44 protein-coding genes and 1 pseudogene are annotated in these 49,087 nt (G+C 69.8%); 22 read left to right on the top strand and 23 right to left on the bottom strand.

From position 1 onward, the window contains the following. Positions 1-215: 215 nt before the first annotated feature. Positions 216-1,442: an MFS transporter gene (locus AC4NMM_RS06980; protein WP_491923909.1), complete on the top strand. Its 1,227-nt coding sequence runs from the start codon at positions 216-218 to the stop codon at positions 1,440-1,442. Positions 1,443-1,473: 31 nt separating this feature from the next. Here the strand turns inward: AC4NMM_RS06980 and AC4NMM_RS06975 are convergent, their stop codons facing one another. Further along, entirely contained in the window at positions 1,474-1,893 is a 420-nt protein-coding gene (locus AC4NMM_RS06975) for a DUF2237 family protein (RefSeq protein WP_491923908.1), read from the bottom strand. Between the two features lie 108 nt (positions 1,894-2,001). Here AC4NMM_RS06975 and AC4NMM_RS06970 point away from each other — a divergent pair, with 108 nt between their 5' ends. Next, entirely contained in the window at positions 2,002-3,804 is a 1,803-nt protein-coding gene (locus AC4NMM_RS06970; RefSeq protein ID WP_491923907.1) for a DNA polymerase/3'-5' exonuclease PolX, read from the top strand. A 65-nt stretch (positions 3,805-3,869) separates the two neighbouring features. Beyond that, complete coding sequence (locus AC4NMM_RS06965) at positions 3,870-4,514, top strand: DUF7095 family protein (RefSeq protein WP_491923906.1); 645 nt, start codon at positions 3,870-3,872, stop codon at positions 4,512-4,514. A gap of 456 nt (positions 4,515-4,970) precedes the next feature. Here AC4NMM_RS06965 and AC4NMM_RS06960 read toward each other — a convergent pair whose 3' ends face one another. From AC4NMM_RS06960 to AC4NMM_RS06940, 5 genes are all read right to left on the bottom strand, one after another. Further along, complete coding sequence (locus AC4NMM_RS06960) at positions 4,971-5,810, bottom strand: class I SAM-dependent methyltransferase (RefSeq protein WP_491923905.1); 840 nt, start codon at positions 5,808-5,810, stop codon at positions 4,971-4,973. 65 nt (positions 5,811-5,875) lie between these two features. Then, positions 5,876-6,349: a hypothetical protein gene (locus AC4NMM_RS06955; protein ID WP_096393756.1), complete on the bottom strand. Its 474-nt coding sequence runs from the start codon at positions 6,347-6,349 to the stop codon at positions 5,876-5,878. 93 nt (positions 6,350-6,442) lie between these two features. Then, positions 6,443-7,279 carry a deoxyribonuclease IV gene (locus AC4NMM_RS06950; protein ID WP_491923904.1) on the bottom strand — a complete coding sequence of 279 codons (837 nt, stop codon included), beginning with the start codon at positions 7,277-7,279 and terminating at the stop codon, positions 6,443-6,445. Positions 7,280-7,354: 75 nt separating this feature from the next. Beyond that, positions 7,355-8,206 (bottom strand): lipoate--protein ligase family protein, encoded by an 852-nt coding sequence (locus AC4NMM_RS06945; RefSeq protein ID WP_096393754.1) that lies wholly within the window; start codon positions 8,204-8,206, stop codon positions 7,355-7,357. Positions 8,207-8,327: 121 nt separating this feature from the next. Further along, on the bottom strand, positions 8,328-9,500 hold the full coding sequence (locus AC4NMM_RS06940; RefSeq protein WP_491923903.1) for a Fic family protein: 1,173 nt from the start codon (positions 9,498-9,500) through the stop codon (positions 8,328-8,330). Positions 9,501-9,793: 293 nt separating this feature from the next. Between AC4NMM_RS06940 and AC4NMM_RS06935 the strand changes: the two genes are divergently transcribed. Together AC4NMM_RS06935 and AC4NMM_RS06930 are read left to right on the top strand one after the other, a co-directional pair. Beyond that, complete coding sequence (locus AC4NMM_RS06935) at positions 9,794-10,609, top strand: ABC transporter ATP-binding protein (RefSeq protein WP_096393752.1); 816 nt, start codon at positions 9,794-9,796, stop codon at positions 10,607-10,609. Continuing rightward, a complete protein-coding gene (locus AC4NMM_RS06930) occupies positions 10,602-12,347 on the top strand; it encodes a hypothetical protein (RefSeq protein WP_491923902.1) in 1,746 nt (581 codons plus the stop codon). The genes AC4NMM_RS06935 and AC4NMM_RS06930 overlap by 8 nt, the downstream gene beginning before the upstream one ends. 622 nt (positions 12,348-12,969) lie before the next feature. Here the strand turns inward: AC4NMM_RS06930 and AC4NMM_RS06925 are convergent. Next, complete coding sequence (locus AC4NMM_RS06925) at positions 12,970-13,962, bottom strand: DUF8137 family protein (protein ID WP_491923901.1); 993 nt, start codon at positions 13,960-13,962, stop codon at positions 12,970-12,972. Positions 13,963-14,116: 154 nt separating this feature from the next. Here AC4NMM_RS06925 and AC4NMM_RS06920 point away from each other — a divergent pair. The 10 genes and pseudogenes from AC4NMM_RS06920 to AC4NMM_RS06875 all read left to right on the top strand — a co-directional run bounded on the left by AC4NMM_RS06920 (position 14,117) and on the right by AC4NMM_RS06875 (position 25,208). Further along, positions 14,117-15,792, top strand: a pseudogene (locus AC4NMM_RS06920) (transposase). Positions 15,793-16,076: 284 nt separating this feature from the next. Then, complete coding sequence (locus tag AC4NMM_RS06915) at positions 16,077-16,991, top strand: serine/threonine-protein kinase RIO2 (protein ID WP_096393749.1); 915 nt, start codon at positions 16,077-16,079, stop codon at positions 16,989-16,991. A 236-nt stretch (positions 16,992-17,227) separates the two neighbouring features. Next, complete coding sequence (locus AC4NMM_RS06910) at positions 17,228-18,484, top strand: ABC transporter substrate-binding protein (protein WP_491923900.1); 1,257 nt, start codon at positions 17,228-17,230, stop codon at positions 18,482-18,484. Beyond that, positions 18,481-19,515, top strand: coding sequence for an FAD-dependent oxidoreductase (locus AC4NMM_RS06905; protein WP_491923899.1), 1,035 nt, complete (start codon positions 18,481-18,483; stop codon positions 19,513-19,515). The genes AC4NMM_RS06910 and AC4NMM_RS06905 overlap by 4 nt, the downstream gene beginning before the upstream one ends. Next, entirely contained in the window at positions 19,512-20,729 is a 1,218-nt protein-coding gene (locus tag AC4NMM_RS06900; RefSeq protein ID WP_096393746.1) for a FecCD family ABC transporter permease, read from the top strand. Before AC4NMM_RS06905 ends, AC4NMM_RS06900 begins: the two co-directional genes overlap by 4 nt. Next, positions 20,730-21,659 (top strand): ABC transporter ATP-binding protein, encoded by a 930-nt coding sequence (locus AC4NMM_RS06895; RefSeq protein ID WP_491923898.1) that lies wholly within the window; start codon positions 20,730-20,732, stop codon positions 21,657-21,659. A gap of 90 nt (positions 21,660-21,749) precedes the next feature. Beyond that, the gene (locus AC4NMM_RS06890; protein WP_491923897.1) at positions 21,750-22,997 is read left to right on the top strand and encodes an ABC transporter substrate-binding protein; all 1,248 of its coding nucleotides are present in this window, start codon (positions 21,750-21,752) and stop codon (positions 22,995-22,997) included. Continuing rightward, a complete protein-coding gene (locus AC4NMM_RS06885; RefSeq protein ID WP_172863931.1) occupies positions 22,998-23,174 on the top strand; it encodes a hypothetical protein in 177 nt (58 codons plus the stop codon). A gap of 148 nt (positions 23,175-23,322) precedes the next feature. Continuing rightward, complete coding sequence (locus AC4NMM_RS06880) at positions 23,323-24,099, top strand: FAD-dependent oxidoreductase (RefSeq protein WP_491923896.1); 777 nt, start codon at positions 23,323-23,325, stop codon at positions 24,097-24,099. 26 nt (positions 24,100-24,125) lie between these two features. Continuing rightward, the gene (locus AC4NMM_RS06875) at positions 24,126-25,208 is read left to right on the top strand and encodes a DUF7551 domain-containing protein (RefSeq protein WP_096393742.1); all 1,083 of its coding nucleotides are present in this window, start codon (positions 24,126-24,128) and stop codon (positions 25,206-25,208) included. Positions 25,209-25,306: 98 nt separating this feature from the next. On the opposite strand, the gene AC4NMM_RS06870 is transcribed toward AC4NMM_RS06875, so the two are convergent. After that, positions 25,307-26,368: a TrmB family transcriptional regulator gene (locus tag AC4NMM_RS06870; protein WP_096393741.1), complete on the bottom strand. Its 1,062-nt coding sequence runs from the start codon at positions 26,366-26,368 to the stop codon at positions 25,307-25,309. Between the two features lie 104 nt (positions 26,369-26,472). Then, entirely contained in the window at positions 26,473-28,818 is a 2,346-nt protein-coding gene (locus tag AC4NMM_RS06865) for an alpha-amylase family glycosyl hydrolase (RefSeq protein WP_096393740.1), read from the bottom strand. Between the two features lie 104 nt (positions 28,819-28,922). Here AC4NMM_RS06865 and AC4NMM_RS06860 point away from each other — a divergent pair, with 104 nt between their 5' ends. Next, positions 28,923-31,043 (top strand): DUF7997 domain-containing protein, encoded by a 2,121-nt coding sequence (locus AC4NMM_RS06860; protein ID WP_491923895.1) that lies wholly within the window; start codon positions 28,923-28,925, stop codon positions 31,041-31,043. A gap of 470 nt (positions 31,044-31,513) precedes the next feature. Here the strand turns inward: AC4NMM_RS06860 and AC4NMM_RS06855 are convergent, their stop codons facing one another. The 4 genes from AC4NMM_RS06855 to AC4NMM_RS06840 form a co-directional block, all read right to left on the bottom strand. After that, positions 31,514-31,699 (bottom strand): DUF7511 domain-containing protein, encoded by a 186-nt coding sequence (locus AC4NMM_RS06855; protein ID WP_096393738.1) that lies wholly within the window; start codon positions 31,697-31,699, stop codon positions 31,514-31,516. 148 nt (positions 31,700-31,847) lie between these two features. After that, positions 31,848-32,666 carry an imidazole glycerol phosphate synthase subunit HisF gene (gene hisF, locus AC4NMM_RS06850; RefSeq protein WP_491923894.1) on the bottom strand — a complete coding sequence of 273 codons (819 nt, stop codon included), beginning with the start codon at positions 32,664-32,666 and terminating at the stop codon, positions 31,848-31,850. A 61-nt stretch (positions 32,667-32,727) separates the two neighbouring features. After that, positions 32,728-33,744 carry a glycosyltransferase family 2 protein gene (locus tag AC4NMM_RS06845; RefSeq protein ID WP_491923893.1) on the bottom strand — a complete coding sequence of 339 codons (1,017 nt, stop codon included), beginning with the start codon at positions 33,742-33,744 and terminating at the stop codon, positions 32,728-32,730. A gap of 106 nt (positions 33,745-33,850) precedes the next feature. After that, positions 33,851-34,123, bottom strand: coding sequence for a helix-turn-helix domain-containing protein (locus AC4NMM_RS06840; RefSeq protein ID WP_017342472.1), 273 nt, complete (start codon positions 34,121-34,123; stop codon positions 33,851-33,853). A 151-nt stretch (positions 34,124-34,274) separates the two neighbouring features. On the opposite strand from AC4NMM_RS06840, the gene AC4NMM_RS06835 reads away from it, so the two are divergent. Together AC4NMM_RS06835 and AC4NMM_RS06830 are read left to right on the top strand one after the other, a co-directional pair. Next, a complete protein-coding gene (locus tag AC4NMM_RS06835; protein ID WP_096393735.1) occupies positions 34,275-34,667 on the top strand; it encodes a PPOX class F420-dependent oxidoreductase in 393 nt (130 codons plus the stop codon). A 133-nt stretch (positions 34,668-34,800) separates the two neighbouring features. Continuing rightward, positions 34,801-35,520, top strand: a complete 720-nt coding sequence (locus tag AC4NMM_RS06830; protein WP_096393734.1) for a class I SAM-dependent methyltransferase — start codon at positions 34,801-34,803, stop codon at positions 35,518-35,520. A 57-nt stretch (positions 35,521-35,577) separates the two neighbouring features. Here AC4NMM_RS06830 and AC4NMM_RS06825 read toward each other — a convergent pair whose 3' ends face one another. Continuing rightward, complete coding sequence (locus tag AC4NMM_RS06825) at positions 35,578-35,988, bottom strand: TRAM domain-containing protein (protein ID WP_096393733.1); 411 nt, start codon at positions 35,986-35,988, stop codon at positions 35,578-35,580. Positions 35,989-36,186: 198 nt separating this feature from the next. Between AC4NMM_RS06825 and AC4NMM_RS06820 the strand changes: the two genes are divergently transcribed. Next, on the top strand, positions 36,187-37,092 hold the full coding sequence (locus AC4NMM_RS06820; protein WP_491923892.1) for a dihydrodipicolinate synthase family protein: 906 nt from the start codon (positions 36,187-36,189) through the stop codon (positions 37,090-37,092). 24 nt (positions 37,093-37,116) lie between these two features. Here the strand turns inward: AC4NMM_RS06820 and AC4NMM_RS06815 are convergent, their stop codons facing one another. After that, entirely contained in the window at positions 37,117-37,920 is an 804-nt protein-coding gene (locus tag AC4NMM_RS06815; RefSeq protein ID WP_491923891.1) for a YkgJ family cysteine cluster protein, read from the bottom strand. A gap of 119 nt (positions 37,921-38,039) precedes the next feature. On the opposite strand from AC4NMM_RS06815, the gene AC4NMM_RS06810 reads away from it, so the two are divergent. Then, positions 38,040-38,486 (top strand): DUF5788 family protein, encoded by a 447-nt coding sequence (locus AC4NMM_RS06810; RefSeq protein WP_096393730.1) that lies wholly within the window; start codon positions 38,040-38,042, stop codon positions 38,484-38,486. A 37-nt stretch (positions 38,487-38,523) separates the two neighbouring features. Here the strand turns inward: AC4NMM_RS06810 and AC4NMM_RS06805 are convergent, their stop codons facing one another. From AC4NMM_RS06805 to AC4NMM_RS06785, 5 genes are all read right to left on the bottom strand, one after another. After that, positions 38,524-38,994: a Rieske (2Fe-2S) protein gene (locus tag AC4NMM_RS06805; protein WP_491923890.1), complete on the bottom strand. Its 471-nt coding sequence runs from the start codon at positions 38,992-38,994 to the stop codon at positions 38,524-38,526. A 582-nt stretch (positions 38,995-39,576) separates the two neighbouring features. After that, complete coding sequence (locus AC4NMM_RS06800; RefSeq protein ID WP_491923889.1) at positions 39,577-40,485, bottom strand: aminotransferase class IV; 909 nt, start codon at positions 40,483-40,485, stop codon at positions 39,577-39,579. Further along, positions 40,478-41,119, bottom strand: a complete 642-nt coding sequence (locus tag AC4NMM_RS06795; RefSeq protein WP_096393727.1) for an anthranilate synthase component II — start codon at positions 41,117-41,119, stop codon at positions 40,478-40,480. The genes AC4NMM_RS06800 and AC4NMM_RS06795 overlap by 8 nt, the downstream gene beginning before the upstream one ends. Continuing rightward, the gene (locus AC4NMM_RS06790; protein WP_096393726.1) at positions 41,116-42,849 is read right to left on the bottom strand and encodes an anthranilate synthase component I family protein; all 1,734 of its coding nucleotides are present in this window, start codon (positions 42,847-42,849) and stop codon (positions 41,116-41,118) included. Before AC4NMM_RS06790 ends, AC4NMM_RS06795 begins: the two co-directional genes overlap by 4 nt. 48 nt (positions 42,850-42,897) lie before the next feature. Next, on the bottom strand, positions 42,898-43,524 hold the full coding sequence (locus AC4NMM_RS06785) for a helix-hairpin-helix domain-containing protein (protein WP_491923888.1): 627 nt from the start codon (positions 43,522-43,524) through the stop codon (positions 42,898-42,900). A gap of 104 nt (positions 43,525-43,628) precedes the next feature. Here AC4NMM_RS06785 and AC4NMM_RS06780 point away from each other — a divergent pair, with 104 nt between their 5' ends. Beyond that, positions 43,629-44,087 carry a transporter gene (locus AC4NMM_RS06780; protein ID WP_096393724.1) on the top strand — a complete coding sequence of 153 codons (459 nt, stop codon included), beginning with the start codon at positions 43,629-43,631 and terminating at the stop codon, positions 44,085-44,087. 372 nt (positions 44,088-44,459) lie between these two features. Here the strand turns inward: AC4NMM_RS06780 and AC4NMM_RS06775 are convergent, their stop codons facing one another. From AC4NMM_RS06775 to sppA, 3 genes are all read right to left on the bottom strand, one after another. After that, positions 44,460-45,284 (bottom strand): shikimate dehydrogenase, encoded by an 825-nt coding sequence (locus AC4NMM_RS06775; RefSeq protein WP_096393723.1) that lies wholly within the window; start codon positions 45,282-45,284, stop codon positions 44,460-44,462. Between the two features lie 76 nt (positions 45,285-45,360). Next, positions 45,361-46,497: a DUF373 family protein gene (locus AC4NMM_RS06770; RefSeq protein WP_096393722.1), complete on the bottom strand. Its 1,137-nt coding sequence runs from the start codon at positions 46,495-46,497 to the stop codon at positions 45,361-45,363. Positions 46,498-46,582: 85 nt separating this feature from the next. Continuing rightward, positions 46,583-47,518 carry a signal peptide peptidase SppA gene (sppA, locus tag AC4NMM_RS06765; protein WP_096393721.1) on the bottom strand — a complete coding sequence of 312 codons (936 nt, stop codon included), beginning with the start codon at positions 47,516-47,518 and terminating at the stop codon, positions 46,583-46,585. A 170-nt stretch (positions 47,519-47,688) separates the two neighbouring features. Between sppA and AC4NMM_RS06760 the strand changes: the two genes are divergently transcribed. Then, positions 47,689-49,023: an outer membrane protein assembly factor BamB family protein gene (locus AC4NMM_RS06760; RefSeq protein ID WP_096393720.1), complete on the top strand. Its 1,335-nt coding sequence runs from the start codon at positions 47,689-47,691 to the stop codon at positions 49,021-49,023. Positions 49,024-49,087 lie beyond the last annotated feature (64 nt).

The following is a 49,087-nucleotide window of genomic DNA, read 5'->3' as shown; positions in this document are numbered from 1 at the left end:
CGCCGCCCCGCGCGCCGGCCGGACGGGGGAGGCCGGCCGCCGGCCCGGCGCGGCCTGGAGTCCCGGGGGCCGACCTCGCGCGCGCGACTCGCGGCCTGTCGGCCGCTCGTCGGCACGCGCCACCGCGGAACAACGGAGATGACCAGATCGGTCCTTACCGGCAGCCGCAGAGCGCTTCAGGCCCTTTATACGGGTGACCGGGCTACGCTCCGGCGATGACCCGAGACCGGATCGGCGAGTACGACGCCTTGGTCCTCGTCTCGCTCGTCTGGTTCCTCGGGAAGTTCGTCCGGTACCTCTTCCCGCCGCTGTTCGAGTCGATACAGGGCGCTTACGGCGTGAGCAACGCCACCGTCGGGACCGCCTTCACCGGCTTCATGCTCGTGTACGCCCTCCTCCAGTTCCCGAGCGGCGCGGTCGCGGACCGGCTCGGTCCGGTCCGGGTGATCGTCGCGGGCGCGCTCGTCGCCGGCGCGGGGTCGCTCGCGGTCGTCTTCGACGCGCCCTTCGCCGCGTTAGTCGCCGCGATGCTCGTCATCGGGGCCGGCACCGGCGTCCACAAGACGGTCTCGGTGCGGCTGATCGCCCGCGTCTACCCCGCCCGCACCGGGCGGATGCTCGGCGCGCACGACACGCTCGGCGCGATGGGCGGCGTCGCAGCACCCGCGGTCGTCGTCGCCGTCCTCTCCGCACCGCCCGCGCTCGCGGCCGTCCTCGCCCGGTTGCCCGGCGCCGACTGGCGCGCCCCGTTCCTCCTCACCGGCGTCCTCGCGGTCGGCCTCGCGGCCGCGACCGCGGTCCGGCTCTCCGGCTCGCCCGCGGCGGCCGGCTCGACCGAGGGGGACGGGCCCGACCCCGACACGCGCGAGTACCTCCGGCTGTTCCGGAACCCCCGGTTCTCGGCGTTCGTGCTGGTGGCCGTCGGGTTCTCGTTCGCGCACAACGGGCTCGTCGCGTTCCTCCCGCTGTACCTCTCGGAGGCCGCCGACCTCGCCACGTCGACCGCGAACCTCCTCTACTCGCTCGTGTTCGCGGTGACGTTCGTTCAGCTGGTCACCGGCGACCTCTCGGACCGCGTCGGGCGGTTCCCCGTGATGGTCGGCACGCTCGGGCTGGCGGCCGCGGCGCTCGCCGCGCTCATCTCGCTCCCGAGCCTCGGGCTCGGCGCCGTCGCGGCCGCGGTCGTCGTCGCACTCTTCGGCCTCGGCTCGCACGGGTTCCAGCCGGTGCGCAGCGCCTACCTGATGGAGCTGCTCCCCGAGCGCCTCGCGGGCGGCGGGCTCGGCGTCGTCCGGACGCTGCTCATGGGCGCCGGCGCGCTCGCGCCGAGCGCGGTCGGCATCGTCGCCGATGCGGTCGGCTTCCGGCCGGCGTTCGCGCTGCTCGCCGGCTCGATGGGGCTGGCGGCGGTCGTCGCCGCCGGGCTCTGGCTGACGGAGTAACGGGTCGGCGGCCCTCCCGCGGCGCCGGCGCTCAGTCGAGGCTCCCGGGCTCGAACGTCTCGGGGTCGAACTCGTGCTCTCGGAGGCGGTCGGCGTCGACGGCCCGCAACACGGACTCGTTCGTCGCTTCGAGGACGACCGGCGGGGCGACGCCCGCCTCGGCCGCCTCGACCCACCGGCCCACGCAGAGGCACCAGCGGTCGCCCGGCTCCAGCCCGGGGAAGTCGAACTCGGGGCGGGGGGTTATCAGGTCGTTGCCCCGGTCCCGGCTGTACCGCAGGAAATCGGCCGTCACGACCGCACAGAGCGTGTGCTCGCCGACGTCGCCGTCGACGTCGCGGCAGCGCCCGTCGCGGAGGTAGCCGGTCGTCGGCTCGCCGCCGCAGGGCGCGAGTTCGCCGCCGAACACGTTTCGGTCCCCGGGCTCGCCGTCGGCGTCGTCGATCGACATGGTACGGGGTTCGGCCGCCGACGGCATAAGCGACCGGCGGGTCGCCGCGCGCCGGCCGTCGGGCGTTCGGCCGGCGGTATAAGTGCCGCGCCGTCGAACGGTCGCGTCATGAGCCGGAACGACGAGGTCGCGACGCGGCTGGAGGAGTTCGCCGACCTCCTCGAGGCGACGGGCGTCGAGTACAAGCCGACCGCCTACCGACGGGCGGCCGAGAACGTCCGCGACCACCCCGCGCCGATCGAGGGGCTCGCGGCCGACGGCGAGGACGCGGTCGCCGAGATCGACCGCGTCGGCGACGCCATCGCCGCGAAGATCGTCGAGTACGTGGAGACCGGGGAGATCGAGGAGCTGACCGAGCTGCGCGAGGAACTCCCGGTCGACATGGCGGGGCTGACCGCGGTGGAGGGCGTCGGCCCGAAGACGGTCGGGTCGCTGTACGACGCGCTCGGGGTCTCCGACCTCGACGAGCTGGAGGCCGCCGCGGAGGCGGGCGAGATTCGGGAGGTGTCGGGCTTCGGCGCGAAGACCGAACAGAACATCCTCGACAACATTCCGTTCGCCCGAGAGGCCCGCGAGCGCACCCGCCTCGGCGACGCCCGGCCGCTCGCGGACGACGCGCTCGCGTACCTCGCCGCGCTCGACCCCGTCGAGTCCGCCGAGGTGTGCGGGTCGATCCGGCGGTGGAAACCCACGATCGGCGACGTCGACCTGCTCGTCGCCAGCGAGGCGCGCGAGCCGATCGTTGAGGCGTTCACCGACTGGGACGCCGCGGACGCGACGATCGAGGCGGGCACCGGGAAGGCGAGCGTCCGCGCCGACGGCACCCGCGTCGACCTCCGGATCGTCGACCCCGACGAGTTCGGCGCCGCGCTCCAGTACTTCACCGGCTCGCGGGCCCACAACGTCGCCGTCCGCAACCGGGCGATCGACCGCGGGCTCAAGCTGAACGAGTACGGGCTCTTCGACGTGAGCGACCTCGACGAGGAGGGCGACGGCGGCTCGGACGGCGACGACGGTCCGGCCGCCGGCGACGCGGAGGAGCCGGACGCCACTCGCGCCGGCGAGCGCGTCGCCGGCGAGGACGAGGCCGAGGTGTACCGCGCGCTCGACATGGAGCCGGTCCCGCCCGAACTGCGCGAGGACCGCGGCGAGGTCGAGGCGGCCGCCGAGGACCGGCTCCCGCTCCTCGTCGGCGAGGGCGACCTCCGCGGCGACCTCCACACGCACACCGACTGGTCCGACGGCTCCTTCTCCGTCGTCGAGATGGCCCGGGCGGCCGCGGAGCGCGGCTACGACTACCACGTCGTCACCGACCACGCGACCGGGCCGGGGATGGTCGGCGGGGTCGGCCTCGACGAGTCCGACATCGAGGAGCAGGCCGCGGCGATAGCCGAGGCGCGCGACGAGGTCGAGATCGCGATCCTCCACGGGATCGAGACCAACATCGACGCCGACGGCGGCCTCGCGACCGACGACGAGACGCTCGCGGCGCTCGACCTCGTCGTCGCGTCGCCCCACGCCGCGCTCGGCCAGGACCGCGACGCGGCCACCGATCGGCTGGTCCGCGCGGTCGAACACCCGCACGTCGACGTCCTCGGCCACCCGACCGGCCGCCTCATCAACGAGCGGCCGGGGCTCGACCCGGACGTCGAGGCGATCGCCGAGGCGGCCGCCGCGAACGGGACCGCGGTCGAGGTGAACGCGAATCCCGCGCGGCTCGACGCCGACGGCGAGTTCGTCCGGGCTGCGATCGGAGCGGGGGCGACGATCGCCGTCAACACCGACGCGCACGCCCCGCGAGAGCTCGATAACGCCCGGTACGGGGTTCACACGGCCCGGCGGGGCTGGGCCGAGACGTCGAACGTGCTCAACGCGCGCTCGCTCAACGGCCTCCGGTCGTTCATCCTGTAGGTGGCGGACCGGCCTCGGCCGCCCGAGCGTAACCGGTTTGCCCGCCCGTCGCCTACGCCTCGCCAATGGAACGCGAACGGGCCGTCGACCGCCTGGAGACGCTCGTCGACCGCGTCGCGAGCGAGCCGATGCCGGTGCCCGTCCGCGAGGTGTGGGCGTTCGGCGACGTCGCGCTCGGGCTCGACCCGGTCGACCGGCTCGACGTCTACCTCACGAAGGACGTGATCATGGGCGGCGACGCCGACGCGGCCGCCGACTTCGAGGCCGAGTACGGCGTGAAAGGAGTCGGCACTACGGTCGACGCCGCGTGGGCCGAGGCGCACCCGGACCGCGTGCGAACGAGCGACAACGGGTACGCGGCGCCCGAGAAGTGCCTCGCCGCCGAACTCGTTGAGGACGACGAGCCGATCCATCTGGAGGTCTGTAACGCCGGCTTCGAGGACAACGTCCGCCAGCGCCTGAAGGGGGCGCTCGCCCGCGACGCCTACGAGGAGGTGCTCGACCCCCGCGGCGTCTGCCTCTGGGTCGACGGCGAGCGCGACGACGAGGCGTTCCAGCGCCTCCGCGAGGCCTCGCTCGCGATGCCGACGCTGCCCGCCGCGCTCGGGATGCTCGGCGCGGACGAGGACGCCGCGAACGAGGCCGCGGACGTGCTCAAACAACAGCGCGCCGAGCAGGAGGGTTCCTCGGTGCGCGGCGACATGGTTTGATTCGGACGCGCCGCGACGCTATTTATAAATGACCGCGGCGGCGCGTGCCCGCGAGCGGTCGCCCCCGGCGACCGCGAGACGGCACCGCGCGAGGGAGTCGCTGGTCCGGAGCGCAGCGGAGGACCAGCGACGAGGCTGGGGAGGCGTGAGGTGCGGTGCGGTCGCGGTTGGGCGGGACTCAAAGGGGCAGCCGCGAGGGCGAAGGCGCGCGACGCAAGCACCGCAAGGAGCGAGTGAAACGAGCGACTGAGGAGCACAGCGAGCGCACCGAGCCCTCGCGGCTGGGGCTTTGGCGGTGTTTGTCGCCGATCCACTGCCGGAAGTTTATAAGTGGGCGGCTGGGGCTTTGAAGTTGTTTGCCGCCGATCCGCTTTCACTCACTTATAAAACACAGTCGGAACCAGTCCCTCTGACTTATAAACAATCGCCCGCCCGCATCGGTTCACGTTTCCCCTCTCACTCAACCCGCCCGACGGTCACGTCGAAGGGGACGTACTCGACGCGCTCGTACTCGCCGCCGTCGATCGCCGCCGCAACCTCCCGACCCATCTCACGCCAGCGCCCGCGGAGGTCGTCGTAGGCCGCCTCCGAGGTCGCCGCCACCAGCTCCTCCCGATGGTCGGCCAGCCCCGCGCCGGAGGCCTTCCGCGCCGCCGACCGCAGCGCGGCCTCGGCGTACGGCGGCTCGGTCCGCTTCTCGTGGACGTACCGCCGCGTCCGCACGTCGACCAGCCCGGCCGCGTCGAACGCCTCGCGCACGCGGTCGCCGAGCGCGACGTCGGTATCCACCCCGTCGACGTACGCCTCACGGGCCTCGCGCTCCAGCCGCTCTTCCGCGTCGACCGTCGAGGCCACCCGCACGTCGGCGTTGTCCGGCTCGACAGCTGCGATGAGGTCCGAAGAAACGCGGGCGAGTTCGCGGACCGCTGCGGCCGGGTCCGGGAGGTTGATCAGCAGGGCCTGACAGACCGCGAGGTCGACCGCGTCGTCGCCGACCGGGAGCCGCGTCGCGTCGCCCGCGAGGTAATCGATCCGCGCGCCGGCGTCCCCTCCCCGTTCCGCGTCGCGGGCGACCGAGAGGAGCTCCGGATCGGCGTCGACGCCGATCACGGTCGCGTCCGGCTCGCCCGCCCCGTCCGCCTCCGCGGCCAGCACGCGGGTCAGCTCCCCGGTGCCGCAGCCGACGTCGAGGACGCGCTCGCGGCTCGCCAGCTTCAGGTCAGCGAGCGCGTCGCGGCCGTCCTCCCACATCCCGCGGCGGGTGTGTTCGAGGTACTCGGCGGAGAAGCGTCGCACGGGCCCGCTTCGCGGCGGGCGGAAATAAACGTCCGGAGATCGGTCGCCGGCCGGACCGGTCCCCCTCACTCGTCGCCGCCTTCCTCGTCCGCGTCACCGGACCCGAACCCGACGAGATCGGCGGCGAGGACGGCGGTCACGCCGGCGCAGTAGCCGACGAACGCGCTGGTCACCCCGATCGCGGCGAAGCTCACCGTCACGTCGCCGATCGCCGGGTTCCCGCCGTTGACGCCGGGGACGCCGACGAGCGTCCCGAGCAGGACGAACCCCCCGAGGACGAGCGCCGGCACGACGCCGACGGCCAGACACGCCGGGCCCCCGCAGCGCGCGTACGCCCCGGCGGCCGCGAGGGGCCCGGGCGCGTAGAACACCAACACCGGGAGGAGCCGGTCGGTCAGCGCTGTCGCCGGCGTGACGCCCGCGGACTCGGCGACGAACGCTGCGACGAGCGCGAGCGTCACGACGCCGGCGAACCCGACCACCAGCCCGACCGCGCGGTCGCGGCGGCGTCCGAACAGCAACGCCTTCGTGGTGGGCATGTCCGTGGATCGACAACGGAATCACTTAAATCCGCGTCGGACGGACGACTGCCGTCCGGCTCGGACCGGCGACGGCGCGTCGCGTCGCTTCAGTCAGTCGCGGCGGAGTCCGCGCACTCGATCGATGTTCCACGCGAAGCTCTTCCCGTCCTCGGTCGGCGTCTCCAGCGCGAGCGGCACGTCCGTCAGGTCGGGATGGTTGAGGAACCGCTCCATCCCCGCCTCGCCGATGTGCCCCTCGCCGATGTGGGCGTGTTCGTCCTTGTTGGTGCCGCACTCGTGTTTCGAGTCGTTGAGGTGGACGTACTCCAGGTGTTCCAACCCGACCACGTCGTCGAACTCTCCCATCGTCTGATCGACCGCCTCGGGCGTCGAGAGGTCGTAGCCCGCCGCGAACGCGTGGGCCGTGTCGACGCAGACGTCGATCTCCGTCTCCGTGCGGTCGATGATCCCCGCGAGGTGCTCGAACTCCCCGCCGAGCTTCGTCCCCGCGCCCGCGTCGCTCTCGATCAGGACCGTGACGCCGTCGGGCACGTCGAGGTCGTCGATCACGGATGCCGCGTTGTCGAGCCCGCCCTCGACCCCGGCGCCCGTGTGCGCGCCGAGGTGGACGTTGACGTACGGGATTCCCAGCTTGTCGGCCGCGTCGACCTCCTTTTGCATCGAGTCGAGCGACTTCTCGCGGAGCCCCTCCTTCGGCGTACAGAGGTTCACGAGGTAGGAGGTGTGGATCACCCACGGCCCTTCCATGTCGCGTTCGGTGCCCTCGCGGAACCGCTCGGCCTCCTCGTCGCCGATGTTCGGATCCTGCCACACCTGCGGCGAGTGGGTGAATATCTGTCCGCAGTTGCCGCCGACCTCGACCTGATTTTCCACGGCGTTGTCCACGCCGCCGGCGATGGAGACGTGCGCGCCGACCTTGAGACTCATACCGGACACTGGGGGGGCGGTCGAAAAAGCCCCTTCGGAACCGGGCGGATACCCCACGATACCCCGCGAAGCCGTCTACGCCCCGCCGTTCCCGGGTCGGGTCCGGATCCACGCCTCGTCCCGGTACTTCTCCGCGACGATCTCTTCCGCCCGCTCTAATTCCGCGTCCGTCCACGACCCGTCGAGGTCCACGGTCGCCTCGGGCGCATCCCCGGCCCAGTCGGAAAGCGCCGCCTCGACGGCCGCCACCGCGTCCGCGCGGTCGACGTCGACCAACTCGTCCGTCCCGACGACGCGCTCGCGGAACCCCTCGGGCGTCACCGGCGGGTCGGCGAAGACGCCGAGGTGATGCGCCGCGTCGACCGAGAACGTCAGCGACCCGTGTTGGATCACCGCCTCCCGCTTGCGGTACTGCGCGTTGCCGGCGATCTTCCGGTGTCGATCGCCCTCGGGACCCTGCGCCACCACGTCGTGCGCCGGATGGAGTTCCCGGAGGTAGCAGGCCGGGCGGTACAGCTCCGGCATCGGCTCGTCGACGTAGTCGGCGTCGACCCCGAGCCGGTCGAACGCGTCGAGGACGGGTTCACACAGGAGATGGTAACAGTCGAGCAGTTCGCCCGGCACCGACTCCGCGGGAACCGCGATCGAGTACGCGATGTCCCCCCGACCGTCGTGGTAGATCCCGCCCCCGCCCGTCTGTCGGCGCGTGACGTCGATCCCCTCGCGCTCGCAGAACTCCCAGTCGACCGTCTCCGGCTCCTGGTGGCGGCCGAGGGTGAGGCAGCTCGGCTCCCAGCGGTACGTACGGAGCGTGGCGGGCCCTCCCGCGGCGGCGGTCTCGGCGGCGACCTCGTCGAGCGCCATCTGCATCGGTCCGGGGCGGGCCTCCTCGCGGATCAGCCGCCAGTCGACGGCGGGCGCGGTCATACCGCCCTCCTCGGGCGCGACTCGCAAAGCGGTTGCGCTCGTCGCCGCGACCGGCCCGAAGTACAGAAGTTGAGACCGGTTGTCTCAATGCGTATGCCTCAAACCCTCTCTGCTCAGTCGTTCAGAGTTGGTCGATCGGCTTGTTGATGATCTGGAAGACTTCGCTCGCCCGGTAGAACCGATTCCGATCTTTCCCGGTGAGTTCTTCGAGTATTCCGTCATCTTCGAGCTGTCCGATCAGTCGGTTAGCCGTGCTGTATTCGACATCCAACCAGTCGGCTGCTGTGTTCACGTCCAGGTACGGATCTTCGAAGAGCCGCATCACCAGTTCAAGGATATTCTCAGACCGCTCGCTCTGATAGCGCTGTTGATAGTCTTCTCGGAGGTCGACTAGCAGGTTGGCCCGCTGGTGGGCCTCATCTGCTTGCGACTGCACGCCACGCAGGAAAAACAGGAGCCACTCTTCCCATTCACCGTGCTGACTGACTGACAAGAGATGATCAACGTAATCTGACCGTCGTGCGTTGAAATACGAACTCAGGTAGAGATACGGCTCGGGCAAGAGACCATCACGTTGCAAGAGAAGACTGATCAATAGCCGCCCGAGTCGTCCGTTCCCATCGAGAAACGGGTGAATCGTCTCGAACTGGTAGTGGATCAGCCCGATTCGGAGAAGTGGATGTAGATTTGTCTCTTGGTTCGCATACTCGAGCAAGTCTTCGAGAAGATCGGGGATCTCGTTCGGGGGCGGCGGCACGTACCTGGCGTCTTGGATGTATGGCGTACTGCCGATAAAGTTCTGAGCCGTACGGAGTTCTCCTGGGTCAGCCTCATCCCCACGGACACCCGAAAGCAACCGGTCGTGCATCTCGCATAGCAATTCGACGGTGATTGGATCGCCAGCTGTGATCGCATCCAATCCGTGCGTCAGCGCGTGTAGATAGTTCACGACTTCTTGGGTGCCCTGCTGCCTGTCTTCGTCGATGAGAGCCTCCTGTCCAGCCTCATAGGCGTAGATGTCTGAAAGAGTAGCATGTGTGCCCTCGATTTGCGAGGACTCCAGCGCTTCTTTTCGGATGAACGGCTCGATCAGGATCTCCCTTGAGCCGACACGTGGACCGATGCCGTGAAGTCGACCAAATGCCTGTGTCGCCTCCGCCAGCGGTGTAATGAGCTGTTCAGTATTGATTGAGGGCGGAAGCGGATCAGGTCGGAACGCCGAATACGTCCCCTTCGGTGTCGTCGTGGGAACGATCTCACCGGGAACGGCCTCGTCGAAGTCATCTCGCTCCATTAGTGGCATCCCAACAAATACGCTGGCTACTATTGGCATTTTTGGTGCTAAATCAAAATAGTAGGGTGAGTGATTGCACTGTCACAACTACTCAGAATCTCTGAGGATAGATTTGACCCACACATTCTATTCACTACTTTGTGTATGAAACACCCGCTAGGAAGGACTGCGAACTGAACAAATTGAGTGACAAAGGCTATTCAAGCAGTCTTCTAATCGTGACATATGATTGAGCGACAAGAGGGGAACGTCAAGCGAGATGGCGTCCTATTCCGATCCAATTCAATTCCACTATGACTGCCATCGACACCACCGGGCTGACGAAGCGCTACGAAAATACACTCGCCGTCAACGATCTCAACCTCTCGATTCCGGGGGGAGTCGTCTACGGCTTCCTCGGCCCCAACGGCGCGGGGAAAACCACAACGATGCGAATGCTGACCGGGCTCACGCGGCCGAGCAGTGGCACCGGCTCCGTCTCCGGCATCTCGATCACAGATCGGGACGCCCTTCGCACGCACATCGGGTACCTACCCGAGGAACCACCGCTGTACGAACAAGCGACCGCCTACGAACAACTCGAATACGCCGCCGGCCTCCGCGATCTCCCTGAGGAAGCGACACGAGAACGAATTGACGGACTCCTCGACGAACTCGATCTCACGGCAGACGCCGACACACGGATTGCGGACTACTCTAAAGGAATGCGCCAGAAGACCGCCTACATTCAGGCTATCCTCCATAAGCCCGACGTCGTCTTCCTCGACGAGCCCACGTCCGGACTGGACCCACGCGCTGCGCGGACGCTCCGGGAGATGATTACGGACCTCGCCGACGCGGGGACGACCGTCTTCCTCTCGACGCATATCCTCCCTGTCGTCGAGGAGATTGCCGACACCGTGGGGATCCTCTACGACGGTGAGTTAGTCGCTGAAGGGTCACCTGCTGACCTCGAACGCCGCGCGGAGACCGGCGAGACGCGCTCGCTGGAAGATGCCTTCCTCGAACTCACGACCGACGAGTTCGGTGGCGCAGGAGAGTCGGACGGTGAGGCCAGCGCCGCCGACACCACTAACCAAAGCGTCGTTGAGGAGAACACCGATGGCTGAGTCCGGCTGGCTCGGGCACGCCGTTCGGATGGGCTGGTTCGACTACCGGCATTCCGTCCGAGCGATTCGGGAGGATACCGGTCGACTGATCTTGATGGCTGGCGGCGTGGTGCTCCCGACATTACTGCTAGCTGGACTTGCAGCCCTGTTCGTTCCGGAACTCCGTGGGACTGATCCCGAGTTTTCAATAAATCGGATCGTTAGAGGAACGCTCGCTATGCTCTGGGTGTTCGGGGTGTTTATGCTCGCACAGCGGACGACGACGGCCCACAGCAAACCGGTCGCCGATACGTTCGTGCTGACAACCGTCTCACCTAGAACCGCCGTCATTGGGGGCATCGTCGCCGAGAGCCTGCGAGCGCTAACGTATGCGCTCCCGGTCGGACTCCTACTCGCCATTGCCGGGACGTACGCATTTCGTTCGCCACTGACCCTGCTGGCAGTCCCACTGGTCGGCAGTCTGTACGTCGCCAGTGCGGTCATGGCCGGTCGGGTGTTGGGATACATCGCCGCATGGCTTGTGGCCACCGTGCCGTTCGTTGCTCGTCACAAGGGCGTGCTAGGCGGGACGGTTGTGATGCTGTTTTTCGGGGGATATTTTATATTTCAGGTACCACAGCTTCCCATTTCGGTTAGTCCAGCCACACTTGGAGTGATTCCGATCGGGTGGCTCGCCGACCTACTAGCAGTTGGCACACCCATCGGTTGGTCGTCGACACATGCTATCGGGGGAGTAGCCGCGGTTGGCGTAGCGATCGTTGGTGGAGGCTGGCTGGCCGAGCGCATTGCCGCCTCGCTCTGGTTCGGCGAGCCGGTCAACGTCTCGGACACCGACGAGACCACTGCCTCTACCCACACGAGGGGGGATCAGCGAGCGCTCACGCGGGCCATCAGCCCCCTCGGCGTTCCGGTCGTCACCGGCTCCACTCGGTCCGTTGCGGAGTGGTCTCTCTTGCGGGCTCGACGGGAACCCCAGCGATTGAACTTCCTGCTGATCCCGGTGTTCGGTGGCGGCTCAGCATTGGTGAATATGATGCTACAGGGATCCGGTTCGCTCACGATACTGGGACCAGCCGTTGCCGTGTTGCTGGGATGGATCGCCGGTGCGGCGTTCGGTCTCAACCCGTTCGGCGATGAGGGGCCCGTCCTGCCGGCGACCTTGACCGCCGTGTCGGGTCGGGCGTTCGTCCGCGGACTCATTGCCCCGAGTCTGTTGTTCGCGCCTGTCGTCGCCGTCGTCACGCTCGTATCGGCACTGGTGGGGGGTCACGGACTACTATCGGCGATAGCACTGACACTAATCGGATGCTTCCTCACCATCGTCGGGGCGGCACTCGCGCCAATGATCGGGATGTGGTTCCCGCGCTACAGTGCCATCCGGATCGGCAACAGCGACGAAGTACGACCACCCCGGTTGCTCGCGGGCGTACTTCACGTTGTGTTGGTGTGGCTTCCCGGCGCGGCACTGGTTGGACTCGTGGCAGCACCGGAGCTGGTGCGGCTGGCGCTTTCGGGGATCGGTTACGTTCCGGGATTCATCCTTGAGTCGATCGCCAACGGCGGCGTGCTCACCACCTTCGCGTCATCGTTGAACGACACTGGCGCGACGATCCAAGGACTCCCGCTCACTGCCTTCCGGAGTGGATTCGGCGGGCTGTTGATTGTTGCTGGACTACTGGTCGCTCGACGTGCCTATCGCGGAGCGCTACGACGGTTCGAAACCCACGAACTACACTGATCATACGTGAGATATGGACAGGTGCCACCACTGTACTGAGTGGTTGTGGATGTGAAAATATTAACCACTGAGGATTTCAACAAAGCCAAGAACTCGGCTCTATTAAAATCCTTAGAAACTGATGATTTCTACCCAGTTCCGATCAACACAGGAGATTCACGGATCGCTCAGTACAGGGTAGTAGTCTATCGACGCTTCAGTAGCACAGAAATGAGCATAAGCGCCGCAAAGACGATTGTGAAGCCCATCACTCCGACTCCAAAAACGTAGTACGGGTTCGTAAAATCGGGACTGTTGAGGAACAGAAAGAGGCAAAAACTCGAACTCATCAGGACAATCATCGCAGACTGAATACTCGGATTATACCAGTCTTCAAGCGATTCCCGAACAGTCCCATACATACTAAAACGATAACTCCAATACAGTATAGCGTTTGTGGTCGGTGAAATCCGACAAGTTCGCAGTTCTCATCGACCAGCATTTTCAGGCGGGAATATATCTGAAGAATAGGATTTCAACAGAGCCAGGAGTTCTTATTCCTTCAAGAGCACGTGCTACGTGACGCTGAACGGCATTACCAGCCAGTATGTCGGGCGGCGGGGAAAGCGTACTGTTAATTCGTTCAAATACCGAGATCGCGGAACGTCCAGTCATTCGAGAGATCTGCATCGAAGCCCATCTCTTCGACGAGGTCGCGGATGCGCTGTTCGACTGTCTCGTCGAGTTCGAAGGCGTAATCCAACTCATCGTACCAGTCGTAGTACCGTGGCATCCCCGGCCAGTGGCCATCTGTTTTCAGTCCGTAGACGCAGTCGAGCAGGTAGCGACGATATGGCATATCGTCACGGGTGACGCGAGGGAGCGTCCCATTGATCGATTCGTCTCGTACCAGCTGTTCAAGCAGATCGACGGCAGCGTACTGGTCAGCGTAGAAGGCGTGTTCGACTGTTGGGTTGACGGAGAAGATGTCCTCCGTCGTACGGGCGTGGAGCTGGTCGACGACCGAGTGGTTTGGATGTCCGATTCCCCACCCATAGGCATGGACTTCCTCGCGCGCGACATCGTCGCTTTCGGGAGCGTTGACCGCGACAGTGTTCAGGTATTCGAGTGCCTTGACCGGAATCGCCTCGACACCATCGGTTATCCGCGTTCGAATAAGATATCGCCCGACAGCGTTTGCTATTGTGGGCGTGACGAGCGGAAATTTGTCCTTCTCAGTGGGCTCATGCGCATCGATTACATCCGCAAGGAATGGCCAACCGTGTACTCTCGCTGCATCGTCGAGTTCGTTGCTGACGCGCTCGTAGTATGGCCAGAACACGTCCCGAAACGTGTCTCCACTGCTGTCTTCCTCGACTGCAGTCGAGAGTGCTGCTTCGAATTCGACGACTGCGTAGTGTAGAGCATCCACGTCACCGTCGGAGAAACGATCAAGCAGGTTATCGAGTTCGGCAACCTCCTTGTTCCGTTTTTCGCTTGGAGATGAGTCAGATTTAGACCTCCCCGAATCGGTCGAGGTTGAGAACGTGTCCGATTGGACATCGCCACAGTCGTGAAGTCGGAGACGAGTGAGTGTCTCGAACGACTCCCCGCAATCGTCGCACTCGTGAGCCATAGTCCGACTAGAGGCATGTGAAGGAAATGTGTTCCCTCTGGAGCCGGATTTCGGAACTAATCTCTCTCCCCTAGCGAGTACCGACCTTCCCCAATCTCGATGTCTCTTATCGAGATGGACGAGGACTTCTGCGTGTCGGAGTCAGTATCTCGTAGTGGCTTCGACTCCCGAGTCTCGTCGAACGATCTTTCGACGTATCGCTCAGCGATCGTACGTTGAGTGGCCGGCGTATGATTCGACACCACTGTATGACCGAACGTCGCTCGCGGGACTGGAATCAGATGTTCGGACGATTTCGGAGACGTGGTTCAGCCACGAGAGCCACAACTCGGTCGAAAAGTTCGTCTGTTCGCTGCCGCTCGCTTACTTCAAATTCGAGATCCATGACCGCTATGCGGGATCGACGAGCTACGAGATGGACACCCTCTTTCGAGTGTTCATGTTGAAAGAACTCCACGGACGGGACCACGAGACAGCACTCGTCGGATTCCTCGAGTGCCACCCTGAATTGCGTGAGCAACTCGGACTCGAGAGCGTTCCGAATCAGTCGACGCTCTGGCGTAGCTGGCACGAGCGCTTCACGGTGAGTTACGCGAGACGGTTGAGACGGCTGCCCAGACGGCCCTGATCAATGCCCAAAACGCGGGTGTGAGCGTTCCGCGTGACCCGGACAGGACGCTCCCTCAGCGAGGAGACAGTACCGGAGACTCCGATCCGGACGAGCAGACCGTGCTGGAACAGGCGGGAACGATCACGGATCACGTCAGTCGCGTTGTCTTCCCGGCGTTCTCGATGGATCGCGGAGAGGGTTGTGAGATCCACGAGAATGCCTACTGGGACTTACAGACCTATCTCGGCCTCCGCGAGAACTTAGCTGCCAATGAGGGGGCTCGGAGCTTCATTTACGAGTCGACGCGTAGTCGGACACCGCTGGGACACGCCCATCGTGATCAGATTCGTGACCTCTCGATAGCGGAGATTCGCGAGATGTACCGCCAGGCCGTGAAACGGCTACTGGATGAAGTCGCGGAGACAGAGCAGTTCTTCCGAGCCGGAATCGTGGCCATCGACATCACTGAAGCTGAGCCCTTCACCGGTGATAGAACAGGTCACGAGGATGAGATCATCGGGACAAAAGAGAAGACCGACGAATACGCCTATCAGTGGGCGACCGTCCAGCTCGTCGGTAATGCGGTCCCGATTGTCTTAGACGCAAGGCCGGTGCGGCGTGGCGAGAGTCGGCTCGAAATCGTCGAGGATCTACTTGACTCGGCTGAGGACCTCGTCCACGTCGACAGCGTGCTGATGGACAGAGAATTCGACAGCCAACACGTCTTGGAGATGATTAGCCAACGCGGGCTCACGTACGTCGTTCCAAAGCGGATGCACACGAGCGAGAGAGCCCAGGCGAAACGGCTCTTGAAGAGTGAGACAGATCGATACGTGAACGACCGTAAGCTCCACTTGGGCAAGAATGAGTGGCACCAGACGACGCTCGTGTACCGTCGAAACGAGGATTCTGAGTACACTGACCACCGGCAGTATTCGGTGTTCATGTGCAACGGTAATGTGGGACTGCTGAGTGAGTACGGCTATCGCTGGGAGATCGAGAGCGGTTACCGGAGTATTAAGCGGTTCATGGCCGCGACAACCTCGAAGAACTTCATACTGCGATTCTTCTACTTTGCGTTCGCCTGTCTGCTGTACTCAATCTGGCGGGCCGTCGACCTCCTCGTGCAAGTCGAGTTGGCGGGTGAGTACGAGCATTCTCCGATTGTGACTGCGGACAATACGCTCACACTGTTGAAGAAGGAAACTGGAGTCGGGTAATCGCTGATATTGAGCCAGTGAGAACAGGGGAAACGAGCGGCAGCGCTGTTCTGATCTCTTCAAATACGCAGTTCTAGTTGGGATACTAACTGGAAGTGGTGTCCCGACCCGAATGTGAACCGTGTCAAGTTCGGTGGTTCGGCTGATATCGTACATACCAGCGGTGCTATAGCCGCCGTAGTCTCAACTTCCCCCGAAGTAGATTTGCTATCGCGGTATACGCTATATCACCCGCTCCCGCCGAACGCGCGTCCCTTTTAGGAATCGCCGGAGTAGGGACGCGTATGGTGCGAAACGTCGCCGGCGACATGGCGGAGCTCGACCCCGAGGACTTCTACCTCCTCTCGGGCGTCGAGCAGGGGATGCGCTTCTCGGAGTGGGTCCGCCGCGACAAGCTCCCGGAGTACGCCGACCTCACGCGCGAGGAGGTCGACTACCGCATCGACCGGTGTCTCGACCGCGAGCTGATCGAGCGGAAGACGATCCAGTACGAGGGGTACCAGCTCACCTTCGAGGGGTACGACGCCCTGGCGCTCCGGACGTTCGCCGAGCGCGAGACGATCGACGGCGTGGGGTCGCCGCTCGGGCTCGGGAAGGAGGGCGACGTGTACGAGGCACAGTCGTTCCGGCCGCTCGCCCTGAAGTACCACCGCGAGGGATACACCAACTTCCGCGAGGTGAACCGCGAGCGCGAGTACACCGCCGACCGGGACCACGTCTCGTGGCTCTATACCGCGCGCAAGGCGGCCGAACGCGAGTACGAGGCGATGGAGGAGCTGTACCCCGACGTGAGCGTCCCCCGACCGGTCGACCACAATCGACACGCCATCGTGATGGAGAAGTTCGCGGGGGCGGAGCTGTCGCGCGCGACACTCGACCCCGAGCAGGCGGTCGGCGTCCTCGACCTGATCCTGCGCGAGCTCGCGACCGCGTACGACCTGGGCTGGATCCACGCCGACGCCTCCGAACACAACGTCGCGGTCGCCGAGAGCGGCATCACGATCTTCGACTGGCCGCAGGCGGTGTCCGTCGACCACGAGAACGCCCGGGAGTTCCTCGAACGCGACGTCGAGAACCTCGTGCGCTACTTCGCCCGGAAGTATCCCCACGAGGTGCCCCGAGACGCCGACACCGACGGAGTCGCCGCCGCTATCGCCGACGGCTCGTTCGAGAGCGTTCGGGCGTTCGGCGCCGAATAAATCACATAGCGCGATACGAAATCTGTTCTCGTCCGCGATCTAGGATCTTGCGCGTTCGGCTTCTGTCGCCCTCCGAGCGCGTCTCCGTCCCGCGTTGCGGCACCTCCTCGTCTCGTCGGCCGTTCCGGCCGGTCTCCATCGCGGGCCGCGCGCTCGGCCACCGCCAGCGGGCGCCGAGAATTTAGGGCCGCCTAAGATTCGAAACCGCTTTAAATCTTTAGGGTGGCCTAAATCGTATGGGATCAGACGCGGACCGACTCGCCGGCACGCGACGCGACGCGATCAGGTACGTCGGCGCCGTCGCCGGCGCGGGACTGCTCGCCGGGTGTAGCGGGAGGGAGGCGGCGCCGAGCGAGTCCGAGGACGGGAACGGATCCGCGGACGGCGGCTCCGGCGGCGACTCGTCGGACGGGGACGCGAACGCGGACTCGTACACGGCCGCGATGGCGCCGGTCGGCGAGGTGACGTTCGACTCGGTCCCGGAGGACGTGCTGGTGTACAGCCTGCTGTACGCCGACCTCGCGGTGGCGCTCGGCCACGGCGACGCGGTCAACTCGCTCGGGTTCGACGCCGACGCCGGCGGGAACACGCTCGACGCCTACTACGCGGCCCTCGACGGCGTCTCCTTCGACCGCGAGGGACTCACGCAGCTCAACACCGGATCGAGCGGCGGCATCTCCGTCGACCGCGAGCTCCTCTACGAGCTCGACTCCGACCTCCACCTCGCCGACCCCTGCCTGTTCGCCTCCTTCGACGGGTGGGACGCGGACGACGTCGACGAGGTCCGCAACAGGATCGGCCCGTGGTTCGGGAACGTCTACAGCCGGCGGCACTCCGAGCCCCCCGAGTCCTGCCGCGACGAGTACGAGTACTACGCCCTCCCCGAGATCGGCGAGCGCGTCGCCGCCGCGTTCCGCGAGGAGGAGCGGTTCGCCGCGCTCGACGCGGTCCGCGAGGACCTGGTCGAGACGGTCCGGAGCGACCTCCCGCCGGAGTCGGAGCGCCCGACGGTCGCCGCGCTCATCTACATGGACGGCACCTACTACCCCTCCCGGACCGACGAGCCGGGATTCGCGAACGCGCACGTGCGCCCCTTCGAGGTTCCGGACGCGTTCGCCGCCGAGGAGGTCACCTACGAGACCGCCTACGGCCACGAGCAGCTGCTGGAGGTCGACCCCGACGTAATCCTCCACCAGTACGGGATCGCCTCCTACTACGACGTGGGGGCGATCCGCGAGGAGCTGTCTGCCCACCCGGTCGCCGGCGAGCTCGCCGCGATAGCGAACGACCGCTTCTACCCCTCCGGCGATCCGGTTCAGGGACCGATCATGAACCTGTTCCAGCTGGAGATGACCGCGAAACAGCTGTTCCCCGACCGGTTCGGCGAGTGGCCGGGCTACGAGCACGGCGACGACTACCCCCAGATCCCCGCCGACGAGCGCCTGTTCGACCGCGACGCGGTGGCCTCGATCGTCGCCGGAGGGGCGGAATGAGCGGCGCTGCCGGGCGCGAGGCGGACACCGCCCGGACCGTCGAGCGCGACGTCGTCGTGGTCGGCTGTGGTCCGGCCGGCTGCGCCGCCGCGGTGTTCGCCGCGCGCGACGGCCTCGACGTCGCCGTCTTCGACCGCGGGCGGTCGTCGCTCGCGCAGTGCGCGCACCTGGAGAACTACCCCGGGTTCCCGGCCGGCATCGACGCTGGGACGCTCGCCGAACTCATGCGCGAGCAGGCCGAGCGGGCGGGCTGTGCGGTCGTCGAGGACCTCGTCGAGTCCGTCGAGCGCGCGGAGGGCGACGCCGGCGACCCCGGCAGTTCCGGCGACGACCCCGAAACCGAGCGCTTCGTCGTCACCCCGCAGTCTGGCGATCCGGTCACCGCCCGCCGGGTGGTCGCGGCGACGCGCTACGACGGCGAGTACCTCCGCGGGCTCGACGACGACGACGCGATGTTCGAGGTCCACGATCACGGCGGCGAGACGCACGAACACTTCGACCGGGAGTACGCCGACCGCGACGGCGAGACGCCCGTCGACGGGCTGTACATCGCGTCCCCGTCGGACGCCGACCGACAGGCGATCACGGCCGCGGGGCGCGGCGCGCGGGTCGGTAAGCGGGTCGTCGCCGACGCCCGGGTCGCCGACGGCTGGTGGCGCGAGGCGGCCGAGGGGGTCGACTGGGTCCGTCGCGAGGCGGAACTCGACGGCGAGTGGGCCGACCGCGACCGCTGGGTCGAGTGGTTCGACGCGGAACACGCCGACGGCCCGGTCGACCCCGACTCGGAGCGGTTCGCGCGCGTTCGCGAGGCCGCGGTCGACGACGCGCTGGCGGCGTACGTCGACGCCGACGAGGAGCGGGCCCGCGCCGCCGCCGGCCACCGCGCGCTCGCCGAACACCTCGACCCCGAAGCGGTCGTGGAGGCGCACGGGGCCGACGCGCTGCTCGACGCGATGGACGACGAGGCGGTCGCGGCGTACGCGGGCGGTGAGGGGTCGAACTCCACGCGAGCCGAGGAGGGAGCGCGATGAGCGCCGACCGACCGGCGACCGACGGCGGATCGGTCACGGGCGACGGGAGCCGGACGGTCGGCGGGGAGTCCCCCGCGCGGCGGCCGGCCGAAGGAGGGCGACTCGGGTGGCTGTTCGAGGCGCGGCTGTTGACCGTCGCCGCCGCGAGCCTCCTCTTGGTCGTCGTCGCGGGGCTCGTTCAGGTGAGCTTCGGGGCGTACTCGATGACGGCCGGGCAGGCGTGGCGAGCCGTTCTCGACCCCGCCGTCCTGCTCGACCCGCGGTGGCTGCTCAACTTCCTCCTCGGCGAGGGGCTGATGCGGACCGTCACGGGGTTTCAGGGGGAGCTCCCCGAGCTCGCACACGAGACGCTCATCGTCTGGAACATCCGCCTGCCGCGGGTGCTCGTCGCCGTCGTCGTCGGAATGAACCTCGCGGTTTCTGGGGCCATCTTCCAGGCGGTGACGCGGAACGAGCTCGCGAGCCCGTTCATCCTCGGCGTCTCCTCCGGGGCCGGGCTGATGATTCTTCTCACCCTCGTCGTGTTCGGCGGACTCACGGCGTTCCTGCCGCTGATCGCGGCGCTGGGCGGGTCGGTTGCGTTCCTGATCGTCTACGCCATCGCGTGGAAGAACGGGACCAGCCCCGTACGGCTGGTGCTCGCGGGCGTGATCGTCGGCACCGTCTTCAACAGCCTCCAGACGGGGCTGTTCTTCTTCGCCGACGACATCGCGGTCGTCCAGTCGGCGATCCAGTGGACGACCGGGTCGCTGACCGGAACCGACTGGGAGCAGGTCCGGACGGCGCTCCCGTGGACGGTCGCGGCGATGGGGCTGTCGCTCGCGGGCTCGCGGCAGCTGAACCTCCTCCTGCTCGGCGAGCAGACGGCGAAGTCGCTGGGGATGTCGATCGAGAAGGTGCGGTTCGCGCTCTCCGGCGTCGCCGTGCTGGCGGCGGCCGCCAGCATCGCCGTGGCGGGGATCGTGAGCTTCGTGGGCCTCATCGTCCCCCACGTGGTCCGGAATCTGGTCGGCAGCGACTACAAGCGGGTGATCGTCGGCTGCCTGTTCGTCGGCCCGGCGCTGATGGTCGGCGCCGACGTCGGCGCGCGCCTCGGGATGAGCGTGCTCACGGGCGCCGACGCGCAGATCCCGGTGGGGATCGTCACCGGGCTGGTCGGCGGGCCGTACTTCCTGTACCTGATGCGGCGGCGGCAGAACGTGGGTGACCTCTGAATGTCTATCTTCCGCGCGAACGCGACCGAGTCGGAGGAATCGAGCGGCGCGACCGAACCGGCGGCGGACGGCCCGGGCGACGCGGCCGAACCGAGCGGCGCGGACGGGGCGGACGCCCCGGGCGGCCCGGCGGCCGACGCGAGCGACCTCGACGCCGAGGACCTCGTGTTGGGCTATCCGACGGCCTCCGAACCGGTGATCGACGGCGAGTCGATCGCGGCCGAGCCGGGCGCGGTGACCGCGCTCGTCGGGCCGAACGGCTCCGGGAAGAGCACCCTGCTGAAGGGACTCGCGAACCAGATCTCTCCCGAGGACGGCTCGGTGCTGCTCGACGGGCGCGACGTTCACTCGATGGACACGAAGGCGCTCGCGAAGCAGCTCGGGCTGCTCTCACAGGAGAGCACGTCGCCGGACAGCATCACCGTCGAAGAGTTGGTGTACCACGGCCGCTACCCGCACCGCGGGTTCTTCGAGCGGACGACCGACGAGGACGCCCGCGCGGTCGAGCGCGCGATCGAGCTGGCGGGCTGCGGTCACCTGCGGGACCGCGAGGTCGGGAGCCTGAGCGGCGGACAGAAGCAGCTGGCGTGGATCGCTCTGGTGTTGGCGCAGGACACCGATGTCCTCCTCCTCGACGAGCCGACGACGTTCCTCGATTTACACCACCAGATGGAGGTGATGGAGATCGTCGAGACGCTCCGCGACGAGAGCGACGTGACCGTCGTCGTCGTGCTCCACGACATCGAGCAGGCCGCGCGGCTCGCCGACCGCGTGATCGCGCTCGCGGACGGCGAGATACGGGCCAGCGGCCCGCCCGAGGAGGTCGTCACCGAGGAGCTGCTCTCCGAGGTGTTCCGCGTCGACGCCGAGGTCGTGGACACCGATCGCGGCCCGCGAGTGACGCCGCTCCGCGCGCGCCACGAGGAGTAGCCGACGAGGCTGCGGGGGCCGGCGTGTCAACTAATTTTAGGCCGACCTAAAGATCGGAACGGTTAACTTGGTTTAGGGTAGCCTAAAAATATGCTCAACGAGGACGCGGTACCCGAGGAATCGACCCGCAGAGCGTTCGCGAAGTACGGCGGTACGGTCGCTCTCGGCGGCCTGCTCGCCGGGTGTACCGGCGGCGACGCCGGGGACGACCCGTCCTCCGGTTCCGACGGCGACGGCGGGAACTCGACCGACGGCGAGGCCGGCGACTCGGACGCCTCCGCGACGGACGACACCGACGACGGGAGCTACACGGCGTCCATCTCTCCCACCGGCGAGGTGACGTTCGAGTCGCCGCCGGAGACGGTGTTCACCCGGCTCACGCACCACGCGGGCATGGCGTTCGCGCTGGGCCGCGAGAACGACGTTACCGCCCTCCACGCGCCCGACTACTACGACGGCCTCTGGAACCAGTTCGTCGAGCGGCTCCCCGGCGTTTCGCTCGACTGGTCGGGGCTCTACTCCTCGTGGCAGCCCGACAAGGAGAAGCTGTACGCGCTCGACAGCGACGTCCACCTCGCGGACCCGGCGTGGATCACCCGGCAGGACGCTTGGGACCGCGAGGACATCGACGAGATCGCCGAGCGCGTCTCGCCGTGGTTCGGCAACTCGCTCTCCGACCGCCACCAAGAGCCGACCGACGAGTGGGCCGACGGCTACCAGTACTACGGTCTCTGGGAGCAGTTCGAGATCGTCGCCGACGCGTTCCGGGAGCGCGAGCGCTACGAGGCGCTCGCGACCGTCCGCGAGGACCTCCTCGCGACTATCGAGGACGGGCTCCCGCCGGAGTCAGAGCGCCCGACCGCGATCATGATCGCCGCCGCCGACATCGAGCAGATCTACGCGTACACGCTGAGCAACCCCGGCTTCCTCACGTCGCACACGCGCCCGCTCGGGCCCCGCGACGCCTTCGAGGGGAGCGTCGAGTCCGGTACCGTCGTCGACTTCGAGACGATCCTCGAGGCCGACCCCGACGTAATCCTCTACCTCGGCGGCTTCGAGCCCGGGACCGACATGGCCGGGCGGCGGGCCGCCTTCGAGGACGACCCGGTCGGCGCGGAGGTCACGGCGGTGAAAAACGGCCGGATCCACCCGCAGGGCGCCCGGTACCAGGGACCGATACTCAACCTCTTCCAGCTCGAGATGACCGCGAAGCAGCTGTACCCCGAGGCGTTCGGCGAGTGGCCGCGCTACGAGGAGGGGCCGTACCCGGAGATCCCGGCGGAAGAGCGGCTGTTCGACCGGCAGCGCGTCGCGGACGCGATCAACGGGGACCTGTAGATGCGCGCCCGCGAGTGGACCGTCGCGGCGACCTACGGCGATCCGGCCGACTACGACGTGCCCGCGCTGCCGGCGTGGCGCGTCGAGCGCGGCGAGGCCGGCGGGATCGCGTTCGCGGCGACCGACCGGGAGGAGTCGTTCATCTCGGCCGAGCGGCCGGTTCGGGTGCGTCGGTGACCGGCGCCTCCTCGACCGGCCGGCCGCCGGGACCGAGCGCGACGCGCGACCGAAGCCCCTACGTCGGCGCGCCCCTGCCGGCGGGTATGAACGCGACCGAGACGCGGGCGACCGACCGCCCCCCACGGAACCGACGGGTGTCCGGCCGATGACCGGCGAACCGACCGCATCGCGCGACGTCGTCGTCGTCGGTGGCGGGGTCGCCGGCCTCTCGGCGGCCGTCTACACCGCGCGGCAGGGCCTCGACACCCTCGTCGTCGACCCGGGCGGTTCGATTCTCCGGCGGAACGCCCGCCTGGAGAACTTCCCCGGCTTCCCGCTCGGCGTCGACGCGCGTCGACTACTTGACCTGCTCGGCGAGCAGGCGGAGACCGCCGGCGCGGACCGCCTCGACGCGCGCGTCGCCCGGGTCTCGCCCGTCGACGGCGACCCTGATCCCGCCGCCGACGCAGCCGACGGCGCTCGATTCGTCGTCGCGACCGACGACGGCGACCGGACCCGGGCGCGGCACGTCGTCGCCGCGACGAAGAACGAGGTCGGCTACCTGGCGGATCTCGACGGCGTCGCGATCGTCGACCGCGGGAAGGCGTACGTCGACGCGGACGAGCGCGGCCGGACCGGTGTCGCCGGGCTGTACGCCGCGGGACGCCTCGCCCGGAAACCACATCAGGCAGCGGTGTGCGCCGGCCACGGCGCCGAGGTCGCCGTGACGCTGCTGGAGGAGTCCGACGAGCCGTTCTACCACGACTGGGTCGCGCCCGAGGGGTACTTCACCGACCGCGACCGCGACGTGCCGCCGGGATGCGAGGAGATCGACGCAGACGAGCGCCGCGAGCGGGAGGCGGCCGCGCTCGACGCGACCCGCGAGCGGTTCGCCGAGCCGCACCCGGACCCGCAGGAGACGCACCCGAGCCTGGAGGACTGAACGCACGCGACCGGACCCACTCGACCGTGATCGGAACCACCCTACTCGACATCGCGGACCACATCGAATCGCTCGCGAGCGAGGACGGCGAGTTCTCGCTCGTCTGCGCGCGGTACGGCGACCGCCCGGTCCCCGCTGCGGGGCTACGGTTCGACAGCCGCGAGACCGCCCGCGCGGCGGCCCGGGCGACGGAGCAGTACCGCGACGCGCTCCGCCGGTACGACCCCGAACTCCCATTCTACGACGTGGTCGTCAGACAGGGGTTCGCGGAGCCGCCCTCGCGGCCGACGGGGCGGGACGACGGAGCGCGGACGTCCGCTCCCGACGACGCCCCGACGCCTGCCCCCGACGATCCCGCGACGTTCGCCCCCGACGACGGGGTGGCGCCGCCCGACGAGCTGACGGATCGGATCGTGGACGGCGCCGCCCACCGCCGGCCCGGCGGCGACGGCGGGCCGACGGACCGCCGACACGCGGACGGATCCGGGGGGCGCGGACGGGCCCGCGACCGCGTCGAGTTCTGTCACGCGACGGCCGCGGCGACGTTCGAGGCGCTCTCCGCCGGCGGCCACGACCGCGCCGAGTCGGCGGTCATGGACGCGTACTTCTCGCTCGCCGAGCGCGTCTCCGACCCCGACGACCTCTGCCTCTGTCTACTCGAAGCGATGGCGGCCGCTCTCGACCGACACCTCGGTCCGACGACGCAGGCGGCGGTGGTGGCCGACGCCGCCGAGCGCCTCCCCGACCCGCCGGAGCCGTCCGCCGGCGACCCGGTCGGCGCGGCGTTCGACCGCCTCGCGGCCGTCGGACTCGTCGAGGGCTACGAGCGCGTCGACGACGCGGGACCGGCCTCGAACGCCGGGGGCCCGGACGACGACGCGACGGTCCGGATCACCGGGTACGCGCTGTCGCCCGCCGACGGACGGGTCGCGACCCTCCCGGCCGCCCTAGAGGTGTGCCGTCGGGATTCGCGCGGGCGGATCGCCGGGATCGCCCTCCTCGCGGGTGCCGGCGACTCGGCAGATTCGGACTGGTGGGTCAGGGTCGACCCGGACGCTCCCTCCCTCGACGGCGGCCCGTCGACCGCGTCGGTCCCCTCGGGGAACTGACCGCCGCCGCGGCGACGCGCCGCCCGCCGCGCGATCCGGCTCGCCGCCCCGGATTCCGGCGCTCCGATTCACCGCGACTCGGCGCCCGCGTCGCCGCCTTATTCCGCGTCGGATTCGATCCGGACGAGGTCGGCCTCGACGTCCTCGACGAACGCGCCCTGGCCCCCGACGGTGACGTCGCCGTCGTCGGTCTCGACGACGAGCGAGTGCTCGACCGGGAACTCGTTGTTCGTCGGCTCGACCATCCCCTGTCGTGCCTCGACGACGCGGCCGACGACCTCGGCCGGCTCGTCGTCGTCGGTCCACCGGCCGCCGACGGTCACCCGCGGCTGGTCGCCGGCGCGGAGCCGCAGCGTCGCCTGGAGGACGGTGTGCCTGAAGTCGGTGTACTCGGCCGGGAGCGGCGCCGGATCGGCGACGGCGAGCTCGGTCGCGGCGGGCCAGTAGTTCCCGAGGAAGGAGCCGACGATCACCGGCGCGAGCTGCTCCTGCGCGAAGGCGATCGCCTGTCGGTCGGTCGTCGACCGGCGGAGCAGCTCGGGCGGGGAGACGACGCCGGCCGCGGAGTCGACGGTGAGCAGCGTCGGCATCGCCTCGCTCCACGTCCGGACGACGTTCGCGACGCCCGACAGCGCGGGGTCGTCCGCGTCGAGGTCCGCGGCCGCGTCGGAGACCACGAGCAGGACGAGCACGCCGCGGTCGACCGCGTCGGCGAGCGCCTCCTTCACCTCGGGGAGCTGCTTCGCGGTGATCGACAGCGCGACCTCGCTTTCGGCGTCAGCGAGCAGCGACCGGATCCGCTTGATCACGGTGGCCCGCGACTTGATCACCTCGAACTGCTCGGCCTGGCGCTCCACGCGGGAGTAGCGCTCCGCCAGCCCGGGCCGCATCGCGTCCACGTCGGACCGGAGCCGGTCTATCACCTCGTCGGGCGGGTTCGCGCGGATCGTCGTCGGCACGACGTGGTCGTTCACCTCGACGAAGCCGCGCTCCTCCAGCGACTCGCTCACGCTGTAGACGTACCGCTTCGAGACGCCCGCCGCGTCGGCGACGGTGCTCGCCTTCGCCTCGCCGTGTTCCAGCAGACTGAGATAGGTGTCGACCTCCTTGTCCGAGAGCCCGAAGCGACGGAGGAGGTCGGTCAGCGTCCGGTCGTCCATACGCACGCCTCTTCCGAGCGGCACTTATAAGGGTCGGTCCGGGGCGTCAGACCGCCGCCCCGGCGTCGGCGCTCTCGCGGGCGCCGTCCGCGGTTCGACGGCAGTCAGCGGAGGACCGCGACCGCGTCGACCTCGATTCTGGTCTCGCCGTCTTCCGCCTCATCGTCGCTCGCGTCGCTCGCTCCGAGTATCTCCTCGTCGCCCCCGAACAGGTCGGCCTCGACTCCGTCGGGCACGGCGACGGTCGCCGACGCCTCGGCGAAGTTGGCGACGACGAGGAGCGGGTCGCGATCGGCGTCGCCGCCGTCGGCCGCCCCGTCCGCCGGCGGCGTCCGCTCGTAGGCGAGCACGCGCTCGGCGTCCCCCTCGACGACGCGGGCGTCGGCCGCCCGGTCGTCAAACCTCACGGCTCCGTCGCGGAGGAGCGGTTCCGCCTCGCGCAGCGCGGCCAGCCGGCGGTGGAACTCGGTGAGGCCGTTGTCGCCGTCGTGCCACCGGATCGGGCCCCGGTACGTCTCGTTGCCGCGCTCCTGTCCCGCGTAGATCATCGGCGCGCCCGGCAGCGTGAACGTCACGGCCGCGGCCGCGCGGAGGGCCGCTCGGCCGTGCTCGGCGAGGTACCGGTCCTCGTCGTGGTTCTCGACGTAGCGCATCTGGGAAGCGGGGTCGTCGAAGCCGAGCCACTCGCCGCGCGCGAGGGCGGTCTCGACCGCGTCCGCCGGCGCCTCGCCCGCGCCGACCGCGCGGAGCGTCTCGTACAGCGAGGTGTCGTAGTGGCGGTGGAACTCGCCCTCGCCGTAGAACGGGTCGTGCGGGATCGTCTCGTCGAGGAGGAGGACGTCGTCCGGGACGCGGTCGGCGACCTCCTTCCAGAAGCCGTGCGGGACCCCCCACGCCACGTCGGCGCGGAACCCGTCGACGACGCCGGCCCACTCGTCGACGACGCCGAGCAGCCACTCGCGGACGGTCGGGCTGTCGTAGTTGAGGTTCGGGATCCGCCCCCACTCGAAGTAGTAGTCGGGCATGTCCCCCTCGCCGAGCTCGGCCCAGTCGATCCCGGTCACGTCGGCGGCCCCGTCGGTCCGCCGGTAGTGGTCGGCGTACGCGTCGACGCCGGCAGAGTGGAGCTGGAAGGCGGGGTGGTCGCGGGAGGTGTGGTTGATCACCAGATCGAATATCACGCGGATCCCGGCGTCGTGGCAGGCGTCGACCAAGGACTCGAACGCCTCGCGGGAGCCGAGGTCCGCGGCGGTGTCGTCGTAGTCGGTGACGTGGTAGCCGTGCTCGGTCGGCGACGCGAGGACGGGGGTGAGCCACAGCGCGTCGACGCCGAGGTGCTCCAGGTACTCGACCCGGCGCTCGATCTCCCGGAACGTCGTCGGCAGCGTGTCGCCCGCGAACGACCGCACGAACACCTCGTAGACCGTCGGCGACTCGGCCCACTCGGGCGTCGGGTTCGGGTCGGCGACCGCGACCGCGTCGTCGACGCCCCCCTCGGAGTTCGCGTCGGTTCCACCCGTCTCGATCCGCACCGTCTCCGCGGCGCCGTACCGCTCGCCGCGCGGGACCGCGTGGATCCGGACCGACTCGGGGAGGTCGTCGAGCGGGACCGTGAGCGTCCGGCCGTCCGCGCGCGACTCGACCGCCGCGACCGTCTCCGGGTCGGCGTCGCGGTCGTCGACGAGGAACGTCGCGTCGAGCGCGTCCGGGTCGCCGCCGCGCTCGACCTCGTCGACCGCCGGAGCGGGCTCGACCGCGGCGGTCAGTCGGAGCCGGTCGCTCCCTCCGTCGTCACCGGGCTCGTCGGCCTCGACGACTGTCGCGTCCAGCGAGAGGCGCGGTCGGCCGGGGCCGGGCACCTCGCACTCCCCGTGAACCGCCGCCGAGCGGTCGCCGTTCGGGACGAAGCCGTAGCCGTGTCGCCCCGGCGGGACGCGGACCGAGGCGACCCACTCGTCGCCGTCGCGCTCGGCGTGATCGAGCGCGAGCCGGTTCTCGTTGTGCGGCCACAGCAGGGAGACGCGGTCGACCTCGCCCTCCTCGACGGCGAGGTCGTCGGCCGAGACGCGGATCGCCGCCTCGCGCCGCTCGTCGGGGAAGACCCTGACGCGCTGGCGGTGGACGCCGTCGGGCGCGTCGAGCGCGAGGACGTAGGTCCCGGGGGCGTCGGGCGCGAGGTGGACGACCGGGTCGTCGCCGCGGCCCGTCTCGCCCGCGCGCAGCACCGCCGACGAGGCGTCCGCGGTCGATGGCTCCTCGTCCTCGACCGCGGTCGCCGAACTCGGCGGGCCCGTCGCGTCCGGGTCCGGACCGTCTCCGGGGGAGAGGTCGCTGTCGGCGGGCGCGTCGCGGACGGTCCAGCGGTAGGTCCCGTCGGGGTCGGGGGATCGCGGCGCCAGCTCGACGGGCTCGCCGACGCTCGTCGTTCGCGGGGGGCCGGGTTCGTGCACGCTCCGCCTCTCGTCGCGCCGCGGTTTGAGGGTTTCCGTTCGCTAAACGAATGAACAATAATTACACCAAAGCTTCATACCGGCCGGCGGCGTGTGTTCGCGTAATGCAGCTCCGCGACGCGCTCGACGACTACAAGCGTCACGCCGGCGACGGGACGCGCTTCCCCGGCGAGCGGCGCACCGTCTCCGGCCGGTTTTCGGGCGGCGACGGCCGGCTCGTCCACGTCGGCGACGACGGCGAACTCCGCGACTTCGGCTACCCGCTCACCGGCCGGACGGGGCTCGTCCGGTCCCGGATCGGCCTCGCCGTCGGCGACGAGGTGGCGTGGCTCGACGAGGCCGAGACGACCCAGCGGTACGTCGGCGACACCGCGCTGGTCGAGACGGTCCACGAGACGGCGCGCGCGACCGTGACCCGCCACGACGTCACGCTCGGCGACGCGCACCTCACCCGGGCGTCCGTCGAGTTCGACGACGCGGGCGACGAGGTCGCCGACGGAGCCGCCGCCGACCCCGCGGACGCCTCGCTCGTCGTCTACGCCCGCTTCGCGCCCGACGGCCGCGACGACCGCGTGGGACAGCTCCGGTTCGACGACGCCGTCGAGGTGTACCACGCCGACGAGCACGACTTCCTCGCGAGCGCGACCGGCTTCGCGGACCTCCGCGGCCAGCTCCCGGCGACGTTTCCCGAACTGCTCGCCGACGACCCGACCGACCTCCCGCGCGACCGCGACGGCGACCGCTACGAGGAGGAGCGGCTCTCCGGCGAGGTGATCGCCGACGTCCCGTTCTCGGACGGGGTCGCGACGGTCGCCACGCTGCTGACGGACCGGACCGAGACCGACCGCGAGGCGGCCCGCGAGCGCCTCGACGCGCTCTTCGCCGACCTCGACACCGTCGACGCGCTCGCGGACGCGGCCGCCGACGCGCTCCCCTCGGTGCCCGAGTCGACGCCCGCCCGCGACTCCGTGGTCGCCGACCTGCGCGTCCTCTCGCTGCTCTCCGCCCCCAGCGGGCTCCGGATCGCGGGCCCGGACTTCGACCCCTACTACGAGCACTCCGGCGGCTACGGCTACACGTGGTTCCGCGACGACGCGGAGATATCCGGGTTCCTCCTCGGCGCCGCCGACGCGCTCGGCCTCGACCTCGGCGACTGGCACGCCCGCTCCGCGCGGATGTACGTCGCCACGCAGCGCCCCGACGGCTCGTGGCCCCACCGGGTGTGGCCCCGCGACGGCGCGCTCGCGCCCGGGTGGGCGAACGCCCGCATCGAGGACGGGCCGGACGTCGACTACCAGGCCGATCAGACCGGTAGCGTCGTCGCGTACCTGGCGCGGGCCCGGGCGGCCGGCGTCGACACTGAGGGGCTCGACCGCACGCTGGTCGCCGCGCTCGCGGGGCTCGACCGGACGCTCGAACCGGACGGCCGCCCGGTCGTCTGTCAGAACGCGTGGGAGGACTCGGCGGGGCGGTTCACGCACACCGCCGCGACGTTCTTGGAGGCGTACAGCGAGCTCGGCCGACACGGCGAGGGTCTCTCCGCCGACGCGCTCGACGACCCCGACGCCGTGCCGGGCGCCGACTCGCTGCCCGAGGACCTCGCCGCGCACGCCCGCGACCGGGCCCGCGAGGTGTACGACGCGCTCGACGACCTCTGGGTGCCCGAACGCGGCTGCTACGCGGTCTGCGAGACGCTCGACGGCGGGATCGACGACCGGCTCGACTCCGCCACGCTGGCGCTCGCGGCCGCGCACCGCTCGTTCGACGCGGTCGGCGCGGTCGACGACGAGCGCCTCGACCGGCTGGTCTCGCACGTGGAGACGGTCGTCGACGGGCTCCACCACGAGACCGACGAGGTCACCGGGTTGATCCGCTACGAGGGCGACGGCTGGCGACGGGCGGACCAGCTCTCCGAGAAGGTGTGGACCGTCTCGACCGCGTGGGGGGCGAACGCCTGCGCGGAGCTCGCGGCACTGCTCGCGGCGCACGACGACCCGCGCGCCGCCGAGATGACGGCCCGGGCCCGCGACCTGCTCGCGCACGTCTCGCCGGGCGGTACGCTCTGCGAGCCGACGACGTACCTCCCCGAGCAGTTCTTCGACGACGGGACGCCCGACAGCGCGACCCCGCTCGGCTGGCCGCACGCGATCCGGCTGGCGACGGTCGCGCTGCTCGACGACGAACTGCCGCAGTTCGCCGACCGCGCCGCCGCGGACGACGACTGATCGGACTGCGACGCTATTTATAAACGACCACGCTGCGGTCGGCGCGTGCCGACGAGCGCCCGCAGGGCGCGAGTCGCACGCGCGAGGGACGCGGTGAGCGACGGGCGACCGGAGGGAGCCCGAGCGAACCGCGAGGCTGGGGAGGCGTGAGGTGCGTTGCTGAGCGGGGCGGGACTCAAAGGGGCAGTCGCGAGGCGGGCTCAGGCGACGCAAGCACCGAAACGAGTGATCGGAGCGAACGAGTGAGGAGCGTGGTTCGCCTGTGCCCGCCTCGCGGCTGGGGCTTTGGAGGTGTTCACCGTCGATCCGCAGTCAGCGATTTATAAGCAATCGGCTGGGGCTTTGGCGGTGTTCGCCGTCGATCCGCCAGCGACTATTTATAAGCGAGCGGCCGGGGCTTTGGAGGCGTTCACCGTTGCGTCGCTGGTAGCGCTTTATAAATGAGCGTCAAAAACGCAGTAAAACCGCTCCTATCGCCACTCGTCGCGGGGGACGCAGTCGGACTCGCGGACCGTGATCCACCGGGTGGTCCGCTCGTCCGGGTCGACGTCCCGCTCGAAGAACGTCACCTCGCCGCCGTCACCGTCGTCGGTCCGTTTACAGACGAGCTCCGGCGAGCCGTCGCGAACACGCGTGGGTGACGTGGACGTGGACATACGTCACAGTTCGCGCTCCGTCGGATAATAACTGTTGGTTTCGAACGCGGAAAAATACACACTACTGAAGTAGTTAACGTCTGTTCGGAACGCCGCGTTCAGGGCGACATCGGAACGCCGCGCTCAGCGTCACACCGAGACGCCGCGCTCAGCGGCGCACCGGCACGCCGCGCTCGTCGAGGTACGCCTTCGTCTCTTCGATGGAGTAGTCGCCGAAGTGGAAGATGGAGGCCGCGAGCCCGGCGTCGGCGTTCGCCTCGGTGAACACCTCGTACATGTCTTCCGGACCGCCGCAACCGGAAGAGGCGATGAGGGGAGTCGAGACGGCCTCGCCGACCGCCTTCATCAGCGGGACGTCGTAGCCGTCCTTCGTCCCGTCCTTGTCGATGGAGTTGACGAACAGCTCGCCGGCGCCGCGCTCCTCGGCCTCCTGCGCCCACGCGACGGCGTCGATGCCGGTGCCCTCGCGGCCGCCCTTCTTCGTGCACTCGAACCACACCGTCTCGCCCTCTTCGTCCTCGTAGAAGTGCTCGCCCGCGTCGTCGTACCGCCGGCGCGCGTCGACCGAGATGACGATGCACTGGCTGCCGAACGCGGCCGCGCCCTCCTCGATGAGCTCCGGGCGCTCCAGGGCACCGGTCGTGATCGACACCTTGTCCGCGCCGGCGCGGAGCGTCTCCTTGATGTCGGCCTTCGTGCGGATGCCGCCGCCGACCGTCAGCGGGATGAAACACTCGTCTGCGACCCGGTTGACCACGTCGAGCATCGTCTCGCGCCCGTCGGCGCTGGCGGTGATGTCGAGGAAGACAAACTCGTCGGCGCCCGCCGCGTTGTACTTCTTCGCCAGCTCGACGGGATCGCCGGTGTACTCCAGGTTCTCGAAGTTGACGCCGGTGTACACCGCGGCGTCGCCGCCGTCGTCGAGGTCGACGTCGATACAGGGGATGATGCGCTTCGTGAGTCCCATTCGTTGGCGGAGCGTAGGCCGCGGCTCCGGTTAAAAGGCCCGGGGCTCACTCGGCGAGGTCCTACTCGGCGTCGTCGACCGCAGCACCCTCGTCTTCGGCCCCGACGCGCTCGCCGCCCGTCTCGGCCCGCCGGTCGTACTTCGCGACGGCGCGGTCCGCGCGCGTCGAGACCCCGTTCGGGTTCCGCGCGGGGCTCCGGTCGCGACGCCGCGCGACGAGCCCGTCGGAGGTGCCGCCGGTGAGCCCGACCAGCACGTCGCGGCCCGTCGCGGCCCAGCGCGAGGGGGTCGACTCGCCGCGGACCACGTCCCTCGCGGCGCCGAGCGCGTCGCCGACCGCGTGCGATCCCGTTCGGAGGAGGACGGTCGGCCGCACGCCGTAGTTCTTCAGCAGGCGGTAGGCGAGCCCGCGGTACTTCCAGCCCCACTCGTGGGCGCTGCGCCCGCCGTCCGCGGCGGTCGGGGCCGGGAGCTCCTTCCGCGCGGCCATCGCCGGCCGCCACGCCACCTCGCGGTCCATCCGCGCGAGCCGGTGGGCCGCGTCGCGCGCGCCGCCGACCCGGAGGTACTCGTCGAAGCCGTCGAGGTCCCGGAGGGCGTCCCGCCGGAACGCGACGTTCCCGCTCTCGAAGTAGGTGACGTCCCGGCCGGCGATCCGGTTGCGCTCCGGCTCGCTCGGGTCGTCGCCCGGCGCGTCGTCCGGGCGGTCAGCTCCCGCGTCCGCCCCGCTCGGCGGGACGGGCGTTACCGGTCCCGAGACCACGGGGGCCGCGTCGAGCCCCTCGGTGACCGCGTTCCGCCACCCCGGCTCGATCCGGTTGTCGTAGTCCACCAGCGCGACCGCGTCGCCCGTCGCCACCTCGATGCCGGCGTTGCGGGCGACGTTGACGGTGCGGTCGGAGATCTCGACCAGCACGTCGACGCCGTCGCGGTCGCGAACCATGCCGGTCGTGCCGTCGGCCGAGGGACCGTTCACGACGATCACCTCGGCGTCCGGCGCGTCGACCGCCAGCGCGTCGAGGCAGGCGGCCAAGCGGTCCCGACCGTTGAGCGTCGGGACGACGACCGAGAGGTCCATACGAGCCGCTATCGGGACGAGGAGGTAAAAAGGACTGCGTGTGCGTTCGGCCGGCTCGGGTCGGCTCCGAGTCGGCTGCGGTCAGCGGTCGCGGCGCGCGAACCGTTCAGGTCGTCAGGTAGTAGACCTGCTTGCGCGCGTCCTTGAAGCTGTACCGCGAGTCGACGAGGCCCTCCTCCTCGAGGCGGTTGAGCGCGTAGCGGACGGTGCGGTCGGGCAGCAGCGACTCCTCGGCGAGGCCGCCCTGCGAGAGGGGGGCGTCCCCCTCCAGTACCTTCGCGACGAGCTTGGCGCTCGGGGGCAGCTCGCGCAGGCGGTCGCGGTACTCGGACTCCGACAGGCGGTCTTGGTCAGCGGTCTCCGCGGGACTGGTACTCATGTCTCACACGAATCTCGTGGGTAGTGGTAAAGGTTGGCTACATATAGGGGAATCTGCCTGTGATAATATAATGTGTTAATATCACTTTTCGTCCGCCAATCATAGACGATCTATGAGGTAGGTTTTCCGACGCGGGGCCCTATCACGTCGCGTGATACCCGAGTCCCACGTCGACATCCTCGAAGCCGAGTCGTACGCGCACTTCGCGACCGTCGGACCTGACGGGCTCCCCCACGTCACCCCGGTGTGGGTCGACCACGAGGACCGCGAGTACGTCCTCGTGAACACCGCCCGCGGACGACGAAAGGAGCGGAACGTCCGACACAACCCGAAGGTCGGCGTCAGCGTGCTCGACCCCGACGACCCGTACCGGTACGTCTCCGTCCGCGGCGAGGCGGAGCTGACCGAGGAGGGCGCGCGCGAGCACATCGACGAGCTCGCCCGCCGGTACTTCGGCGTCGACGAGTACCCGCACCACGACGAGGAGGAGGGCGCGCGCGTGATCGTCAAAATTCCGGCCGAGAACGTCGCCACGAGCGGGTAACCGCGGACCGCCGGGCCGTTCCCGGCCGCCCGAATCGGGACCGCCGCCGGGCCGTTCCCGGCCGCCCGCACCGGAGCCGTCGCCGGACCGCATCCAGTACGGTTTTGTCGGTCCGGCCTCCATCACGGACAACGTGAAGGGACAGGACTGGTACCAGGCCGACGAGGTCGCCGAGGAGTACGACGACGTCCGCTTCTCCGGCGGCGGACAGCTCATCGACCGCCGCGAGAAGGAGGCCGTCCTCGCCGCGCTCGGCCCGATCGACCCGGGCCACCGCGTGCTGGAGGTCGCCTGCGGCACCGGTCGGTTCACGACGATGCTCGCCGACCAGGGCGCGGATGTCGTCGGGCTCGACGTCTCCCGCGAGATGCTCGAACAGGCCCGCGAGAAGGTCGCCGCCGCCGGGCACGCCGACGCGGTCGAGTTCCTCCGCGGGGACGCCTCGCGGCTCCCGTTCCCCGACGACCACTTCGACACGGTCGTCGCGATGCGCTTCTTCCACCTGATGGAGGACCCGGTCCCGTTCGCGAAGGAGCTCCGCCGGGTCAGCCGCGATCAGGTGTTCTTCGACACGTTCAACGGCCGCAGCCTGCGGACGCTGTACACCTGGCTGCTCCCGATGGGCTCGCGGCTCTACTCGGAGCGGCAGGTCGCCGCCATGCTCGGCGAGGCGGGGCTCACGCTCGCGAACGAGGAGCACGACTTCGTGTTGCCGTACGGCTTCTACCGCGAGCTCCCGGGCGCCGTCGCGAAGCCGTTCCGGACGCTCGACGAACTCGTCGGCGACACGATTCCCGGCGACTACGTCGCCTCGGTGTCGTACTGGGACGCCCGGGTGACGGGCGAGGAGTGAGCGGCGCGACGGGTTCGACACGTCCTGTCCCGCCGCTGAAAGAACGATCGTAGCCGCTCAGCCCGCCTCTTCGACGACTTCGCCGACGGCGAAGTTGGACTTCACTTCGGTCACTTCGATCTTCACGCGCTCGCCGACCTCGGTGTCGGGGACGATGATCACGTACCCGCGCTCGACGCGGGCGATCCCGTCGCCCTGCTTGCCGAGGTCCTCGATCTCGACGTAGCGCATCTCACCCGGCTCGACCGGGGGCTGCGGTCCGTCGTCGTTCCGCGAGGGAGAGGCGTCGGCGCCGTCCGCCGACGCCGCGGTCCCGTCGCGGGCGACGAGCGCGACGCGGTACGTCTCGCCCGGTTCCAGCGATCCGGCGTCGATCTCTCGGTCGGGCACGTCGACGACGTACTCGCCGTCGTCGGTCTCGCGAACTTCCGCGCTGAACAGACAGAGGAGCTTCTCGGAGATTTCCATAGTAGACTCCACCGGAGACTGATCGCGAGCCAGTATAGTTGTACCGCCGACACAGTCAGGCGTCGCGCCGATCCGAGTCTCGGCCGGTTCCCGGAGCGCCGTCGCCTTCGGAGCCCCGCCGCCTCCGGATCCCCACTACCCCCGGAACTCCTCGTCACGGGACGAAGGTCTTTGTCACGCCCGGCCGAATCAGGCCCCATGACAGCACCGGAGTTCCGACACGGCGCCGTTTCACCACCGATCGTCACCCCGTTCGACGCCGGCGGCGACGTCGACACCGACGCGCTCGCGGACCACGTCGACGCGCTCGTCGAGGCCGGGCTCGACGGGATCGTCCCCTGCGGGACCACGGGCGAGTTCGCCAGCCTCACCGACGAGGAGCGGTGGACCGTGGTCGAGACGGTCGTCGACGCGGCCGACGGGCGCGTGCCGGTGATCGCCGGCGCGGCGGACACCTCGGTCGCGGGGGTCCGCGAGCGCCTCGACGCCGTCGACGCGGCCGGCGCGGACGCGGCGCTGGTCACCCTCCCGTACTACCACAACTCGACGGCGCCGGCGGGACAGCGTGACTTCCTCGACGCGGTCGCCGACGACGCGCCGCTCCCGATCTACCTCTACGACATCCCTTCGACGGTCGGCGAGCCGATCGACCCCGACGTGCTCGCGGCCGTCGCCGAGCGCGACTCGATCGTCGGGCTGAAGGACACCAGCGGCGACGTCTCGGCGGTCGACGCCGCCGTCGACCGGACCCCGGACGAGTTCACGGTCTTCCAGGGCGTCGACGCGCTGTTGTACCCGAGCGCGAGCCTCGGCGTCGACGGCGGGATCCACGCGCTCTCACAGGTGATCCCGGAGGTCTTCGTCGCGCTCGGCGAGGCGATCCGCGACGGCGACGACGAGCGGGCGCTGACCCTCCACCGTCGCGCGGTCAGGCCGCTGTTCGCCCGCTGCGGCGACCACGGCTTCGCGCCCGCGACGAAGGTCGCGGCCGCCCACCGCGGCTTCGTCTCGGATCCGGCCGTGCGCCCGCCGCTCACGCTCCCGGACGAGGCCGCCCGCGAGGACATTCGCGCCGACGTGGACGCGGCGCTGGACGTCGTCTGAGAGCGACGCGGATCCGAGCGGTCGCTACCCTTCGCGGACGGGGGTCCCGTCGGCCTCCTTCGGGCCCTCGGAGTCGAAGACGACGACGTCGCCGGCGGCCCGCTCTCGCGCGCCGGGGTCGTAGCCGTCGCGGACGCCGATCGCCTCCTCCAGCTCGCGCACCGCGCGCTCCTTCAGCGCGCCGGCCAGCTCCTCGGCGTCCTCGCGGGAAATGTCGCGACCGAGCCCCTCGCACTCGTGGGCGCGGACGACGCCCGCCTCGTCGACCGCCTCGCCCATCGGCTGGCTCGTCCCCTCTAAGGCGACGCTGAACGGGTAGGTCCGGCAGATCAGCGGGCGCGCGTCGTGGACCGTACAGGCACCCTGGCCGTCCGACTCGTCGTAGAAGGTGCAGTCCCCGCAGCCGTCGGTCGCGAGCGCCCACTCGAACGTCTCGCCGGACGGCCCTCCCTCTCCGTCCGCGTCGAGGCCGAACGGCATCGGCCGGGCCACGTCGCGCCAGTCGTACGCCTCGCCGAACTCCTCCTCGGCGGCGTCCGCGACGCGCCGGACCTCGTCCGGGAAGACGGTCGCGGTGTGGGGCTCGCGGTCGGCGTCGTCGCCGTCGTGGCAGCCGGACTCGCTCTCGGCGCCTCCCGCTCCGTCGTCCTCGGCCGCGTCCTCATCTTTCCCCGCTCCCTCCGGCGCGCCGCCCGGTTCGTCGGGCGCGTAGCCGGTACAGCAGCCGCCGCAGCGCGTGCACTCGAAGCCGATGGACTCGATGGCGTCCGCCAGCTCCGCGACGTCGAGGTCGCGGGCCGCGGCGAGTTCGGCTTCGAGCGACTCCATGCGACCCGGTTGCGGCGCGACGCGGTTAACGTCGTCTCTTCGAGTGACGCCCGCTTCGTTCGGCCGGCGACGACCGGGGGGCGAAGGAGCGAAGTGCGCCCGTCCCCTACCGGCTCGGCGTGAAGGAGTTCGAGCGAAAACAGCTCTTGGAACGGGTCGAGCGGGAGTCCTCGACGATCGGCGTCGACATCCCCGAGTCGATCGAGATCCAGGGCGAGGCGATCGACCTGCGGTCGTTCGTCTTCGAGATCAAGCGCCGCGACACCGTTCCGCCCGGCGAGCGCGACCGCGTCGAGCGCGCGAAGCGGAACCTGCGGCGCGAGCGGATCGACCGGCTCGAACGCATCGAGGAGAACGAGGTGAGCTACGAGGAGGGCGAGCGGCTGGCGGCGTCGATCATCGGCATCGACCGCGCGCTGGAGGCGTTAGAGGGGCTCGACGCGCCCGACCCGGAGACGGAGGCGAAACGGCAGGAGGCCGCCGACCGGAAGCGCTGGATGAACTTCTTAAAGAAGGCGCTCGGCCGCGACGACGCGAGCGGGGGCGGCGGTCGCACGCGCTTCTGACCGGATGCGCTCGCGCGGGCACTCGCGCTCGCGGCGCTCAGTTCCCGGTGAAATCGATCCGCGACCCGCTGCCGTCGCCCTTTCCGTCGGAGGGGCCGAGCCGGACGAACTCGTAGGCGTCGTCGTCGAGGTACACCGCGTCGTCCGCGACCGCGACGTCGACCGATTCGAGGACGGCGCCCTCGCAGGGGCCGAAGTTGCAGTAGCCGCCGTCGGCCTCGAACGTCGCGCCGTGCGTCTGACAGAACACCTCGCCCTCCCGCACGAACGCGCCGTCGTCCTTGTCGAGGCGCACGTCCGTCCAGTGTTGGCAGTAGTTCCGGAACGCGCGCACCTCGCCGGCGGCGCGGGTGAGGATCGCCTCGACCTCGGGGCCCCCGTCCTCGCCCTCGCCGAGGTCGCCCTCCCCCTCGTCGACGGCGTCCGGGTCGGTCGGTCGGAGCGTCGCGAGCAGCGTGCTCTCCTCGGGAACCTCCTCGACGCCGGCCATCCGGCGAGCCTCGTCCATACGAGTCGGTGGCGTGGGCTCGATTTGAACGCTGTGGTCGGGCTCGGCACCTCGTCGGAGAGCGTCCGCGCGGCGCCCGCTCGCTTATAAATAGCTGACTGAAGATCAACGGTGAATATCGCCAAAGCCCCAGTCGCTCTCTTATAGGTAGTTGCTGGCGGATCGGCAAAGAACACCGCCAAAGCCCCAGTCGCTCTCTTATAGGTAGTTGCTGGCGGATCGGCAAAGAACACCGCCAAAGCCCCAGCCGCGAGGGCTCGCGCGGCTTGCTGCGCGCCTCGCTCAGTCGCTCGCGTTGCTCGCTCAGTCGCTGCGGTGCTTGCTACGCCGTGCTTCGCCCTCGCGACTGCCCCTTTGAGTCCCGCCCCGCACCGCTCCGCACAGCACCTCACACCTCCCCAGCCTCGTCGCTCCCTCCGCTTCGCTCCGGTCGCGACTCCCTCGCGCGTGCGACTCGCGGCCGTCGCTTCGCTCCGGCCGCTCGCAGGCACGCGCCACCGCACCGCACACCATTTTTAAATACGGTGTCGCGATCGACGACGATCGGGGAGGGCGATCCCGGTCAGCTGCGGTCGTCGACCGTCACAGCCGCTCGCCGTCGTAGTGTCGCTCCTCGATCCGCCGGTCGTAGAGGCGCGAGATGAGCGTCGTGAGCGGGCCGGCGGTCCCCTCCCCGTCGCCGTCGACCGCGATGCCGTCGACGGTCGCCACGGGCCGGACCTCCCACGTCGAGTTCGTGAGGAAGACCTCGTCGGCCTCGCGCACGGCGTCCGGCGCGTAGGTCCCCTCCTCGACCGGGATCCCCTCCGACTCCGCGATCTCGATCACCGTCGCTCTGGTGACTCCGGGGAGTATCGGGCCGTCGAGCGACGGGGTCTTGAGGGCCGTCCCGTCGACGAAGAAGAGGTTCGAGGTGGCGCCCTCCGCGACGTGGCCGTCCGGGTCGAGCATGAGCGCCTCGTCGGCGCCGGTCACCCGGAGCTCCAGCCGGGCGAGGATTCCGTTGAGGTAGTTGTGCGTCTTCGCCGCGGCCGGGATCGCGCGGTCCGCGGGCTTGCGCGTCTTCGTCGTCTGGAGCGCGGCCGGGCCGTCGTGGACCGGGTCGCTCCCGACGCCGCCGCGCGGGAGCGGCTTCGCGATGGCGACCACGGTCGGGTCGACCTCGGGTTTCGGGTCGAGCGTGCCGGGCTGAACGCCCCGGGTGATCGAGAGCTTCACGTACGCGTCCGCGAGGTCGTTCGCGGCGAGCGTCTCGTCGACCCGCCGTTTCAGCTCCGCGTCGGCGATCCCGTGGTCGAGCGCCAGCGTCTCGCAGGTGTCCCGGAGCCGGTCGGCGTGCGCCTCCCAGCTGAAGACGTCGCCGCCGTACGCGCGCATCGTCTCGAAGGCGGCGTCGCCGTAGGCGAACCCGCGGTCCTCCACCGAGACGGTCGCCTCCGGGGCGGGGACGAGTTCGCCGTCGACGTGGTACCGCAGCGGGTCGTCACTCATGCGTTTCGCACACCTCCACGAAGTTCCGGACCAGTCGCTTCCCGCGCGGCGTGAGGATGCTCTCCGGGTGGAACTGGACGCCGACGTGCGGCTTCTCGCGGTGGCGCACACCCATCACGACCCCGCGCTCCTCGTCGGTGCGCGCGGTCTCGACGAGCTCGTCCGGGAGGTCCTCGCGCTCGACGCACAGCGAGTGGTACCGGCCGACGCGCAGGCGGTCGGGGAGCCCCGCGAACACCCCCTCGCCGTCGTGGGTGATCGTCGAGGGCTTCCCGTGGACGACCTCCGGCGCGTGGCCGACGGGACTCCCGCGGCTCGCGCACAGCGCCTGATGGCCGAGGCAGACGCCGAACACGGGGCGGTCGAGCTCGAAGACCGCGGTCGAGATTCCGGCGTCGGCCGGGGTGCCCGGTCCGGGCGAGACGACGACGCCGTCCGGGTCGAGCGCGCGGATCCCCGCGAGGTCGACCGCGTCGTTGCGCCGCACCGTCACCGCCCCGGCGACCTCGCCGACGTACTGGACGAGGTTGTACGCGAACGAGTCGTAGTTGTCGACGACGAGGACCCGCGCGTCCGAGTCGCCCGCGCCCGGGCGCCAGCCGCGTTTCGTCGTCTCGGCCGCCGATTCGGTCATCGCTCCACCGCCTCCTCAGCGGGGTCGTCGCCGGCCGTCTCCGCCGCGGACTCGTCCCCGGCCTCGACCGCCATCCCGCCCGCGGCGAGCGCCTCGTCGACCGCGCTCACGAGCGCGCGCGCCTTCGCGAGCGTCTCCTCGTACTCGGCGTCCGGGTCGGAGTCGTGGACGATCCCGGCCCCGACGCGGAGGTGGTACTCGGCGGCGTGGCGGACGAGCGTCCGAATGACGATGTTCAGCGTCGCGCGCCCGTCGAACCCGGCCGCGAACATCGACCCGGTGTACGGCCCCCGTCGCGTCGGCTCCAGCTCGTCGATGATCTCCATCGTCCGCGGCTTCGGCGCGCCCGTGATGGTTCCGCCGGGGAAGCAGGCGGCGACCGCGTCCGCGAGGCCGACGTCCGGCCGCGCCTCGCCCTCGATCAGGCTCACGAGGTGCATCACCTCGCTGTACCGGTCGACGCGGCGGTACTCCGCGACGTCGACGGTGCCGAACCGCGACACCTTCCCGAGGTCGTTGCGCTCCAAGTCGACTAACATCGCGTGCTCGGCGCGCTCCTTCTCGTCGCCGGTCAGCTCGGCCTCCAGCCCGGCGTCGGCCGCCTCCGTGTCTCCCCGCGGCCGCGTCCCCGCGATGGGCTCCGTGACGAGGCGGGCGCCGCGGTCGGGGTCGGCGGTCGGCTCGCGCTCCAGGAGGAGCTCCGGGCTCGCGCTCACGAGGTCGACGCCGCTCGGCCGGTCGGCTTCGGTTTCGCCGGTCCCGGTCTCTCCGCTCCCGCCGAACTCGATCAGCCCGGAGTACGGCGCGGGGTTCACCGTCCGCAGGGCGTCGTACGCCTCGACCGGGTGGACCGCGGCCGGCGCGGTGAGCCGCTGGGAGACGTTCGCCTGGAACGTGTCGCCGTCGCGGACGTACCCCTTGACCCGCCGGACCGCGTCGGCGTACCCCTCGCGCCCCACGTCGCTCTCGAAGGTCGCGCTCTCGGCGGTCGGGTCGGGCGCGGCCTCGGCGCTCGGGTCGCCGGTCTCGATCCGGTCTATCAGGTCCGCGGCCCGCGTCCGCCCCTCGTCGAACAGCGCGTCGAGCGCGTCGCGGTCCTCGTCGGGGTCGTCGAGTCCCTCGGGTACGCGGGGGCAGGCTGTCACGTGGAGGATGACCTCCTCGCCGCTTTCGGCGCCGTCCGCTCCGGTCGGACACTCCCACGCCGCGATCCGGTCGAACAGCGCGGCCCGGAGCCGCGGGAGCCCCCGGTCGTCGACCGCGCCGGGCCCCTCGGGCGCCGCCGGCGGGAACTCCTCCAGTTCGCGGGCGACGTCGTAGGAGAGCCAGCCGAACGCGCCGCACGGGTACGGCACCTCGCAGTCGCCGCGCGCCAGCCGCTCGCCGTCGAGGACGCCCTCCAGCGCCGCCAGCGAAGGGGAGGGCCGCCGGTAGTCGCCGGTCGCCGGCGGGTCGTCGCGCTCGTCGGGGGAATCGCCCGCACCGCCCGCGACGACCGCCTCGCCGGCGACCGTCAGCTGCTCGACCGGGTCGACGCCGAAGTACCCCCACCCGGACTGGCCGCCGGTCGTCTCGTAGAAGACGCCGCCGGGGCCGTCGCGCGCCCGGCGGTACGCGTCGAAGGGGTCGTCGACGGCGACCCGGAGTTCGACCGGGACCCGCGCGCCGTCCGGCGCTGAGGCCGCGACCGCGCGGAACCGCTCCCGGTCGGTGTGTACCGTTCGCCTCATGGGACTCCGTTCGGCGGCGGCGACGAAACAGTTGCGGTCGCCCGACCTTCAGAACTCGCTCGCGCGGTCGATCCACGTCGCGGCGCGGTTCTCGCCGACGCTCGTCCCCTCGGCCACCGTGGCGGCGTCCGCGTCGGCGAGGTCGCCGACCGTCTCGATGCCGATCTCCGCGAGGCGCTCGGCGTACGCCGGGCCGATCCCCTTGATCTCCTCGACGCTCGGGCCGCGGTCGTCGGCGTCGGTCTCGGTGGCGGCCTCGTCGGCGTCGGTCTCGGCGGCGGCCTCGTCCGCGCCCGTGGCCTCGTCGTCCTCGGCGTCGTCGATATCGGCCTCGTCGTCCTCGGCCGTCGCGGCCTCCGCCGGCTCGGCCGCCGTCTCGGCGGCGCTCGCGGCCGCCTCCTCGTCGACGAGCGACTCGGTCGAGGCGGCGGCCTCCGTCTCCGCGGCGACCGGCTCGTCGTCGTCTTCCTCGGACTCCTCCTCGTCCGCTGCGGCGGCCGCCGACCCGGTCTCGTCCGCCGGTTCGTCGTCCGCTTCGGGCGCCTCGGCGGCCGGCTCGGACTCGGCCGGCGGCTCCGATTCGCGCTCGACCGTCACTTCCGTCTCGCCGGACTCCCGCTCGCCCGAACCGCTCCCGAATCCGAGCTTCTCTTTGAGCTTCTGGAGTAGAGCCATTGCCGGCGGCTACACGTGCGAGATATTTAAAAACCGTCTCCGACGCAACCGACCGCCGTCACCGTCCCGCCGGTTTATAAGTGCGATCAGCCCGTTCCGGTGGTATGGACGTTCTCAACCCCGTGATGTGGTCGGTCCACGTCGGCTTCGCCGTCCTCTGGGTCGGCAGCGTGCTGTTCGTCACTCTCGCGGTCCTCCCGCCCGCGCTCCGCGGTGACATCGGCGGCGACGCGCTCGGCTCGGTCGTCGGCCGCCTGCGCTGGATCACCCGGATCGGCGCGGTCGCGTTCGTCGCCACCGGCGGGCACATGGCCGGGACGCTGTACACGTTCGAGGCGCTGACGGGGACGCCCCGCGGCCACCTCGTGTTGACGATGCTCGGCCTGTGGTTCGTCGGGACCGGGCTCGTCGAGGTCGCCGGCTCGAAGCTGGCGGAGGGGCTCGACGCCGGCAAGCTCCGCGAGCCAGCCCGCGACGCTAAACCCTTCCTCTACGGCGCGTCCGCCGTCTCCGTGGGGCTCATCGTCACCGCCGGGCTGCTCGCGAGCCCGGGATTGGTTTAAAAGGGCTTAGTTCGGGTAGTCGGTTCTTTTTAAGATGCCGTTGCTCGCTTATAAATAGCTGACAGCAGATCGGCGGTGAACACTTCCAAAGCCCCAGCCGTGAGGCGGGCGCACGCTCGCTGTGTTCCTCGGTCGCTCACTCCGTTCGCTCCCTGCGGTACTTGCTTCGCCTGCGCCCGCCTCACGGCTGCCCCTTTGAGTCCCGCCCCGCACCGCAACCGCACCGCACCTCATACCTCCCCAGCCTCGTCGCTGGCCCCTCCGCTTCGCTCCGGCGCCAGCGACTCCCTCGCGGACGGTTCGCGGCCGCCGGTGGCGGCCGCTCACCGGCGCGCCACTGTATCGTCTATTTATAAATAACTTGCCGCCGCGTCACTCCAACTCCGCGCGCAGCGCCGCGTTCATCGCGTCGACCGGCGCGTCCTCGTCCGTCCAGATCTCGAACGCCTCGACGCCCTGATACAGCAGCATCCACGCGCCGTCGACGGTCGTCGCGCCCGCGGCGGCGGCCTCCCGAAGCAGCCGGGTCTCGATCGGCGCGTACACCGCGTCGAGGACCGCGAGGTCGCCGTGGAGGTGCTCCGCGGGGACCGGGGTCTCCTCCGGCGCCTCCATCCCCACGCTCGTCGCGTTGACGAGCAGGTCGGCGGCCGCGACGCGGTCGCTCAGGTCGTCGAGGCCGCCGCCGGTCGCGTCCGGCACGTCCTCGGCCAGTTCGACCGCGCGCTCCGCGGTCCGGTTCGCGACGTGGACCGCCGCGCCCGCGTCGGCGAGCGCGAACGCCGCCGCCCGCCCCGCGCCGCCCGCGCCCACCACGAGCGCGTCGCGGCCGTCGACGGCGACGTCGTGGTGCGCGAGCGCCCGCGTCACCCCGGCGGCGTCGGTGTTGTGCCCGCGCGGGCGGTCGGCCTCGCCGGTCCGGACCGGTCCGTAATCGACCGTGTTGACCGCGCCGATGCGCTCGGCGAGCGGGGCGGGGTCGACCGCGCTCAGCGCGTCTCGCTTGAACGGCACCGTCACGTTGAGCCCCGCGACGCCGAGGTCGACCGCGCCCGCGATAGCCGCGGCCGCCGCGTCGGCGTCCGGCTCGAAGGTGACGTACCGGGCGTCGAGGCCGAGCGCCTCGTAGCCCGCCTCGTGCATCGGCGGCGACAGCGAGTGGCCGACCGGGTTCCCGATCAGTCCGTACACGTCCATGCCCGCTCACGCGGCCGCGACCGACAAAAGGCGGTCGGTCGGTGGTGGCCCCTCTCGTCTGTTTCCGACCGCGCTCTCACTCCCGCTGCCCTTCGGCGTCCCGCTCCGCGTCGATGACGTCTTCGAGGGTCTCGGTGCCGACGTCGCTGGCGACCTTGACGCCGACGAGCGACACGACGATGCCGCCGACGATGAACGCCGCGAGCTGCTGGACCGGCGTCATCGTCATCCCGTACACCGACAGCGGCTCGTGGATCGCCTCCTGCGCGAGGAAGTAGCCCGCGAACCCGCGGACGACGAGGGCGACCGCGCCGATGACGAACGGGAGGTTGAGGTACGGCGTCCGGATCCCCTCGTCGCGGATCAGCTCGTCGAGGAGTCGCCCCACGGCCGCGGTCACGCCCGCGACCGCGAACCACGGGACCGCCGCGTAGGCGAACTCCACGACCTCGACGAGCCGGGGCGATCCGGGGTTCAGGTCCGAGGCGGCGAGGAAGCCGAAGAAGCCGCCGACGAGGGCGAGCCCGCCCGCGACGACGTACGTCACGACCGACACCTGCCCGGCGTACAGCGCCTCGCGGACGCGCTCCGGCATCCCCGCCACGAACCGGTCGATCGCGAGGCCTTTATAAAGGAGCGCGGCGCCGAGCAGGCCCGCGACGCCGGCGATCGCCTCGCCGGCGGAGAACCAGGCGAACAGCGCGGGGACTAGGAGGAGCGCGACGCCGAACGGCACGAGGATCGTCGAGCGAAGCTGCTCGTCGGCGAGGAACTGCTTGAGCAGGTAGTAGGTGGACTCGATGTCGCGGGCCTGTCGGACGACGACGCGGTCGACGGAGTCGACCGGGATCCGCGACTCGACGACGGGGAGGACGCGCTCGTCCTCGGCGGAGTCGACGACGACGATCGCGGCCCGCGGGTCGTACCGGTCCACGAGGTCGTCGAGCTGGGAGGCGATAGAGCGGTCGGCGCCGACCGCCGTGTCGCTCTCGGCGGAGACGACCGCCACGACCGACTCCTCGCGCTCGTCCCTGAGGTCGCGGGCGACGCGCAGCGACTCCAGCAGGCAGTTCACGCTGGCGTCCTCGGGGTCGTCCAGCCCGGCGTCCGTGACCAGCGACCGGACGGCCTCCCAGCCGGCGACCGGCATCGGGACGTTGGTGGCGCGACCGATCGCTCCGGACCGGTCGACGCAGATGACCAGCGTCGTCACGTGTCGTCCCACACCGCGACCGGACAAAAATCCTCCCCGTCTCCGGCCGCGCGGCGTTCCGCGCTCGCGGACCCGCTTCCGCCCGTTATCGGAACTCCACGTCGATGTCGCCGCCGTCGTCGACGAAGGCGTCCGAGACGCCGCTCCCGGCCGCGAACGCGACGCGCTCGGCGCCGATACCGAGCCGCTCGGCGAGCCCGCGCTCGGGGGTGAACTCCTTGACCTCCGGCTCGGCCCCGAGCAGGTCGGCGAGCCGGTCCTCGACGTCGTCCTCGGTGCCCAGCTCGTCGACGAGCCCCAGCTCCGCGGCGTCGTCGCCGAGGTACACGCGCGCCTCGGTCTCCCGGATCGCCTCGGGGTCCATGTCGCGCCCCTCGCTCACCGTCTCGACGAACTGCTCGTAGTAGCCGTCGATGATCCCCTGGAGGTACTCGCGCTCGTCCTCCTCGATCTCCTTCAGCGGGACGCCGGCGTCCTTGTACTCGCCCGCCGTGAACTGCTCGTAGGAGATGCCGAGCTTGTCCGCGAGCCCCTTCGCGTTCGGGCGGGAGCCGACGACGCCGATGGAGCCGACGAGGCTCGCCTCGCGCGCCCACAGCTCGTCGCAGCCGCTCGCGATCCAGTAACCGCCGGACGCGCAGGTGTCGGTCGCGTACGCCACCGTCGGCCCGTCGAAGTCGGCGGCGGCCCGCCGGATGTCGTCGCTCGGGACGACCTCCCCGCCGGGGGTGTTGAGCTCGACGAGCAGCGCCTCGACGTCCTCGTCCTCGTCGGCCGCCTCGATCTGTTCGACCACGTCGTCGGCGGTCGCGCCGCTCGGGCCCGACAGCGGCGAGGGTCGCCCCTGACGCCGCCGGATCGGCCCCGACACGGTCACCTTCGCGGTGTTGTACTCGTCCGCGTCACCGAACCGCCCGCCGGTGAGTCGCCCGAGGAGCGCGCGGCCCGCGATCGTCGTCGCCGCGCCCACCGCGGCGGCCGCGAGCAGCCCCTTCCGTCCGTTCGTCGGCGCGTCGTCCATACCGGCGGTAGGGAACGCGGACGGTTATATACTGGCGTTGTGGAAATCGGCGGCGGCGGAGTGCGCTGACGGATCCGACGCAGACACCGCGGCCGCCGTTCCATCGAACGGTTGTTCCGCGCCGTTCCGAACTGGGCGTTTTATTTTGGACGACGTGGTACCGGTCAGCGATGAGCGACGGGCAACGGTCATCCCCGGGGACCGAACGGTGGCGCTTCGAGGCCGACCGCTGGGACACCTGTTGGCCGACGGTGAGGGACGGAACGGTGTACGTCGGGAGCACCGACGGGACCGTGTACGCGGTGGACGCGGCCGACGGGTCGGCACGGTGGCGCTTCGAGACTCAGGGGCACTTCGCCACGACGCCGGTCGTAGCGGGCGAAACGGTATACGTCGGGCACCGGTCGGGAGGTCTGTATGCGATAGACACGAAACACGGGACCGAACGGTGGCGCTTCGACGGTGGAAAACGGCCGATCGTGGCGGACGCGACCGTGTACACCGGCGGCCGTACGGACGGGTGTCTGTACGCGCTCGACGCCGCGACCGGAGACGAACGGTGGCGTTTCGAGACCGACGGGTACGTCCAACGGTCGGTGAGAACGGCCGACGGGACCGTCTACGTCGGAAGCCACGACGGCAGCCTGTACGCCCTGAACGCGACCAGCGGGATCGAACGGTGGGGCTTCGAGACCGGAGACCTGATCCGGAGTCCGCCGGTGGTCGCGGAGTCGACGATATACGTCAAGAGCGGCGACGGGAATCTGTACGCGGTAGACGCGAACGACGGGACCGAGAAGTGGCGCTTCGCGGTCGGAGTCGGGGACGCTCCATCGGCGGTAACGGGATCGACGGCGTACGTCGGGGGCGGCGACGGAACCGTGTACGCGGTGGACGCGAGAGACGGGATCGAACAGTGGCGGTTCGAAACCGAGGGGGAGTTCCGCTTTTCTCCCGTCGTGGTCGATTCGACGGTGTACGTCGCGAGCAGCGACGGGACCGTGTATGCGGTGGACGCGAACAGCGGGACCGAACGCTGGCGCTTCGCTGTCGGAGGAGAGATCCAAACCGCACCGACCGTGGCGGATTCGAGCCTGTTCGTCGGCGGCCACGGCGGGATCGTGTGTGCGGTGGACGCGAACGACGGGACCGAGGAGTGGCGTTTCGAGGCCAGCGCCGGGGACTGGTCCGTGGCGACGCTGACGGACTCGACGGTATTCTTCGGGAACTATAACGGGAACGTGTACGCCGTAGCCCGGACCGAAACGGGCCGCTCCGGCGCCATAGAGGTGAGGGACCGATCGGACCGGACGGGGGACGTGGAGCCGGCTGAGATGCAGGCCGGGAGCTGCGAGAGCTGTGGTGCGGATCTGCCCGCGTCCGGCGAGTCGGAGTTCTGCCCGTCGTGTGGAGTCCACCGGACGTGTCGAAACTGCGGGATGAACTTCGCCGAACGCGGGCTCGACGACCCGGCGTACTGCCCGGAGTGCGGGGCCGAGCAGTAATCGCACCTCGGCCTATATTCCCGGCGCCGTCGGTCGTCACGGCCGGTCCTTCCGCTTGACGGGG

The organism is Halorubrum sp. SD41, assembly GCF_058630335.1.
This window is presented reverse-complemented; position numbering and strand designations above follow the sequence as displayed.

Excerpts from the sequence above, each read along its gene's own strand:
- AC4NMM_RS06820 (WP_491923892.1), top strand. The coding sequence starts at position 36,187 with ATGACAGCACCGGAGTTCCGACACGGCGCCGTTTCACCACCGATCGTC.
- AC4NMM_RS06950 (WP_491923904.1), bottom strand. The coding sequence starts at position 7,279 with ATGAGTCTCAAGGTCGGCGCGCACGTCTCCATCGCCGGCGGCGTGGAC.
- AC4NMM_RS06915 (WP_096393749.1), top strand. The coding sequence starts at position 16,077 with ATGGTGCGAAACGTCGCCGGCGACATGGCGGAGCTCGACCCCGAGGAC.
- AC4NMM_RS06795 (WP_096393727.1), bottom strand. The coding sequence starts at position 41,119 with ATGACCGAATCGGCGGCCGAGACGACGAAACGCGGCTGGCGCCCGGGC.
- AC4NMM_RS06945 (WP_096393754.1), bottom strand. The coding sequence starts at position 8,206 with ATGACCGCGCCCGCCGTCGACTGGCGGCTGATCCGCGAGGAGGCCCGC.
- AC4NMM_RS06880 (WP_491923896.1), top strand. The coding sequence starts at position 23,323 with ATGACCGGCGAACCGACCGCATCGCGCGACGTCGTCGTCGTCGGTGGC.
- AC4NMM_RS06855 (WP_096393738.1), bottom strand. The coding sequence starts at position 31,699 with ATGTCCACGTCCACGTCACCCACGCGTGTTCGCGACGGCTCGCCGGAG.
- AC4NMM_RS06815 (WP_491923891.1), bottom strand. The coding sequence starts at position 37,920 with ATGGAGTCGCTCGAAGCCGAACTCGCCGCGGCCCGCGACCTCGACGTC.
- AC4NMM_RS06885 (WP_172863931.1), top strand. The coding sequence starts at position 22,998 with ATGCGCGCCCGCGAGTGGACCGTCGCGGCGACCTACGGCGATCCGGCC.
- AC4NMM_RS06925 (WP_491923901.1), bottom strand. The coding sequence starts at position 13,962 with ATGGCTCACGAGTGCGACGATTGCGGGGAGTCGTTCGAGACACTCACT.
- AC4NMM_RS06955 (WP_096393756.1), bottom strand. The coding sequence starts at position 6,349 with ATGCCCACCACGAAGGCGTTGCTGTTCGGACGCCGCCGCGACCGCGCG.
- AC4NMM_RS06975 (WP_491923908.1), bottom strand. The coding sequence starts at position 1,893 with ATGTCGATCGACGACGCCGACGGCGAGCCCGGGGACCGAAACGTGTTC.
- AC4NMM_RS06785 (WP_491923888.1), bottom strand. The coding sequence starts at position 43,524 with ATGGCTCTACTCCAGAAGCTCAAAGAGAAGCTCGGATTCGGGAGCGGT.
- AC4NMM_RS06840 (WP_017342472.1), bottom strand. The coding sequence starts at position 34,123 with ATGAGTACCAGTCCCGCGGAGACCGCTGACCAAGACCGCCTGTCGGAG.
- AC4NMM_RS06940 (WP_491923903.1), bottom strand. The coding sequence starts at position 9,500 with ATGGAGCGAGATGACTTCGACGAGGCCGTTCCCGGTGAGATCGTTCCC.
- AC4NMM_RS06965 (WP_491923906.1), top strand. The coding sequence starts at position 3,870 with ATGGAACGCGAACGGGCCGTCGACCGCCTGGAGACGCTCGTCGACCGC.
- sppA (WP_096393721.1), bottom strand. The coding sequence starts at position 47,518 with ATGGACGACGCGCCGACGAACGGACGGAAGGGGCTGCTCGCGGCCGCC.
- AC4NMM_RS06790 (WP_096393726.1), bottom strand. The coding sequence starts at position 42,849 with ATGAGGCGAACGGTACACACCGACCGGGAGCGGTTCCGCGCGGTCGCG.
- AC4NMM_RS06780 (WP_096393724.1), top strand. The coding sequence starts at position 43,629 with ATGGACGTTCTCAACCCCGTGATGTGGTCGGTCCACGTCGGCTTCGCC.
- AC4NMM_RS06805 (WP_491923890.1), bottom strand. The coding sequence starts at position 38,994 with ATGGACGAGGCTCGCCGGATGGCCGGCGTCGAGGAGGTTCCCGAGGAG.
- AC4NMM_RS06930 (WP_491923902.1), top strand. The coding sequence starts at position 10,602 with ATGGCTGAGTCCGGCTGGCTCGGGCACGCCGTTCGGATGGGCTGGTTC.
- AC4NMM_RS06970 (WP_491923907.1), top strand. The coding sequence starts at position 2,002 with ATGAGCCGGAACGACGAGGTCGCGACGCGGCTGGAGGAGTTCGCCGAC.
- AC4NMM_RS06905 (WP_491923899.1), top strand. The coding sequence starts at position 18,481 with ATGAGCGGCGCTGCCGGGCGCGAGGCGGACACCGCCCGGACCGTCGAG.
- AC4NMM_RS06980 (WP_491923909.1), top strand. The coding sequence starts at position 216 with ATGACCCGAGACCGGATCGGCGAGTACGACGCCTTGGTCCTCGTCTCG.
- hisF (WP_491923894.1), bottom strand. The coding sequence starts at position 32,666 with ATGGGACTCACGAAGCGCATCATCCCCTGTATCGACGTCGACCTCGAC.
- AC4NMM_RS06935 (WP_096393752.1), top strand. The coding sequence starts at position 9,794 with ATGACTGCCATCGACACCACCGGGCTGACGAAGCGCTACGAAAATACA.
- AC4NMM_RS06825 (WP_096393733.1), bottom strand. The coding sequence starts at position 35,988 with ATGGAAATCTCCGAGAAGCTCCTCTGTCTGTTCAGCGCGGAAGTTCGC.
- AC4NMM_RS06900 (WP_096393746.1), top strand. The coding sequence starts at position 19,512 with ATGAGCGCCGACCGACCGGCGACCGACGGCGGATCGGTCACGGGCGAC.
- AC4NMM_RS06870 (WP_096393741.1), bottom strand. The coding sequence starts at position 26,368 with ATGGACGACCGGACGCTGACCGACCTCCTCCGTCGCTTCGGGCTCTCG.
- AC4NMM_RS06775 (WP_096393723.1), bottom strand. The coding sequence starts at position 45,284 with ATGGACGTGTACGGACTGATCGGGAACCCGGTCGGCCACTCGCTGTCG.
- AC4NMM_RS06760 (WP_096393720.1), top strand. The coding sequence starts at position 47,689 with ATGAGCGACGGGCAACGGTCATCCCCGGGGACCGAACGGTGGCGCTTC.
- AC4NMM_RS06895 (WP_491923898.1), top strand. The coding sequence starts at position 20,730 with ATGTCTATCTTCCGCGCGAACGCGACCGAGTCGGAGGAATCGAGCGGC.
- AC4NMM_RS06910 (WP_491923900.1), top strand. The coding sequence starts at position 17,228 with ATGGGATCAGACGCGGACCGACTCGCCGGCACGCGACGCGACGCGATC.
- AC4NMM_RS06800 (WP_491923889.1), bottom strand. The coding sequence starts at position 40,485 with ATGAGTGACGACCCGCTGCGGTACCACGTCGACGGCGAACTCGTCCCC.
- AC4NMM_RS06890 (WP_491923897.1), top strand. The coding sequence starts at position 21,750 with ATGCTCAACGAGGACGCGGTACCCGAGGAATCGACCCGCAGAGCGTTC.
- AC4NMM_RS06845 (WP_491923893.1), bottom strand. The coding sequence starts at position 33,744 with ATGGACCTCTCGGTCGTCGTCCCGACGCTCAACGGTCGGGACCGCTTG.
- AC4NMM_RS06860 (WP_491923895.1), top strand. The coding sequence starts at position 28,923 with ATGCAGCTCCGCGACGCGCTCGACGACTACAAGCGTCACGCCGGCGAC.